Source organism: Ruegeria sp. AL11, from assembly GCF_056540865.1.
This window is the reverse complement of sequence record NZ_JBQFXO010000002.1, coordinates 168668-222536: the sequence shown is the minus strand read 5'-3', so window position 1 is coordinate 222536 and position 53869 is coordinate 168668. Positions and strand designations below refer to the sequence as shown.

At 59.4% G+C, this 53869-nt stretch carries 62 protein-coding genes and 2 tRNA genes (2 of these 64 cut by a window edge); 33 read left to right on the top strand and 31 right to left on the bottom strand.

Annotation, left to right across the window (positions count from 1 at the left end; genetic code table 11):
• The 5 genes from hisD to ACR0IP_RS04770 form a co-directional block, all read right to left on the bottom strand.
• Position 1 carries a 1-nt sliver of a histidinol dehydrogenase gene (gene hisD / locus ACR0IP_RS04790; protein ID WP_480524126.1) on the bottom strand. Its footprint begins 1301 nt before the window's first position, so just 1 of its 1302 coding nucleotides falls inside the window; the start codon is cut by the window's left edge — 1 of its three bases falls inside, at position 1; the stop codon falls past the left edge of the window.
• 53 nt (positions 2-54) lie between these two features.
• The gene (locus tag ACR0IP_RS04785) at positions 55-510 is read right to left on the bottom strand and encodes a GNAT family N-acetyltransferase (protein WP_480524124.1); all 456 of its coding nucleotides are present in this window, start codon (positions 508-510) and stop codon (positions 55-57) included.
• 61 nt (positions 511-571) lie between these two features.
• Entirely contained in the window at positions 572-1048 is a 477-nt protein-coding gene (locus ACR0IP_RS04780; RefSeq protein WP_480524122.1) for a DUF2948 family protein, read from the bottom strand.
• Positions 1045-2313, bottom strand: coding sequence for a UDP-N-acetylglucosamine 1-carboxyvinyltransferase (murA, locus tag ACR0IP_RS04775; protein ID WP_480524120.1), 1269 nt, complete (start codon positions 2311-2313; stop codon positions 1045-1047). Before murA ends, ACR0IP_RS04780 begins: the two co-directional genes overlap by 4 nt.
• A 6-nt stretch (positions 2314-2319) precedes the next feature.
• A complete protein-coding gene (locus tag ACR0IP_RS04770) occupies positions 2320-2475 on the bottom strand; it encodes a hypothetical protein (protein WP_170379886.1) in 156 nt (51 codons plus the stop codon).
• An 83-nt stretch (positions 2476-2558) separates the two neighbouring features.
• On the opposite strand from ACR0IP_RS04770, the gene ACR0IP_RS04765 reads away from it, so the two are divergent.
• A tRNA-Thr gene (locus tag ACR0IP_RS04765) sits at positions 2559-2633 on the top strand.
• 85 nt (positions 2634-2718) lie between these two features.
• Here ACR0IP_RS04765 and ACR0IP_RS04760 read toward each other — a convergent pair.
• From ACR0IP_RS04760 to ACR0IP_RS04750, 3 genes are read right to left on the bottom strand one after another with little or no spacing between them, the layout of a single operon-like run.
• Positions 2719-4332 carry an AMP-binding protein gene (locus tag ACR0IP_RS04760; protein ID WP_170689438.1) on the bottom strand — a complete coding sequence of 538 codons (1614 nt, stop codon included), beginning with the start codon at positions 4330-4332 and terminating at the stop codon, positions 2719-2721.
• A 16-nt stretch (positions 4333-4348) separates the two neighbouring features.
• Complete coding sequence (gene dmdD, locus ACR0IP_RS04755) at positions 4349-5158, bottom strand: methylthioacryloyl-CoA hydratase (protein WP_170689437.1); 810 nt, start codon at positions 5156-5158, stop codon at positions 4349-4351.
• Positions 5159-5180: 22 nt separating this feature from the next.
• Positions 5181-6944, bottom strand: coding sequence for an acyl-CoA dehydrogenase family protein (locus tag ACR0IP_RS04750; RefSeq protein WP_480524118.1), 1764 nt, complete (start codon positions 6942-6944; stop codon positions 5181-5183).
• Between the two features lie 114 nt (positions 6945-7058).
• Between ACR0IP_RS04750 and ACR0IP_RS04745 the strand changes: the two genes are divergently transcribed.
• Both ACR0IP_RS04745 and ACR0IP_RS04740 read left to right on the top strand, forming a co-directional pair.
• A complete protein-coding gene (locus ACR0IP_RS04745; RefSeq protein ID WP_170379894.1) occupies positions 7059-8087 on the top strand; it encodes an AraC family transcriptional regulator in 1029 nt (342 codons plus the stop codon).
• A gap of 110 nt (positions 8088-8197) precedes the next feature.
• Positions 8198-9604, top strand: a complete 1407-nt coding sequence (locus tag ACR0IP_RS04740) for a bifunctional enoyl-CoA hydratase/phosphate acetyltransferase (protein ID WP_170379896.1) — start codon at positions 8198-8200, stop codon at positions 9602-9604.
• An 8-nt stretch (positions 9605-9612) separates the two neighbouring features.
• Here ACR0IP_RS04740 and arsB read toward each other — a convergent pair whose 3' ends face one another.
• From arsB to ACR0IP_RS04720, 4 genes are read right to left on the bottom strand one after another with little or no spacing between them, the layout of a single operon-like run.
• Positions 9613-10632 (bottom strand): ACR3 family arsenite efflux transporter, encoded by a 1020-nt coding sequence (arsB, locus tag ACR0IP_RS04735; protein WP_480524116.1) that lies wholly within the window; start codon positions 10630-10632, stop codon positions 9613-9615.
• Entirely contained in the window at positions 10629-11894 is a 1266-nt protein-coding gene (gene arsJ / locus ACR0IP_RS04730) for an organoarsenical effux MFS transporter ArsJ (RefSeq protein ID WP_170379899.1), read from the bottom strand. The genes arsB and arsJ overlap by 4 nt, the downstream gene beginning before the upstream one ends.
• Entirely contained in the window at positions 11891-12889 is a 999-nt protein-coding gene (locus tag ACR0IP_RS04725) for an ArsJ-associated glyceraldehyde-3-phosphate dehydrogenase (RefSeq protein ID WP_425084142.1), read from the bottom strand. The genes arsJ and ACR0IP_RS04725 overlap by 4 nt, the downstream gene beginning before the upstream one ends.
• Position 12890: 1 nt before the next feature.
• Entirely contained in the window at positions 12891-13718 is an 828-nt protein-coding gene (locus ACR0IP_RS04720) for an arsenate reductase/protein-tyrosine-phosphatase family protein (protein ID WP_480524113.1), read from the bottom strand.
• 166 nt (positions 13719-13884) lie between these two features.
• Between ACR0IP_RS04720 and ACR0IP_RS04715 the strand changes: the two genes are divergently transcribed.
• Positions 13885-13960, top strand: a tRNA-Thr gene (locus ACR0IP_RS04715).
• Between the two features lie 196 nt (positions 13961-14156).
• On the opposite strand, the gene ACR0IP_RS04710 is transcribed toward ACR0IP_RS04715, so the two are convergent.
• Positions 14157-15632, bottom strand: coding sequence for an NAD-dependent succinate-semialdehyde dehydrogenase (locus ACR0IP_RS04710; RefSeq protein ID WP_480524112.1), 1476 nt, complete (start codon positions 15630-15632; stop codon positions 14157-14159).
• Positions 15633-15892: 260 nt separating this feature from the next.
• On the opposite strand from ACR0IP_RS04710, the gene ACR0IP_RS04705 reads away from it, so the two are divergent.
• The 7 genes from ACR0IP_RS04705 (at position 15893) to ACR0IP_RS04675 (ending at position 23358) form a co-directional block, all read left to right on the top strand.
• Positions 15893-16972, top strand: a complete 1080-nt coding sequence (locus ACR0IP_RS04705; protein WP_480524110.1) for a hypothetical protein — start codon at positions 15893-15895, stop codon at positions 16970-16972.
• A gap of 270 nt (positions 16973-17242) precedes the next feature.
• Positions 17243-18361, top strand: coding sequence for a hypothetical protein (locus ACR0IP_RS04700; protein WP_480524316.1), 1119 nt, complete (start codon positions 17243-17245; stop codon positions 18359-18361).
• 57 nt (positions 18362-18418) lie between these two features.
• Complete coding sequence (locus ACR0IP_RS04695) at positions 18419-20350, top strand: AAA family ATPase (protein ID WP_480524108.1); 1932 nt, start codon at positions 18419-18421, stop codon at positions 20348-20350.
• Complete coding sequence (locus ACR0IP_RS04690; protein WP_480524106.1) at positions 20350-20643, top strand: hypothetical protein; 294 nt, start codon at positions 20350-20352, stop codon at positions 20641-20643. The genes ACR0IP_RS04695 and ACR0IP_RS04690 overlap by 1 nt, the downstream gene beginning before the upstream one ends.
• A gap of 454 nt (positions 20644-21097) precedes the next feature.
• Positions 21098-22435, top strand: coding sequence for a DUF6638 family protein (locus ACR0IP_RS04685; protein ID WP_480524104.1), 1338 nt, complete (start codon positions 21098-21100; stop codon positions 22433-22435).
• A 1-nt stretch (position 22436) separates the two neighbouring features.
• Entirely contained in the window at positions 22437-22703 is a 267-nt protein-coding gene (locus tag ACR0IP_RS04680; protein WP_170379920.1) for a hypothetical protein, read from the top strand.
• Positions 22704-22713: 10 nt separating this feature from the next.
• The gene (locus ACR0IP_RS04675; RefSeq protein WP_170689426.1) at positions 22714-23358 is read left to right on the top strand and encodes a DUF1523 family protein; all 645 of its coding nucleotides are present in this window, start codon (positions 22714-22716) and stop codon (positions 23356-23358) included.
• A 24-nt stretch (positions 23359-23382) separates the two neighbouring features.
• On the opposite strand, the gene ACR0IP_RS04670 is transcribed toward ACR0IP_RS04675, so the two are convergent.
• The 6 genes from ACR0IP_RS04670 to ACR0IP_RS04645 all read right to left on the bottom strand — a co-directional run bounded on the left by ACR0IP_RS04670 (position 23383) and on the right by ACR0IP_RS04645 (position 30614).
• Positions 23383-24477, bottom strand: coding sequence for a flagellar basal body P-ring protein FlgI (locus ACR0IP_RS04670; RefSeq protein WP_480524102.1), 1095 nt, complete (start codon positions 24475-24477; stop codon positions 23383-23385).
• Positions 24474-25481, bottom strand: coding sequence for a flagellin (locus ACR0IP_RS04665; protein WP_170679278.1), 1008 nt, complete (start codon positions 25479-25481; stop codon positions 24474-24476). Before ACR0IP_RS04665 ends, ACR0IP_RS04670 begins: the two co-directional genes overlap by 4 nt.
• 2 nt (positions 25482-25483) lie before the next feature.
• Positions 25484-26935, bottom strand: coding sequence for a flagellar hook-associated protein FlgK (flgK, locus tag ACR0IP_RS04660; protein WP_480524100.1), 1452 nt, complete (start codon positions 26933-26935; stop codon positions 25484-25486).
• A gap of 27 nt (positions 26936-26962) precedes the next feature.
• A complete protein-coding gene (locus tag ACR0IP_RS04655; protein ID WP_480524098.1) occupies positions 26963-28258 on the bottom strand; it encodes a flagellar hook protein FlgE in 1296 nt (431 codons plus the stop codon).
• Between the two features lie 91 nt (positions 28259-28349).
• The gene (locus ACR0IP_RS04650) at positions 28350-29189 is read right to left on the bottom strand and encodes a flagellar motor protein MotB (protein ID WP_480524096.1); all 840 of its coding nucleotides are present in this window, start codon (positions 29187-29189) and stop codon (positions 28350-28352) included.
• Positions 29190-29276: 87 nt separating this feature from the next.
• Positions 29277-30614, bottom strand: a complete 1338-nt coding sequence (locus tag ACR0IP_RS04645) for a FliI/YscN family ATPase (protein ID WP_480524094.1) — start codon at positions 30612-30614, stop codon at positions 29277-29279.
• A gap of 87 nt (positions 30615-30701) precedes the next feature.
• On the opposite strand from ACR0IP_RS04645, the gene ACR0IP_RS04640 reads away from it, so the two are divergent.
• Genes ACR0IP_RS04640 through ACR0IP_RS04600 form a run of 9 tightly spaced genes read left to right on the top strand, consistent with a single transcriptional unit; the run spans position 30702 to position 35246 of the window.
• Complete coding sequence (locus tag ACR0IP_RS04640) at positions 30702-31091, top strand: FlgB family protein (protein ID WP_480524092.1); 390 nt, start codon at positions 30702-30704, stop codon at positions 31089-31091.
• 12 nt (positions 31092-31103) lie between these two features.
• The gene (gene flgC / locus ACR0IP_RS04635) at positions 31104-31490 is read left to right on the top strand and encodes a flagellar basal body rod protein FlgC (protein ID WP_170689418.1); all 387 of its coding nucleotides are present in this window, start codon (positions 31104-31106) and stop codon (positions 31488-31490) included.
• Between the two features lie 12 nt (positions 31491-31502).
• Complete coding sequence (gene fliE / locus ACR0IP_RS04630) at positions 31503-31793, top strand: flagellar hook-basal body complex protein FliE (RefSeq protein ID WP_170379937.1); 291 nt, start codon at positions 31503-31505, stop codon at positions 31791-31793.
• Positions 31794-31796: 3 nt separating this feature from the next.
• On the top strand, positions 31797-32069 hold the full coding sequence (locus ACR0IP_RS04625; RefSeq protein WP_170470932.1) for a flagellar biosynthetic protein FliQ: 273 nt from the start codon (positions 31797-31799) through the stop codon (positions 32067-32069).
• On the top strand, positions 32069-32779 hold the full coding sequence (locus ACR0IP_RS04620) for a flagellar hook-basal body complex protein (protein WP_480524090.1): 711 nt from the start codon (positions 32069-32071) through the stop codon (positions 32777-32779). Before ACR0IP_RS04625 ends, ACR0IP_RS04620 begins: the two co-directional genes overlap by 1 nt.
• Before the next feature lie 15 nt (positions 32780-32794).
• Positions 32795-33580: a flagellar basal-body rod protein FlgG gene (gene flgG, locus ACR0IP_RS04615; protein WP_480524088.1), complete on the top strand. Its 786-nt coding sequence runs from the start codon at positions 32795-32797 to the stop codon at positions 33578-33580.
• Entirely contained in the window at positions 33580-33996 is a 417-nt protein-coding gene (gene flgA / locus ACR0IP_RS04610) for a flagellar basal body P-ring formation chaperone FlgA (protein ID WP_170379941.1), read from the top strand. The genes flgG and flgA overlap by 1 nt, the downstream gene beginning before the upstream one ends.
• Entirely contained in the window at positions 33996-34727 is a 732-nt protein-coding gene (gene flgH, locus ACR0IP_RS04605) for a flagellar basal body L-ring protein FlgH (RefSeq protein WP_170689415.1), read from the top strand. The genes flgA and flgH overlap by 1 nt, the downstream gene beginning before the upstream one ends.
• 9 nt (positions 34728-34736) lie before the next feature.
• Entirely contained in the window at positions 34737-35246 is a 510-nt protein-coding gene (locus ACR0IP_RS04600) for a flagellar basal body-associated protein FliL (protein WP_170689414.1), read from the top strand.
• Positions 35247-35251: 5 nt separating this feature from the next.
• On the opposite strand, the gene ACR0IP_RS04595 is transcribed toward ACR0IP_RS04600, so the two are convergent.
• From ACR0IP_RS04595 to ACR0IP_RS04560, 8 genes are all read right to left on the bottom strand, one after another.
• Entirely contained in the window at positions 35252-35632 is a 381-nt protein-coding gene (locus tag ACR0IP_RS04595) for a hypothetical protein (protein WP_480524085.1), read from the bottom strand.
• Positions 35629-36714, bottom strand: coding sequence for a flagellar type III secretion system protein FlhB (flhB, locus tag ACR0IP_RS04590; protein ID WP_480524083.1), 1086 nt, complete (start codon positions 36712-36714; stop codon positions 35629-35631). Before flhB ends, ACR0IP_RS04595 begins: the two co-directional genes overlap by 4 nt.
• Positions 36711-37484, bottom strand: coding sequence for a flagellar biosynthetic protein FliR (locus ACR0IP_RS04585; RefSeq protein ID WP_480524081.1), 774 nt, complete (start codon positions 37482-37484; stop codon positions 36711-36713). Before ACR0IP_RS04585 ends, flhB begins: the two co-directional genes overlap by 4 nt.
• The gene (gene flhA, locus ACR0IP_RS04580; RefSeq protein WP_480524314.1) at positions 37481-39508 is read right to left on the bottom strand and encodes a flagellar biosynthesis protein FlhA; all 2028 of its coding nucleotides are present in this window, start codon (positions 39506-39508) and stop codon (positions 37481-37483) included. The genes ACR0IP_RS04585 and flhA overlap by 4 nt, the downstream gene beginning before the upstream one ends.
• Positions 39509-39577: 69 nt before the next feature.
• Positions 39578-40276: a lytic transglycosylase domain-containing protein gene (locus tag ACR0IP_RS04575; protein ID WP_480524080.1), complete on the bottom strand. Its 699-nt coding sequence runs from the start codon at positions 40274-40276 to the stop codon at positions 39578-39580.
• A gap of 73 nt (positions 40277-40349) precedes the next feature.
• Complete coding sequence (locus ACR0IP_RS04570) at positions 40350-40778, bottom strand: Lrp/AsnC family transcriptional regulator (protein ID WP_170379949.1); 429 nt, start codon at positions 40776-40778, stop codon at positions 40350-40352.
• A gap of 49 nt (positions 40779-40827) precedes the next feature.
• Positions 40828-42042 carry an MFS transporter gene (locus tag ACR0IP_RS04565; RefSeq protein ID WP_170379950.1) on the bottom strand — a complete coding sequence of 405 codons (1215 nt, stop codon included), beginning with the start codon at positions 42040-42042 and terminating at the stop codon, positions 40828-40830.
• A 3-nt stretch (positions 42043-42045) separates the two neighbouring features.
• Positions 42046-42300 (bottom strand): metal-sensing transcriptional repressor, encoded by a 255-nt coding sequence (locus tag ACR0IP_RS04560; RefSeq protein WP_170379951.1) that lies wholly within the window; start codon positions 42298-42300, stop codon positions 42046-42048.
• 133 nt (positions 42301-42433) lie between these two features.
• On the opposite strand from ACR0IP_RS04560, the gene ACR0IP_RS04555 reads away from it, so the two are divergent.
• From ACR0IP_RS04555 to ACR0IP_RS04525, 7 genes are all read left to right on the top strand, one after another.
• Positions 42434-43048 (top strand): ribonuclease D, encoded by a 615-nt coding sequence (locus ACR0IP_RS04555; RefSeq protein WP_170379952.1) that lies wholly within the window; start codon positions 42434-42436, stop codon positions 43046-43048.
• Positions 43045-44007, top strand: coding sequence for a KpsF/GutQ family sugar-phosphate isomerase (locus ACR0IP_RS04550; RefSeq protein WP_170379953.1), 963 nt, complete (start codon positions 43045-43047; stop codon positions 44005-44007). Before ACR0IP_RS04555 ends, ACR0IP_RS04550 begins: the two co-directional genes overlap by 4 nt.
• 11 nt (positions 44008-44018) lie before the next feature.
• The gene (locus ACR0IP_RS04545; protein ID WP_170379954.1) at positions 44019-44618 is read left to right on the top strand and encodes an LPS export ABC transporter periplasmic protein LptC; all 600 of its coding nucleotides are present in this window, start codon (positions 44019-44021) and stop codon (positions 44616-44618) included.
• A 45-nt stretch (positions 44619-44663) separates the two neighbouring features.
• On the top strand, positions 44664-45116 hold the full coding sequence (locus ACR0IP_RS04540; protein WP_170491440.1) for an LptA/OstA family protein: 453 nt from the start codon (positions 44664-44666) through the stop codon (positions 45114-45116).
• The gene (lptB, locus tag ACR0IP_RS04535) at positions 45116-45874 is read left to right on the top strand and encodes an LPS export ABC transporter ATP-binding protein (protein ID WP_170379956.1); all 759 of its coding nucleotides are present in this window, start codon (positions 45116-45118) and stop codon (positions 45872-45874) included. Before ACR0IP_RS04540 ends, lptB begins: the two co-directional genes overlap by 1 nt.
• Positions 45875-46126: 252 nt before the next feature.
• Positions 46127-46690, top strand: a complete 564-nt coding sequence (gene hpf / locus ACR0IP_RS04530; RefSeq protein WP_170379957.1) for a ribosome hibernation-promoting factor, HPF/YfiA family — start codon at positions 46127-46129, stop codon at positions 46688-46690.
• A gap of 57 nt (positions 46691-46747) precedes the next feature.
• Positions 46748-47212 (top strand): PTS sugar transporter subunit IIA, encoded by a 465-nt coding sequence (locus ACR0IP_RS04525; protein WP_480524075.1) that lies wholly within the window; start codon positions 46748-46750, stop codon positions 47210-47212.
• A gap of 69 nt (positions 47213-47281) precedes the next feature.
• Here the strand turns inward: ACR0IP_RS04525 and dalA are convergent, their stop codons facing one another.
• On the bottom strand, positions 47282-47797 hold the full coding sequence (dalA, locus tag ACR0IP_RS04520; protein ID WP_170379959.1) for a divisome-associated lipoprotein DalA: 516 nt from the start codon (positions 47795-47797) through the stop codon (positions 47282-47284).
• A 169-nt stretch (positions 47798-47966) separates the two neighbouring features.
• Here dalA and ACR0IP_RS04515 point away from each other — a divergent pair, with 169 nt between their 5' ends.
• Positions 47967-48566 (top strand): L,D-transpeptidase, encoded by a 600-nt coding sequence (locus tag ACR0IP_RS04515; protein WP_170379960.1) that lies wholly within the window; start codon positions 47967-47969, stop codon positions 48564-48566.
• A gap of 140 nt (positions 48567-48706) precedes the next feature.
• Positions 48707-48889 (top strand): hypothetical protein, encoded by a 183-nt coding sequence (locus tag ACR0IP_RS04510; RefSeq protein WP_170379961.1) that lies wholly within the window; start codon positions 48707-48709, stop codon positions 48887-48889.
• A 75-nt stretch (positions 48890-48964) separates the two neighbouring features.
• On the opposite strand, the gene hemH is transcribed toward ACR0IP_RS04510, so the two are convergent.
• Together hemH and ACR0IP_RS04500 are read right to left on the bottom strand one after the other, a co-directional pair.
• Positions 48965-50014, bottom strand: coding sequence for a ferrochelatase (gene hemH / locus ACR0IP_RS04505; RefSeq protein ID WP_170689407.1), 1050 nt, complete (start codon positions 50012-50014; stop codon positions 48965-48967).
• Positions 50015-50070: 56 nt separating this feature from the next.
• Positions 50071-50901, bottom strand: a complete 831-nt coding sequence (locus tag ACR0IP_RS04500) for a class I SAM-dependent methyltransferase (RefSeq protein WP_480524072.1) — start codon at positions 50899-50901, stop codon at positions 50071-50073.
• Between ACR0IP_RS04500 and ACR0IP_RS04495 the strand changes: the two genes are divergently transcribed.
• From ACR0IP_RS04495 to ACR0IP_RS04480, 4 genes are read left to right on the top strand one after another with little or no spacing between them, the layout of a single operon-like run.
• Complete coding sequence (locus ACR0IP_RS04495; RefSeq protein ID WP_480524070.1) at positions 50882-51646, top strand: double zinc ribbon domain-containing protein; 765 nt, start codon at positions 50882-50884, stop codon at positions 51644-51646. The genes ACR0IP_RS04500 and ACR0IP_RS04495 overlap by 20 nt on opposite strands.
• Before the next feature lie 38 nt (positions 51647-51684).
• Positions 51685-51942 (top strand): glutaredoxin 3, encoded by a 258-nt coding sequence (grxC, locus tag ACR0IP_RS04490; protein ID WP_170379965.1) that lies wholly within the window; start codon positions 51685-51687, stop codon positions 51940-51942.
• Positions 51942-52772 carry a carbon-nitrogen hydrolase family protein gene (locus tag ACR0IP_RS04485; RefSeq protein ID WP_170379966.1) on the top strand — a complete coding sequence of 277 codons (831 nt, stop codon included), beginning with the start codon at positions 51942-51944 and terminating at the stop codon, positions 52770-52772. The genes grxC and ACR0IP_RS04485 overlap by 1 nt, the downstream gene beginning before the upstream one ends.
• 14 nt (positions 52773-52786) lie before the next feature.
• Positions 52787-53227 (top strand): MarR family winged helix-turn-helix transcriptional regulator, encoded by a 441-nt coding sequence (locus ACR0IP_RS04480; RefSeq protein ID WP_170379967.1) that lies wholly within the window; start codon positions 52787-52789, stop codon positions 53225-53227.
• Positions 53228-53624: 397 nt separating this feature from the next.
• Here the strand turns inward: ACR0IP_RS04480 and ubiG are convergent, their stop codons facing one another.
• Positions 53625-53869 carry the 3' portion of a bifunctional 2-polyprenyl-6-hydroxyphenol methylase/3-demethylubiquinol 3-O-methyltransferase UbiG gene (gene ubiG, locus ACR0IP_RS04475; RefSeq protein ID WP_170689404.1) on the bottom strand. It continues 502 nt past the right edge of the window, so the window shows 245 of its 747 coding nt (coding positions 503-747); its start codon lies off the right edge, out of view — the gene reads right to left on this strand; the stop codon is at positions 53625-53627.

The window sequence follows — 53869 nt, the reverse complement described above, 5'->3', positions numbered from 1 at the left end:
TGATCTGGCACTCCGGAGCGTTTCACGGGGACATATCGCCCGTAAGGGTTGGTCTCAACCCTTCTCGGCCGGGTGCAGCGATTTGCGCAGGGGGAATTGGGTCATCCCGTGCGACTCTTCCACATCGCCCGCCGAAACCCAGCCATATCTGAGGTAGAAGGCCCGTGCTGTGTGGGTGGCATCAAGATAGGCCTGTGCGCAGCCTTGATCCGCCAGCTCCTGCTCCAGTCGGGCCAAAAGGGCCCGCCCGATTCCACGCCGCACATGTCCGGGATCGACATAAAGCAGTGAGATCATCGAGCCGTGGCGCAGCCCTCCGACGGCCACGATCTGTCCGTCTAGCTCAGCCACCCAGATATCCGAGCCGCTTTGTATCCAGCCGCGAACGGTCTGCGGGTCTTTATTGGATGTCCACAGCGCCACAAGTTCGGGGTCTTTGTGGTGATCCGCCGCGCAGAGATGGGTGATAGAGCGGATCAGCACCTGGCTGATCTGGAACACATCAAGCACGGTCGCACGGCGCAGCTCCAGACCTGAGGCGGGTCCGGAAAAGGCCTGCGATATGCCGCGTTTATTCTGGATGATGCGGTGCCTGGCCCGAGGGGGCGCTATAGGGGCGCGTCACGTCTTTAAGGGTGGCTTCAATTGCCTCGACCGTCAGACGGATCGCGCCGTCACCCGCAAGGGTCAACAGGATCTGTCCCGCGCCGTCCTCGCCCGCCTCGAAATCGACCGAGAGCAAGGACATCACCATATCAGTGTCGCGGCGGTCGATCCCCTGACTGGCAACAGACAGCACCGAGTCGAACACCAGAACCGACTGCACACGTTCAAAAGGTCGGTCGCGGCGAGTGGCGGCATCCTTGTCCTCCCACCGGAAGCGGTTCAGCAACAGCCCGAAACGGCGCTGCGAGGGTTGCCACTTCATCTCGGTCACAGGGAACACCGCATCCTGCGCAAGCGATGAGATCACCTGCAGGTCATCGCCGTCTTCGGCACCCAGATTCAGCGGCGCCTCGCGGCCGTCTTCAAAACTTGCGTCTGTCATTCGCCCTTGATCCGTTCGATTTTGGCACCCACGCCTTCCAGCTTGCGCACCACATGCTCATATCCGCGGTCCAGATGATAGACCCGGCTGACAGTTGTTTCGCCTTCTGCCGCCAGACCCGCCAGTATCAACGAGACCGAAGCCCGCAAGTCCGTCGCCATCACTGGCGCTCCTTTGAGGTTTTCAACACCGGTAACAGTCGCCGTTCCGCCATGCACTTCGATATTCGCGCCCATGCGTATCAGTTCGGGCGCGTGCATGAAGCGATTTTCGAAAATACGCTCCTCCAGAACCGAGGTCCCTTCGGCCGTACACATCAGCGCCATCATCTGCGCCTGCAGGTCGGTCGGAAAGCCCGGGAAAGGCTCGGTGACCACGTCCACCGCCCGCACGCGACCATTCTTGCGCGCAACTTTCAGGCCTTTTTCGGTTTCCGAAACGCTGACGCCTGCGGCTTCGAGTTTTTCCACGAAGGAACTGACCAGCGACATGTGCCCGCCCAACAGTTCTACCTCGCCACCGCAGATCGCAGGAGCCAACATATAGGTGCCCAATTCGATCCGGTCTGTCACCACCTGATGGGTGGCACCGTGCAGACGGTCGACGCCCTGAATTTCGATCGTCGATGTCCCTTCGCCCGAGATCTGAGCGCCCATCTTGCGCAAACACTCGACCAGATCGACAATCTCGGGCTCGCGCGCAGCGTTCTTCAGGACAGTGGTGCCTTTGGCCAGGGTTGCAGCCATGACGATGTTCTCGGTCGCCCCGACCGAGGCAAAGCGCATCTCATGTACCGCGCCTTTCAACCCACCCGGGGCCTTGGCGTGCAGATACCCGTCTTTCAGTTCGATCTCGGCGCCCAGAGCCTCCAGTCCTTCGACATGCAAATCCATCGGCCGCGCGCCAATTGCGCAGCCACCCGGCAGCGACACGACCGCCTGCCCGAATCGCGCCAGCAACGGCCCCAGTACCAGATTTGAGGCCCGCATCTTGCGCACGATGTCATAGTCCGCCGTCTGGCTGGTCAGATCATGGCTGGACATCGCGATCACCTGACCGTCCTGCAGCGCGGACACCTCGGACCCCAGCGATTGCAGCAGCGCTGTCATGGTCTTGATGTCGCTGAGGCGTGGCGCGTTGGTCAGCGTCAGCGGTTCTTCGCTGAGAAGCGTCGCGGGCATCAGCGTCAGGCACGCATTCTTGGCCCCCGCAATCGGTATCTGACCGTTCAGCGGGCCGTTGCCCGTCACCAGAATCGAATCCATCTGCTCTTATCCCTCGTCCTTGTCGGCTTTGTCATCCGAGGCTGCCCGCGCCTTGGCCTGCGCCTTGCGCCGCGCCATATTGGCCTTGAGCGCTGCTTTCAGTCGCTCTTCCCGTGCATCACCGGATTTGCCGTGTTTTTTAGGTGTATCTTTGTCTGCCATGGTCTTTCTCTACAGGAGGCGAAAAAAACCGTCCAGACACCCTTGCGCCGCGTTTCGTTTGAGTCTAATCACCCGCCCACGATGCTGCTGTAGCTCAGAGGTAGAGCACTCCCTTGGTAAGGGAGAGGTCGAGAGTTCAATTCTCTCCAGCAGCACCATGATTTCCCAGACAGAACCGAGACGTGTTTGCCAAGGTTTGAAGCTTTGCCCGAGTTTCGTTGGAGAAACCCGGGCAGAGATACGTCAAAGCGACAGTGTTTTGACACTATCGCGCAGTTGGAACTTTTGGATCTTGCCGGTTGAGGTCTTGGGAAGTGTTTCAAAAACAACCGCTTTTGGGGCCTTGAACCCGGCCAGATGATCGCGACAGAAAGCGATGATGTCCTCAGCGGTTGCCTCGGCCCCGTCGCGTAATTCGATAAAGGCGCAGGGGACCTCGCCCCATTTCTCATGCGGCATCGCGACCACGGCGGCGGCCTGAACCGCGTCATGGCGATACAGCACCGCTTCGACCTCGACGGATGAGATATTTTCACCGCCCGAGATGATCACGTCCTTCAGCCGGTCGCGGATCTGGATGTAACCATTCTCATGTATCACAGCTCCGTCGCCGGACCAGAACCAGCCTTCTTCGAAGGCGTTCGAGGTTGCCTCGGCGTCTTTGTAGTACCCGGCCATGACCGTGTTTCCCCGAATGGCGATCTCACCTTGCGTGGCACCATCGCGCGGCACCGGTGCGCCGTTGTCGCGGTCGATTACGGTGACCTCTTCGACCATCGGAAAAGCGATGCCCTGTTGTGCCTGCAATTCAGCCTGTTCCGCGGGGCTGAGATCGTTCCACTCTTCCTGCCAGAGGCATTGGGAAATGTGGCCGTAAGTCTCGGTCAGACCGTAGACCTGCATGACGTCAAACCCCATTGCGCGGGTCTTTTCCAAGACCGTAGGGGGCGGAGGCGCGCCGGCGGTCAGCACCCGGATTGCGGGATCAATGGGGGCAGCGTCGCTTTCGGCTTCGGCCAGCATTTGCAGAACGATGGGGGCGGCACCGAAATGGGTCACGCCATGGGTGCGGATCGCCTCCAGAATACGGTCTGCGGCCGGGATGCGTGTAAAGACAACCGTCCCGCCGAGCATTGCCATCAACCAGGGATGGCCCCAGCCATTGCAGTGGAACATCGGCACGACAGACAGATAGACCGGATAGGGCGGCATCTGCCATGCGGTGCCCGTACCCAACGCCATCAGGTAGGCGCCACGGTGATGATAGACGACGCCCTTGGGGCGGCCCGAGGTGCCCGAGGTGTAGTTCAGCGCAATCGCGTCCCACTCATCGTCGGGCAGATCGACCGGCAGGGGCGGAGCTGTGGTAAGCGCCTCATAGGTCTGGCCGCCGGGGCTTTGACCAGTGACCGCAGGATCGGCGATCTCGACCACGGGTATTGTGCGACCCAGCAGATCAAAGGCTTTGGACAGAAGCGGCACCAGTTCCCGGTCCACGATCACCAGCTTGGTGTCGGCATGGTCCAGAATATAGGCGATGGTTTCGGGCTCGAGCCTTGTGTTGAGCGTATTCAGCACCCCTCCGGTCAGAGGCAGGGCGAAATGCAGCTCAAACAGTTCCGGGATGTTCGGGCTGAGGACCGAGACCGTATCGCCCTTCTGCACGCCAAGCGCGGCCAACCCACTGGCCACCGCGCGAATACGGGCGGCGGTTTCCGCCCAGCTGCGTCGGATGTCACCATAGATAACAGCGGTGCGCGCGCCGTGCAGGGTTTCGGCGCGGCGCAGGAAGGACAAAGGTGACAAAGGCGCATGGTTGGCCCGTGTCTTTTGAAGAGCTTCGAAATGGTGACGCATCCGGATCCCGCCTGTCTTAATTGTTGGGCCGCACGCGCGCGGCGGTTTTGTTGGCAAAAGCTTCCAGCCGTTCGCGCGCGGCGGGCTGGGTGTTGACCACACCTCCGACCACGGCTTCGGCATAAGCTGCATCCATGCCGGACATATTGTTCAAATGGCTGATCGCCGAACAGATTGCAAAATTGGTCAAAGGCAGGTTCTGCGCGATTTGGTCTGCCAGTTCCATTGCCTTGGCCATGCTGCCACCGTCTTCGGTGATGTACTGCGCCAGTCCAAGATCGACAGCCTCTTGCCCCTGGTAGACGCGACCGGTCAGGATCATGTCGATCATGCGATATTTGCCGATCATGTCCGAGACGCGGATGGTTGCGCCTCCGCCCGTGAAAATCCCACGCTGACCCTCGGGCAAAGCGAAATAGGTGCCGGGGTCGATGACGCGGATATGGGCGGCGCTGGCAAGCTCCAGCCCTCCGCCAACCACCGCGCCTTTCAGGGCGGCGATGATCGGCACGCCACCATATTCCATCTTGTTGAACGCCTCATGCCAGCGAAGGCAAACATGCATGAAGTCATCGGGGCTGCGGTCGGCTTTCCAGTGTTCAACCAGATCCAGGCCTGCGCAGAAGTGATCTCCCTCGCCGGTCAGCACAACCGCCCGCACGCCAGCCATGCGTGCGCCGCTGAAAAAGCGGATCAGTTCTTCGATCGTGGCCACGTCCAGTGCATTGCGCTTGGTCGGGCGGTTCAGGGTCACGACATAGAGGCCGTTGTCACGCTCGGAAATCGCGAGGTTCTCATAGGTGGCGGGGTTCACGACATCATTCATGAGTCAGATCCTTTTAAAGGCGTTATTCAGGGAAGGCCGCGTCAAGTAAGCTGCGCGCGCCGTGCAAGATGCGGGTTTGTTCGGCACTGCATTCCGGCAGGATATGCTGGGCAAAGAACAGCGCGGTGGCGATCTTCTGGGTCATGAACTGCGTGTTCTGCCCATCATTCAACGCAGCCTGCGCCGGGGTGACACCTTTTGCCAGTTTCCAACCCGCCGCAAGCGTACCTGCCAGCATCAGGAACGGGACCGAGCCCGCAAATGCGGCGTCGATGTCCTTGCGGCTGTTTTCCAACAGCCATTCCAGCGCGGCTTCAAACGTGCCGCGTGCCTGCGCAAGGCTTGCGCCGATGGCTTGCGCGGTGGCATCGCCTTCTGCCAGCTCGGCTTCGGTCGCTGCGATGCGGGCGGTGAACCGGCGGGCGGTCTCGCCCCCGTCGCGCATGACCTTGCGACCCAGAAGGTCGTTGGCCTGAATGGCGGTGGTGCCTTCGTAAATCGGCAGAATGCGCGCGTCGCGATAGTGCTGAGCGGCGCCAGTTTCTTCGATAAAGCCCATGCCGCCATGGATTTGAACGCCCAGAGAGGCGACCTCGACCGCGCGTTCCGAGCAGAAGCCCTTGACCAGCGGAACCATGAACTCGGCCAGAGAGGCCATGTCCGGATCATCCTGATGGTGTGCGATGTCCAGCAGCCCGGCTGTGGCCGCCGCCATGGCGCGCCCGCCTTCTGTGAGGCTGCGCATCCGCATCAACATGCGGCGCACGTCGGGGTGCTGGATGATCGCAACCGCGTCCTTGACCTGACCATTCACGGGGCGGCTCTGGACCCGGTCCCGTGCATAAGCCAAGGCGCGCTGATAGGCGCGTTCTGATGTCGCGATGCCCTGAACGCCGACCGAAAAGCGCGCGGCGTTCATCATGATGAACATGTATTCCAACCCGCGGTTTTCCTCACCGATCAGGAAGCCAGTGGCGTCTTTGTATTCCAGTACCGCCGTTGGGCTGGCGCGCACGCCCAGCTTGTGTTCGATGCTGACACAGTTCACGGCATTCTCGGCCCCGATCGAGCCATCCTCTGCCACCATCTTCTGCGGGACGATGAACAGGCTCAGCCCCTTCGGTCCGGCGGGCGCGTCAGGGGTGCGGGCCAGAACCAGATGGATGATGTTCTCAGTCAGGTCATGCGCGCCATATGTGATGAAAATCTTGGTGCCGGACACGCCATAGCTGCCATCTTCGCGTTGCACCGCCTTGGTCGAAACGCGACCCAGATCGCTGCCCGCTTGGGGTTCGGTCAGGTTCATCGTGCCCGACCAGCGCCCAGCAATTAAAGGCTCTAAATAGGTGGCTTTCTGCGCGTCCGAGCCTGTCAGCAGCAGCGCCTCGATCGCACCATCGGTCAGCAAGGGACACAGGCCAAAGCTCATATCGGCGGCGTTCAGCATCTCGACTGCCGCCGCGCCAACCGTACGCGGCAGTCCCATGCCGCCAAACTCAGGCGGGTGTGTAAGGGCCTGCCAGCCCATCTCGACAAATTGCGCATAGGCCTGCGCATCCCCTTCGGGCATCTTCACGCGACCGTTGTCAAACTGTGCGCCCAACGTGTCTCCGATATGGGACAAGGGCGCGATCTGTTCGCTACAGAACCTGGCATAGCCTTCTAGCGCAGCGCCGATATCGGTCAGTTCGAAGTCCGAGTAAGCGTCCAGAGTGGACACTGTTTCCCAATGGGACAGGTGTTCGATACAGAACATCAGATCCTGTACGGGTGGCTGATAGGACATGCCAGAATCCCCCAATGGTAATTGTGGTTTTACGTCATTTACCTGCCGTTTAGCTTGCCGAAAAGCTCATATATTGCCAAGTTACTATCCGATATTGCCAAACTGGGGGCGATCATGGTCAGTAATGACCCCATCTCACTTACGACCGTTTCTGCCGGTTTCATCCAGGATTGGCTTAAGGCGCTGAGAGTGTGTTGCAGCGCAGATCAGATGCAGTTCCTGCTGAGCCGTTCGGGCCTGCACGCCAGTGCGTCAGAGCCTGCGCAGCGTGTGACGCTTCAGGAAATCGCTCGCCTGTACCAGCTGGCCGCGCCTGAGACGGGGGACGAGATGATGGGCCTGTGGAGCCGTCCCATTCGGCCGCGCGCCCTGCAGCACCTTGTGACCGTTCTGCGCGAAGCAAGCAGCCTGACCTCGTCGCTGTATCGCTTTTCGACATTCTGGAACTTGTTGCTAGACGATTTCCACCTGGATCTACGCACCGGGCCGGAGGTGGCTGAGCTTTCGCTGGTACCGTATCGGCAGGACACGGCACCCCAGCGCTTTGGTCATATGCTGATCCTGAAACTTGCGCATGGGCTGCTGTCATGGCTGGGCGGATCGGAAACGCCGGTAAAGGCCGTTCGCTTTGCCTTTGCGCGGCCCGGTTTTGCGGCGGACTATGCGGTTGTCTTCCCCTGCGCGGTGACATTCGATGCCCCGCAGACCAGCATTCTGTTCGATCCGCGCCGCTTTGATCCCCCGATCACGCGCAGTCCGGCTGAGGCGTCTCTATTTCTGGAACGCGCACCGATCGACTGGATTTTCACCAACTCACGCGCCCATACAAACAGCCTACAGGTCCGGGCGTTCCTGTATCGGACGTCCTGGAAAAGCAGCCAGCTTCCCGATGCGGCCCTTGCTCTGAAGATGACGCCCCGGACCCTGAACCGGCGTCTCAAGGACGAGGGCACCTCGTTTCAGGACATCAAGGACGCCCTGCGCCGCGATATTGCGATCCGCGCCCTGCAGCAAAGCGGCGACAGTATCGAGCAAATTGCGTTCGACACGGGGTTCTCGGCCCCGGCGAATTTTCACCGCGCGTTCCGGAAATGGACCAACCGCAGCCCGGGTTCGTATCGCGCACAGGATCGCGCAGTCTGACCGTCGCGGCGCTTGCATGTCTCTGTCATATTGAGCCTTTATGGGTCTTTGAACAGCAACTGTTCGGGGTGTCTGCCCAAGGGTTGGCTTTTATATTGAAAGGGGAATGAATGTCATCGGATGAGGATACAGGCATCGGCTTTATCGAAAACCGGCCGTTTGATGAGATCAGCGTCGGAGATACGGCCGAACTGTCCCGTACCCTGACCGCGCAGGATATCGATGCCTTTGCGGCGGTCTCAGGCGATGTGAACCCGGCCCATGTGGATGAGGCCTTCGCGCAGGAGGATGTCTTTCACAGGGTGGTCGCGCATGGCATGTGGGGCGGTGCGCTGATATCCAATGTTTTGGGCACGCAATTGCCGGGGCCGGGGACGATTTATCTGGATCAGACCCTAAAATTCCTCAAACCCGTTGGTATCGGGGATACGGTCACTGTGCGCGTCACCGTGACCGAAAAGCAGCCCGAGAAGAAGCACGTCACTCTGGATTGCCTCTGTACGACTGGCGATGGCAAGCCTGTCATCACCGGACAGGCCGTTGTGATCGCGCCAGACAAAAAAGTCAAAAGACCCCGAATGGCGATGCCGGATTTGGTTTTGCATCACCGGGGCGCCTCCTATGACCGATTGCTGAGCGCGGCTCAGAAAATGGACCCATTGCCCACAGCCGTGGTCCATCCCTGTGATGAAAGCGCGTTGGAGGGGGCGCTCTCGGCCCGGGATTTAGGTTTGTTAGAGCCTGTTTTGGTCGGCCCGCGCAGCCGAATTCTACATGCGGCGGATGCGGCCGGGTTGGATATCGGCGGGCTCGAGATCATTGATACACCGCACAGCCATGCCTCGGCCGAACGGGCGGTACATCTGGCGCGGGATGGTCGTGTGAAGGCCCTGATGAAGGGCGCGTTGCACACGGATGAGGTCATGTCGGCCGTCGTCTCCAAGGCCAATGGTCTACGCAGCGAACGCCGGATGAGCCATGTCTACGTCATGGACGTGCCGACCTATTCCAAACCGCTTCTGATCACCGATGCGGCCATCAACATAGCGCCCGATCTGCAGACCAAGGCGGATATGGTTCAGAATGCCATTGATCTGGCTCGTGCCATCGGGATCGAGACGCCTAAAGTGGCGATCCTGTCAGCGGTCGAAACCATCACACCTCGACTGCAATCCACGGTCGAGGCTGGTGCCCTGTGCAAAATGGCGGATCGCGGGCAGATCACGGGCGGTATGCTCGATGGCCCTCTGGCCTTTGACAACGCCGTGTCGATGCGCGCGGTCACGACCAAGGGCATCAAATCCGAGGTGGCGGGGCAGGCCGATATACTGGTCGCGCCGGACCTTGAGGCCGGCAACATGATTGCCAAGCAGCTAATGTATCTGGCCGGAGCCGAGGCCGCAGGGATTGTTTTGGGCGCGCAGGTTCCGATCATGCTGACCAGCCGCGCCGATGATCGCCGCACTCGCATCGCCTCGGCGGCGATTGCGGTGCTGTATGATCATTCGGTGCGGTGAATGGTTTACTACGTCGCGGGTTCGGGAAACCGGGCCCGTGTGCGGTTGGCGAAGGCAACCAGTGACAACATCACCGGTACCTCGACTAGAACACCCACCACCGTTGCAAGCGCCGCGCCGGAGTTTAGGCCGAACAGGCTGATGGCGACCGCTACGGCCAGCTCAAAAAAGTTTGAGGTTCCGATCATTGCGCAAGGCGCGGCGATGCGGTGTGGGACCTTCAGGGCATAGGCGGCCCCATAGGCCACCGCGAAGATGCCATAGCTTTGGATCAGGATCGGCACGGCGATCAAGACGATGACCATGGGCTTGGCCAGGATCGTCTCTCCCTGAAGGCCGAACAGAATGACCACCGTTGCAATCAGGCCCATGATCGACCACGGTTTGACACGGGCGGAGAAGGCGTCGATGGCCTCCTGCGAGCCCAGCCGCTTGCGGGTGATCAAACCAGCAATCAGCGGCAAAACCACATAGAGGACAGTTGCCAGAACAAGCGTTTGCCATGGGACCGAGATATCGCTGACCCCCAGTAAGAAGGCCACAATGGGCGCAAAAGCCACCACCATGATCAGGTCATTTACTGAGACCTGCACCAAAGTATAGGTCGCATCGCCTTTGGTCAGTTGTGACCAGACAAACACCATCGCGGTGCAGGGTGCGGCCCCCAACAGGATCAGACCCGCGGTGTATTGTGCAGCATCTTCCGGCTGAATCCACGGGGCGAAGACATAGTCGAAGAACAATACTGCCAGTAGAGCCATGGTGAAGGGTTTGATCAGCCAGTTGACCGCCAGCGTCACGATCAGGCCTTTGGGTTGCCGGGCCACGCCCGCGACCGCTTTGAAATCGACGCCGACCATCATCGGATAGACCATGGCCCAGATCAGCAGGGCCACGACCAGGTTGACGCTGGCCACCTCGGCCCCGGCGATCAGGCCGACCAGACCAGGCGCGGCCAGTCCGATCAGCACGCCGCCGACCATGGCGAGGGCGACCCAGATGGTCAGATAGCGCTCGAAGATGCTCATGAATATGCCTCAGTTGTTTGGTCGGTCAGCTTGCCCGAAGTGAGCGCCGCAAGGGCCACCATGACAGCCGCTGTGCCCAGCACAAGGGGCAGGCCGCCGACCTGATAGGTAAAGCCGGACAGGACGGTGCCCAAAAGGCGTCCTGTCGCGTTGGCCATATAGTAGAAGCCGACATCCATCGTGACCCGCTCGGACTTGGTGAAGGCGAGGATCAGATAGGAATGCAGGGATGAGTTGACGGCAAAGATTGCTCCAAACACCAGAAGGCCCACAACCAGCGTGATTGTCAGCCATGTTTCTGGCCCGGACGATAGCAAAACTGCCAGTGTTAGAGCTGCAGGAACGCAAAACAACATTGCGGCCCAGCTGCGCGCGGCGCGGATCATATCGCCTTCGGACCGGTCTGAGGCCCGCAGGATCTTGGGCGCGTTGGCCTGAATGACGCCGTAGAGGATGATCCAGAACGCCATGAAGGTGCCGATCATGAAAAAGGCAGCACGGTTGCCCTCTTCGGTGCCATCCGAGAGGACGGCGTAGAAATAGATCGGGATGCCGACCACGAACCACACGTCGCGGGCACCGAACAGAAAGACCCGCGCGGCGGACAGCCAATTGACGTTGGCAGATTTCGAGAAGACTTCAGAGAACTTCGCGCCCTTGCGCCCTTTGGGCAGGCCGGGGGGCATGAAGCGGATGACAGCAAACAGGATCACCGCCAGAACGACTGCCATCGCGATGATCGCCGCCTGAAAGCCCAAAGTCGCCAGCATCGCCGCGCCCAACAGGAAGCCCAGCCCTTTCACGGCGTTCTTTGATCCGGTCAACACCGCCACCCAGCGAAACAGCCCGCCGCCCTCAGTCGGGGCCAGCAGCTTCACCGCAGATTTTGAGGACATTTTGGCCAGATCTTTGGCCACTCCGCTTGCGCCTTGCACGATCATGACAAAGGCCACAGAAGCGCCAATCGCCCAATTAGGGTTTAGTTGCGTCAACGCCAGCAGCGCCACCACCTGCAACCCAAGCCCGGCATAGAGCGTCGAGGTCAAGCCAAACCGCGCCGCGATCCAGCCCGCTGCAAGGTTCGTCACCATCCCCGCGAATTCATAGAGGACAAACAGATAGGCCAGCTGCACCGGCGAGAAGCCCAGCGTGTGAAAGTGCAACAGCACCAGCATCCGCAAGGCTCCGTCGGTCAGCATAAAGGCCCAATAGGCCGCCGTGACCGCGATATAGGCCGACAGCCCCTCGGGCCGATCGGTCACAGCGAGGCCCCAACCATCAGCGCCACATCGACCAGGCGGTGGGCATAGCCCATCTCGTTGTCATACCAGGCATAGATTTTCACTTGTGTCCCGTTCACAACCATGGTCGACGGCGCATCGACGATCGAAGAGCGTTCGTCATTGGTGTAGTCGGTCGACACCAGCGGCCGGGTCTCGTAGCCCAGAATGCCGTTCAACTCACCTTCGGTCGCGGCTTTGAAGAAGGTGTTGACCTCTTCGACGGTGGTCTCACGCTCAACCTCGAACACGCAGTCGGTCAGTGAGGCGTTAAGTAGCGGCACGCGCACCGCATGGCCGTTCAGACGCCCTTTGAGTTCGGGGTAGATCAGCGTGATCGCCGTGGCCGAGCCGGTTGTGGTCGGGATCAGCGAGTTCAGGGCCGAGCGTGCCCGGCGCAGATCCTTGGCGGGACGATCCACGATGGTCTGCGTGTTGGTCACATCATGGATCGTGGTCATCGAGCCATGGCGGATGCCCAGATTCTCGTGGATGACCTTCACCACCGGGGCCAGACAGTTCGTCGTGCAGGAGGCTGCGGTCACGATCTGATGGGTCGCGGGATCGTAGATGTCATCATTCACGCCCATCACGATATTGGCAGTCGGGCCGTCCTTGACCGGGGCCGAGACGACAACTTTTTTTACGCCCGCATCGAAATAGGGGGCCAGTTTTGCCTCGGTCTTGAAGACACCGGTGCAGTCAATCACCACATCGACGCCGTCCAGCGGCAGAGCGCTCAGATCCTTGGTGCCGATGAAGGGCAGGCGGGTGCCGTTGATGGTGACGCTTTCGTCATCATGCTCGAAAGTGGCGTCCCAGCGGCCATGAACCGTGTCGAACTCCAACAGATGCGCGTGCATCTCGGCATCTCCGACCGCGTCGTTGATCCAGGCGATCTTGGCGCCTTTCTCCAACAGCGGTTTCAGGGCCAGTTTTCCTATCCGGCCCAGGCCATTCACAGCATATGTGGTCATTTCAGTCTCCGACAGAGGTTCTGCCGATGTCATCGACAGCAGATTGTAGGGCGATCCGGTCAAGGCTTTCGACCGGCAAGGAGGTGAACGCCTCGATCCGGCGCTTCAGCGCGCCATAGGCGTTTTGAAAGGCGAGGCTTTTCTCGGCATCGGTTCCGGTAGCTTTCACCGGGTCTTCCATGCCCCAATGGCCGCTGATCGGTTGGCCTTCCCAGGCCGGGCAGTCTTCGTTCGCAGCTTGATTGCAAACGGTAAAAACAAAATCCATCTCCGGCGCCCCGTCGGTTGCAAATTCCGACATATGCTTGGAGCGCAGGACCGAAGTATCGTGACCCTTGTCCTGCAACACCTGCACGGCAAAGGGATTCAACTCGGACGCGGGCTGCGTTCCGGCGGAATAGACGGTGAACCTGTCGCCACCCAATTGGCGCAGCAGTGTTTCGGCAAAGATCGAGCGGGCGGAATTGCCCACGCATAGAAACAGGACGTTGAACTTGCGGTCAGTCATGTCTTCATTTCCCTGTGTGAAAGGCATGCAGATATCGGGACGACCCCGGCAGCAATCGACGACCAGAAAATCCAGCATTCCCTGAACTTTAGCCATGTCGACGGAATAAAGCAGAGACGTGCCAGAGCGTTCCTGTGTCACCAGCCCGGACCTTTGCAGCGCATTCAGATAGTTCGACATGGTGCTGGGTTTGATATCCAGCTCCGAGGCCAGCTCACCCGCTGGCACGGTGTCAGGAAACCGTCGCATTAACATGCGAAAGACTGTGATGCGTTGCGGATGCCCCAGAATGGCCAGCTGATCGGTGATCTCTTCTATCATACTTCATGAATTATGGAAATATATATTGGTGGTCAACCGGGAAACCTATTGTGTCACAGAACTTTCATGAAGCCTCGGCGCGCTGATCCGGGCTTGCAGGCGCAGACCTGACGAATTAAAGAAGCCTTCGCATCCTTCCGGAATTCAGCTTCGGAGGGCCAACGGTGCCGCTGTAGCTCAGCTGGTAGAGCACGTCATTCGTAATGATGGGGTCGGGGGTTCGAGTCCCTTCAGCGGCACCAATTGTTTCTCAATACACACCCCGGCCACAGGGAATACCCCAGACGCGCGAAGTGTTGAGACGAGCGCCTTGCTGACGGCCCGTTCAAATCCACGTATCTTAGCTCTTTTTTGAGGAATGGAGAGATGTCAGGAGAAGCAAACCCCGTCATACCAGCTGCCCCCCTCAACGCGATGAGAGAGGGGCAATCTTCCAGTTCAGACCGACAGGCAGACGTATTTCATTTCCATATAGTCTTCCATGCCGTGGTGGCTGCCTTCACGGCCTAGGCCGGATTGCTTGACGCCGCCGAACGGGCCCAGCTCGGTCGAGATGATGCCGGTGTTCACGCCAACGATGCCATATTCCAGCGCCTCGGCCACTTTGTAGACGCGGCTCAGGTCCTTGGCATAGAAATACGAGGCCAGACCGAAGATCGTATCATTGGCCATGGCGATGACGTCATCTTCGTCCTCGAACTTGAACAAGGGCGCCAGTGGGCCAAAGGTTTCGTCCTGCGCCACCATCATGTCCTGAGTCACGCCGGTCACGATGGTGGGTTGGAAGAAGGTGCCGCCCAGATCATGAGGCAGGCCGCCGGTGAGAACCGCGCCGCCTTTGTCTGTGACATCTTTGATATGCTCTTCGACTTTGGCCACCGCGTCGTCGTTGATCAGGGGGCCGGTGGTTGTGCCAGCACTCAGTCCGTCGCCAACTTCGAGCGCCTCAACTGCGGCCTTCAGCTTGGCGGCAAAGGCATCGTAGACGCCCGCCTGTACGTAAATGCGGTTTGCGCAGACACAAGTCTGGCCGTTATTTCGGAATTTGCATAGCATCGCGCCTTCGACTGCCGCATCCAGATCGGCATCGTCGAACACGATGAAGGGCGCGTTGCCGCCCAGCTCCATCGAGCATTTCATGACCTGATCGGCCGCCTGGCGTAGCAGGATGCGTCCCACCTCGGTCGAGCCAGTAAAGGTCAGCTTGCGCACGCCTGGGTTCTCGCAGAACTCCTTGCCGGTCTCGCTGGCCTGAGTGGACGGCACGACGTTGAAGACACCCGCAGGCACGCCCGCCTGTTCCGCCAGCAGCGCCAGAACCAGAGCGGACAGAGGGGTTTCTGTCGCCGGGCGCGCTACAAAGGCGCAGCCCGCAGCCAGTGCCGGGCCAGCCTTACGCGTGATCATTGCGTTGGGGAAGTTCCACGGCGTGATCGAAGCCGCCACGCCGATCGGCTGTTTCATCACCATGATCCGCTTGTCGCGCTGATGGCCGGGGATGGTCTCGCCATAGACCCGCTTGGCCTCTTCCCCAAAGAATTCGATGAAGGAGGCCCCATAGCCGATTTCGCCAACAGCCTCGGCCAACGGCTTGCCCTGCTCGGCGGTCAGGATCTTGCCCAGATCCTCGGCGTTTTCCATCATCAGGTCGAACCAACGACGCAGGATGGCGGCGCGTTCCTTACCGGTCAGCTTGTCCCATTCCTTCTGCGCGGCTTCGGCCTGTGCGATGGCGCCTGCGACCTGCGCGCGGCTGACATCGGCAACTTCGGCAATCACGTCCCCGCGTGCGGGGTTGGTCACTGCGAACGTGCCGTTGTCACCATCCACCCATTGGCCGCCGATGTAGGCTTTGGTCACCAGAAGGTCGGGATTCTTGAGCAGGGATTTCAGATCGGTCGTTGCGTCCAGCATGGGTCAGCCTCCGGCAATATTTGTGTTGCGCGCACCCAAGCAGGTGTCATGCGCTTTGTCTATGTCCATTGTTGCGCGGCGATGAACCCAGTTTGCCCTTTCCCACCGCGAAGCGACTTTGGCACCCTGTCGGTGCCCATATGGCTTTCATTTCTCTTGGGAGTTTGCGACAGTTTTCGAGATTTCCGAGCGATAGGGGATGTAAATGAATGTTACATTGCCTATCTATATAGAAATATAAAGAAAAAGGGATAGCGTAGATGTCGAACCAGCAATTTGAGGCATTGATCAAAGAGACTCAGTCCAAGGTGCGTGAGTCGCAATCGCAGATCGAAGGCCTGACCTCACGGATCGAGGCCGCACGCGCCAAAATCGGTACGGCCGAGGCGGATATCGACATCGAAAACGCCACGCTTGAGGATGTGCATGCCCATACCGAGGTAATGAACGCCAATATCGCTGAGCTGATCATGGGGCTGGACGACGTCACCAGCGCGTTCTCGAAAGATTTCGACGAGATGCGCTCGAAAACCGGGTGGGAATCGTTTGTTGGAATCTTCTCGAAAGGTAAATCCGAGTCGATGCGGCAGGAGCGGATGCGCACGGCCAACATTGACGACAAGCTGCAGGACCTGATCGCCAAATCCGACGTGATCGTCAAACTGCTGGAGGGGCAACTGTCCGTACTGGAAGAACAGCGCGTGAAGGTCGAGGACAACCTGACCGTCACGCTAGATGACCGTGAGGTGACTGTTGCAGAACTTGAGGCGCTGCGGGCCGAAATTCAGGGCATGGACCCGACGATCATCACCTTGGAGAACAAGATCAGCGTCGAACAGGACGCCGCCGCGCGTACCCAGTTGGAAACCGAGTTGGCCGAGCTGAACAAGCAATACAACGCCAAGGTTCAGGAAGAGCAGGTCAAGCTGGCCAAGTCACAGACGCTGGAGCGCTATATCGAAAAGGGCAAGACCTGGGTCGATTCACTGCAAAATCAGGCGGCGACGCAGATGGTGCTGATCAACAAGCTACAGACAGACACGCAACAGCGCGTGGTGCTGTATGACGCCCTGACCAAGTCGCTGAAAACCGCGCAGCAGCAGGACGTGGCCCACCGCATCAACGAGATCGGCGTGCAGACCGACCAAGAGGCGCAAACCGCCATGGCCGCTATCGGTACCGCGACCAACCAGAAAATGGCCGACATGCTTGAGGCGCACGAGGACCATATGGTCTTTGCCCGCGACGTGTTGGAGAAAAAGGCCAAGGCGGACGAACGCTTTGCCCGTCGTTTTGCCGCGATTGTCGAGAAGCATGATAAGAACTTGTACGGCGGATGAAGTGGTTTAGTCGAAGCGACGTAAGGCTGCTCAGGTTTGGCCTATTTCTGGTAGTTTGGCCGATTCCTATATTTGGCCTAACAGCACTTCTGCATGCGTTGGGTGTTGACGGCGGAACATATAAACTGCTCGGCTTTCTCACTCTTTATGTCGGGCCGAGTAGCATGGTCTTCGGGCTTATCATCTTCGCCTTGTACCCTACCTCAGAAGTTTTTCTCCTGCCTTGGCGGCTAAATCACTGTCGAGGAATTGGTTGTGGTAAATCTGAAAATGACTAACCCGACCCAAGACCATGTTGGCCTGACCGACACTTTCGCCTCGCGCCGCTATTTCCGCAAATTCGAGGTGATCACCGTCCACCTCCTGCGCGTGGCCGCGACGATGGAGGCTGAGGGCGCGATCAGCAAGCAAGAGGTGCGGATCGTGTCGCGCTACCTTTCGGGGCTGCTCTACACCTTCCGGGCGCTCAGCATGAAATACCTGCTGGTCGGGCGCGAAACGGGGCGGTTCTTTGGCAGCCTCGCCATGGACAAACGCGACAGCGGGTTTCCAGTGGCGGCCGAGCTGCTAACCATGGCCAATGACGCGCAGCAGGCTCAGGTGCATCTGGCGAATATGCCCTCGGAAGATGATCTGAAAACCGAAATGGTGCGAACAATCATCGGCGATCAGGAAATCCCGACCAAGCTGCAATTTGCGCTGTCCCAAAGGCTCTATTACGAGGAATTGCTGAAAGGTCAGCTATTCTGGGCGCGCAACGATCCCGAATGCCACTGGATCGGGAATGAGGGTGAGCGGCGCAAGTTCATGATCCATTGGGCGGTCTATGACAGCCAGATCAATCTGCCGGTCATCTACCTGATGCAGTTGGAGGATAGCGGCAAGACGGCGCTGCCCAAGGATCAACGCCGCTGGCCCGAGGTGCAGGCGCATCTGATGGCGCAATCCTTAGGCGGATTGAAACTGGTGACCATCGCCAAAGGGTTCGATCAGGATTTCGACGACCTGCATCCCAAACACCTACGCCGCATTCACGTGGGGCCGATGTATTCCTCGGCCTTCACGGAACAAACCGGCCCCTTGCGGCAAGTGCTAGAGGACGCGCAGGCGCCTCAGGGGCAGGACTGGGCGCTGGCCTGGACGACTGAGGAGCTAGAAAGCGAAGAGGTGATCGAGGAGCGCGCCGGGTGGTTCTCGACCGTCGAGCGAGAAGTTTTCGCCTTGGACCCGTTTGGCGGGCAAGGGGCCGAGACCGGGGCCACGCGCACGCAGCGCTCGATCATTCTGCCTCAGCGGCCGTTTCAGGTTCTGGCAGAACGAAACCCTCCTGGTTTTGCCGATGTGCGAAAATTCGTGGTCAGCAAATCGGGGCAGGTGTTGCGCTATTAGAATTTTTGCCTCCGGCGGAGGTATTTTTGAACAGAAGAAGAATGGGCGGTTTTTGAGATGAGTTTGACGTCAGATCAGATGGAATTGCGAGAAGACGATATTCGCAAGCATTACCCGGCGGCGACGGCCTTGTTGAACGGGTTCGAACATGCGCCGCGGATTGCGAAACCCGTTGATGTGGCGGTTGAGCGGTCCTCGGGCGTGTCGACGGGGCGGCGGTTTCGGTCCACTACGCCGGGATTGGTGACACGTCGCACTGCTCGGGCCGATGGGGTGCACCTGGTTGAGCGGATCGAGGCCTCGGATGATGGCGATACGATCGTTTCGCCCCCTCAGGCCACGGCTCAGCAGGCCATTCGGCGGGCGATCTCCATCGCTCTGGCCGTGGCCGAGGCTTATGCGGAGCAGACGCCGTTGGCCGATTTGAAGCGGGCCAATCTGGCGGGGGATTTGCCCGTTGCGCGCAAGACCGAGTTTTCGGAGTTGCTGACGGCTGAGGCACTGATCACCTCTCATGTGCTGGGCAACGCGCTGGCGTATCTGATGTCGTCCCATCTGGGCGAAACCACCGTTGATCTGGGCGAGATCGAAGAGGTTTTGACCGACAACGGCCAGCTGGCCCTGCACGGTGCCTTGTGGGAGCTGGACCAGGTGCTGACCAAACACGCCCCTGACGACGCACATCTGATCGCCGCCATTAGCGCCTATGCCGAGCAGCTGATGGACAAGGTCGCCCTGCGCGTAGGGTCCGCTGGCCATCTGGCCCCGTTCCAGAACGCGGCCTGGCATATCGAGGCCGACGACCTGACGATCCGGGGGTTTGAGCCGGCCTCGAAGGCCAAATCAACCACCCTGACCATGACGTTCAAGAAACCGAACGAGGTGGTCGGTAACCATATCGCCAAGTATCAGGCGATGAAGTTGGCCAAGATGCTGATGGCCTACGACTTCGACCGCCGCCTGAACCCGTTCGCGGAACTCGGCGGGTTCATCTTCACCTTCATGGGCGACGGTAAACCGGGTACCGGCAAGACCACTCTGATCCAGATGATGGCCGGGCTGATCAACGATTATTGCCAGAACGCGGGCTATCCGTTCCGCTATCAGAACCTCAGCACCGACAATATCGACAGCTATCAGGGTAAATCCGGTCAGAACGCCAAGGCGTTTATCAACACGATCATCGACCCCTCGGTCATCGGCTTTGGCACCATCGACGATATCGACCAATTGGCGGGCAAGCGCGGCGACCGGCAGTCCTCGGCCGGGCAGTTGGAAATCACCGCTGTTCTGATGGAGAGCTTTGCGGGTGCCAACACCGTCGTGCGCGGCAATTGCACCTTGGGCATGTTCTCGAACTACCCCGAAAACGTGGACGACGCCCTGCGTCAACGGGCGGGGGCGCGGTTTCTGGTCGACGGCCCGCAAACGCGCGAGGACTACATCGACATCCTGCATCTGCTGATGGGCCGCAACCACGACATCCCGCTGGGCGAACACGAAGCCTATGCCGCGCAGGAGATCAAAAAGGCCGTTGCCGCCAGTTTCGAAAGCCACGCCCGCCCGCATGAGGACGCCTTGCTACAGGTCTATGACCGGGTTTCTGGCGAGATCGGCCAGATGGACACAATTGCCAAGCTGGGCACCTACCTCAAGGCGATCCAGCAGGCGGATGAGCGCTTCACCGGTCGCGCGATCAAGAACATCACCGACGCGGTCAAGGTCCGCGCGATGGATTTCGAACTGCCCGATGAATGGATGGAGAACCCCGACCTGTTCCTGTTCCGCGACTACGACACCAAGAAGGCCATGATCGAGGACCTGCGCCAGCCGATCACTGTGGAAATGGTGATGCAGGAGATCAACCGCTACGCCGACAGCGAGTTCCGCTATGCCGACAAAAGCGACGAGGTCGCCATCGAAAACGCCGTCCGCGAGATGGGCCGGATGGAAGAGGCCAAGCGGCGGTATCTGGAGGGGAAGGGATAATGCTCGTCTACGCGATTGCTGGCTTTGCGCTCGTGCTGGGTCTGATCCTGCCTCTGCGTTGGGGCGTGATCGGATTTATGGGTGCCGTGGCGGTGCTGTTTCTAATCCAGTTCGGTGTCAACGCGGGCGGCGGGTTCGAGGGCACTTCACGGGAAGAGTCCCTGATCCTGTTTGAAGGCAGCGTGGTGTCTTACCTTGGGTTCAACTTGCAGATTACAGGGCGGGCGTTTGCATTGCCATTGTTGGTTTTGGCGGTTGTGGTTATTGGTCGTTTCAAGAGGACGGCGACGTGAATAGTGTGGTTGGGACCCTAGTATTTAATAGTTTGCAAGTGCTACAACTGTGGCGTGCTGCAACTCTGATCATGCTTTTAGCCCCCCAAGCAATTGCCGGTTCACTTCGATGTCAGTTTCAAGAAGTATTCTTGATTTCAGACGCTGGGCAACGAGCACCTCGTCCGTTCGCAGACGTAATTTTGGGAGAAACTTTGATAGTCGACCTCGAAAGCGGGAAAGTTTTTCATCCCCACTTTGGAAATGAGAGCTTCAAGAACCGTCAAATAGTGGACCAAGGCTCATCGCACTCTTCTGCAAAGATCATTGCCTATACAAACCTTAATGCCCCCCCCGTCACAGGGGAAGCCGGTTACAGAAACTTAACTTTGACTCAAATTAGCGTCTACGTAGATGGGCCTGCCAAACCGTTTTTTAGCATTACATCGAACTCGATAGGCATAGGTGTCTGTCAATGATCCGCCTCATTGAAAAAGGCCTGATGTTCGGCAACCTTGTCCACATCTCCAGCCCGGCTCTGGTCGAGCGGTATAATCGCGCGCTGCAGCATCTGGCTGGCAAGACTACGGCGTTGACGGATTTCCATGTCGATATCTCGGGCTACTCGCCGGAGGTGGGGATTGAGCTGGACGACCCGCTCTACCTCAACCCCAATGGCGTCAACCGGCAGTTCATTCTATTGACAACCGAGCAGAAACGCGCGCCTTTGCTGAACGTCAAATTCTCGACCTCGCGCGATATTCTGCGCGAATTTATCGAGATGAATGAGGCGCAGTTGTTTGCCCTGACCGCCACCAATGCGGTGGCCGGAGAGCTGGTGAACTCGGTCTTCATACTCACAACGCCCAATGATCTGCTGAACCTGCGCAAGATCGAGATTGAGGCCGATACCGCAGGCGGCACGCTGCGCAAGGCCGAGCAGCTGGCGGGCATGGTCGAAAAGTTCAAAACCGAGGAGGATGCCTGGTTCGATGATGTGCTGATCGCCCGGATGATCGAAACGGCGAAAGAAACCGGAGACGTCACCCGCAACCCGGTCCACCTCCGCCACACGGCGTTTGAGCAGCGCAACTTCTGGACGGCGCATTTCGGCGGGCTGTACCTGTTTCCCGACATGGATCACCCGGCGGCGATTTGCATGGGCGAAAAGCCCGATGGTCTGAAAATCAAGTACACGTTTGACCCGTCTCAACGAAACCAGATTGCTAAATTCCTCGACTATAACGATCTGGTGGAACCCATCGTGAAGGCGCGCGGCGTGGATGCGGCGGCGATCCTTCAGCAAAAGATGGATTTTCTGACCGTTGCCGCCGCCGCAGATGCTGATGTTGATCTGATGGGGCTGGATCGCCGCGATATGAGGCGTTTGGCGCGAAACCACTCGGATCGCTTGCCCGAGGCATATCACGGTCTCGCCCAACTCTTGCGCTGGGCGACGGATGGGGGGCCTTGGCCGCGGATCACATCGGACCATCCGGCGTATTTCTACACGTTGCGCGCCGCGGATACGCCGTACCGCGATTTGGTGAATATGTTGCTGTCCGAACTGGCTCCGCTGGACCCCCGCCAGATGTTCATCTGTCACAAAGAGCTGTTCTACAAAACCTATGCCACGTGGCCCGAGGCCAAAAAGGCCTATGTTGCCGAGTTTCTGGCCCGCGAGTATCAAGTGGATAAATCCGGTGCCCGTGCGGCTCTGTTCGGTCATGAACCGGACATGAGCGGAGAAGATCGTGTCAGCGATACAATCATCGCGCGGGTCGGACCTTGGGGCGCCGTCGGGAGGAGTTGATATGTTTGGAGCGATGCGCCTGTTTCTGGTCCTGCTGGTTCTGCAGACAATTGCCTATTTCGCGCTGTCGCTTTATTCGCGCGGCGTCCGACGTCGCAAGCTTGAGACGTGGTGGGACGAGAAGGGCAAACAGGGAAACAAAGAGGCCTTTGTGGAACGCGGGCTGCACGTCTATGACAATTCGTTCCGGCGCAAACTGATCCTGGCGGTTTATATTGTCCCTTGGGTGGCAATCGGCGCATTGATCTACATCGTGAATTATATGTGAGGGTTACAGCATGGCCTATGTGAAATGGGCATTCATTATCATCTTCTGGGGCAGTGTCGCTGTGATCCTGCAATACTCGCTGCCGCAGCATGATGTTGTGCGCATCGTGAACACCTATGAAGAACGGCAAGATCTGAACGACTGGACCCGTATTTTCTGGTCCGAGCCCGAAGACCAATCTGCCAGCCTGTCGAACCGCGACGTGCAGTTTATCCAGGCCGTCCGTGCTAACGGGAAGCCCATCGTCTATCGGAACGAGGATACCGGCTGGGGCTGGCCGTTCTATTTCAAGTTCGACACCGCCAACCTGTACACCGAGGCCAATGACGCGATCTCGGACAAGAACAACCCCGACTGGGTTGTTGTAACCCATTATGGCTGGCGCAATGAGTTCATGTCTATCTTCCCTAACGCCGTCTTTATCAAACCGGTCGACGGGCCGGACGTGCGGATCATCCCGTGGTTCAACATTGTCTTCCTGACGGTCTTTGCTGCCATTGTCTGGGCGCTTTGGGTACGCTGGCGCCGGTTCCGTCAGGCTCGGATCGACCCAATGCTCGAGTCGATGGAAGATGGGATCTATGCCGCAGGCGACGCTATCGATGAACGGCGCGGTCGTTTCCGCCGTTGGCTGGATAGTTGGAAATCAAAATAGGGGCCCGACCCGTGAAGGGGGCCTCTATCGTACGATGAATTCGGCATGCAGGGCGCCCGCGGCTTTGATCGTTTTCAAAATGTCGATCATGTCGCGCGGCGAAACCCCCAGGGCGTTCAGCCCGGCCACGACCTCTGACAGGGTGGTGGCTTCGGGGATCTCGGCCAGGCCGGTGCCTTCTTCCTCTTCGATGCCTGCGAAGGTTCTGGGCACCACGACGGTCTCTCCGTCAGCGAACGGGTTGGGTTGTATGGCAATCGGAGCCTCTTCCACTGTCAAAGTCAGGTTGCCTTGAGACACCGCGACCCGAGAAATCCGAACCTCTTGCCCCATGACAATCGTACCCGAGCGCTGATCGACCACAACGCGGGCCTTGGTTTCAGGCTCAACTAGAATGTTTTCGATCCGACCGATAGCGTGCGCTGTGGACACGGACTGAGTGGCTGCGATGTTCAGTTCAACGGTTCCGGAATCGCGCATGATGGCCACGGCGCGATTGAATTCACGGTTGATGGCCGTTTCAATCCGCCCCGCTGTCGTAAAATCAGGCTCACGCAGGGCCAGCCGCATCTGGGTCAGGGTGGACAAATCAAAGTCGATCTCGCGCTCGACCCGCGCGCCGGATGGGATCACGCCCGAGGTGGGAACGCCCCGGACAACGGACGCGGCCTCACCTTCAGCCGATGCGCCACCTGCCAGCACTGTGCCTTGGGCAACAGCGTAGATCTGTCCGTCCGCCGCGTTCAGCGGGGTCATGATCAGCGTGCCGCCCAACAGGCTACTTGAATCCCCGATGGCCGAGACAGTGACGTCGATTTGCCCTCCGACCCGCGAAAACGGGGGGAGGCTGGCCGTCACAAGGACGGCGGCCACGTTCTTGGGGCGAAAATCCTCGCCATTCACATTCACGCCCAGCCGTTCGAGGATGTTGGACATGATCTCTTCGGTGAAGGGGGAATTCCGCAACCCGTCGCCGGTTCCATTCAGGCCTACGACAAGGCCGTAGCCGACCAGGTCGTTGCCGCGCACCCCGTCGAAATCAACCAGATTTTTCAGGCGGATTGCGCCGGCGAAAGCAAGGCAGGGCATCAGAGCCAAAAGAAAAACAAGAACCCTCATCTCAGGAAGTTCACCAGTGATAGGTTCGCATTGCGAACGGTGACGGAATAGAGGCTTTCCAATTGGAACTGCACGGCCTGAAGCTTGGTGGCCGTTTCATAAGGATCGGCCTCGATCAGGGCGTTGCGAGTGTATTCCAGACTGGTGCGCCCGGCGGCGTTGCGGGTTGTCGCCTGTTCGACACGCGCTTCGGCGGCACCGACCTCGGCCCTTAAAATGACCGTGTCATCCTGCGCATTTGCCAGAGCAACACCCAATTGCTTGAACAACCCGGTGCGCTGATCGTTTGGCACCGCCAAGGCATCGTCGGCAACCAGTGCGGCCACAGCAACATCCCTGAGCGCCGCCTTCAGCGCTGGGTCCGTTGCCGTGATATCGAGAGTAATGCGTTCATTCTCGGCAATCTGCATGGACGGCAGTGCGGCGTTCGACCCTTGGTAGATCACCGCGTCAAAACCTGCAGGGTCGTTGAACCAAGCCTCGGCTGCGTTGCGAATGTCGGTCACAGTCACCAAGCCCGTCAACTCAGCCTCAAGCGCGGTCAGCAAGGTCTCGGCCGATGGCAGCGGCGAGACATCCGTCGCGGTGCCCGAAAACAGGCTGCGGCCGCCAATCCGGGTGTTCAGCGCGGACATCATCGTATCCAGCTCATTGCGGGCCTGGACCGAGGCTTGTTCATGCGTCACAGCGTGGTTCGCCGTACCAAAGGCCAGCAAGGTTGCTGTCATCTCGCCTGTCGATTCACTGAACACGCCGAGGCTTTGCTGCATGGCGTCCGAGAACAGCTTGGCCTCGGACGTGGCGATGCCAAACGCATCCAAACGCGTCAGGCTGCGGTCCAAATCGAGGAGATGCGAATAGTCGCCGCCCAGATGGCCTGAGACGTCCTGCACCTTTCCGGTCGACATTTCATACGACAGGGTTTCAATCTGTTGCTTGATCTGGGTGGACCGGGTCTGCAAGGTCAGACCTCGGGCAAGATCACCTATGGATGTAAGCGTCATGTTTATAGCCTCAATAGGGTGTCCATCAGCTCATCCACGACCGAGATGAGACGCGCATTGGCCGCGTAGGCCTGTTCGATCTGCATCAACTGTTGCAGTTCCTGATCGGTATCAACGCCCTGCTCCGCCTCTAGCTGCTGCATCTGCTTCTGGGCACCGGTGGCGAATGTTTTGCGTTGTTCGGCGACATGGGCATCTGCGCCAACGCGCGACATCATAGCCTCGGCGATCTCTGAGGCGCGCATGTTGCCGGTGCCAAAGATCGCCCCGGCGACCGGGCGGGATTCAACCAGAACGGCGCTGAAGGCCTGCAGCTGGGTCGAATCTCCGGGGTCGTTCGGGGCAGCAGCGCCGAGACCTGCACGCAGCCTCCAGCTGTCGCCACCGGAATCCGGGTCGACGACCGTGTTGAGGCTGATGCGAGAGGCAATCCCGGTCAGCATCGTCAAATCCAGACGGTTTCCGCCGTCCGTGAACAAACCCGGATCGGTGGCCAATGCCGTTGGATCCAACCCGGGTGTTTCAAACCGCTCGACAAGATCACGCGCAACCGTGTCGAGTTGGGTTTGAACCTCGGGCGCAAGCTGGTCGCGGATTTCAAATTGGGCCGCCAGGGCCCCGCCGCGGATCTGAGCGGTATCACCGCTGGTCCGGACCGGGTTTCCGTTCATCTCCAGCCCCGACAGCAAGCCGTTGCCAACAGTCATATGGGGCTGAGTGTCGCCTGTGGTGGTGAAGGAAAACTCAGCCGCTTTGCCTTCAAGCAGGATCAGCCCGCCATCGGAGTAGAGAGAAACACGGTCATTGTCGCGCGGGACGACATTGACCGGAATCAGCTCATTGACCTGGTCGATCAGAACCTGCCGCTGATCCAGAAAGGCATTGATGTCACCGCCTGAGTTCCGGATCGCGGGAATTCTTGCGTTCAGATCCTCGATATCCCTGAGGGTCTGGTTCAGGCTGGCGATATGCGAGCCGATCGTCCGGTCTGCGTCCGAGCGCAGCTGCCGCAATCCTTCGGATGCCCGGTTCAGACTGGCGGCCAGGTCGCTGCCACTGCGGGCCACTTGATCCAAACGCTCGACCGAGTCAGGCAGGCTGGCGGCGGTGATCAGACTGCTTTCGAACTCGGCCAGACGATTGGAGAGAGATGCCGCGTCCTCGGGCGTGCCCACGACCCTTTCAAGCTGAGTGTGAAAGTCGGCCAAAGCGGATTGGTGCGACAGATCGGCGTCGGTGGCGCGGCGATTGGCCGTCAGAACCGGGTCCTGATGCCGAATGATGCCTGCGGTGCGCACGCCATTGCCTGAAATCAGGCTGGTGGTCAGCTCCAATGAGCGTTTCGCGTAGCCGGGCGTCAGGGCGTTGGCAATGTTTCCGGAAACGACCGACGCACCCCGGCTGGTGGCGGTCAGGCCGGTCATGGCGTTGTTCAAAGCTGTCGACAGGTTCATCCGACGGGTCCTTTCCGAGGGTCAAAGTCAGCGTTTGATATTGGTAGTTTCCTGCAGCATCTCATCGACGGTCTGGATCACCTTGGCGCTTGAGGAATAGGCGCGCTGTGTCTTGATCATCGAGGTCAGCTCGGTCGCGACATCCGTGGTGGATTCCTCGCGCGCGAAGGATACAAGGTCTCCGGTTGGGCCCTCGCCCGCATTCCACAGGAAGAACGTGCCACTCTCACGCGACGGTGCGTAGGTCTGGCTATCCAGCGCGGTCAGGCCGTTGGGGTTTGGGACATCTGCCAGAGGGATCTGGAACATGCGGCGGCTGACGCCGGTGTCGTAGAAGGCGTAGACATACCCGTTTTCATCGACCTGAACGCTGGTCATCGTTCCCACCGCTGACCCGTCGCGCGTGATCGAGACGGGGGCGAAGGTGTCCGACAATTGCGTGATCCCATCCGCATCGCCGATCTGGCCGATATTGATCTCCATCGGACCGCCCGCGACGTTCACCACCACGCTGCCGGTTGCCGGATCATACGCCCCACCTGTTACCGGAGTGACCGTGGCAAGCGTACCGCCTGCGGTCCGGCTGTCGGTGAAGGTCAGAGTGTACTCGCCGATCACCGTCCCGCCTGACGCTGAATCGCGCATGATCATGGTCCATTCATTGCTGGAGCCTGTGGCCGGAACGGTTGGTACCAGCTCGATATCGACGCTTTCGGATTTGCCCAGGTTGTCGAAATATTCAACGGACAGGGGCTGTGTATCACCTGGCGCGCCCGCATCTGTTGCGGTCGCGGGCAGGTTCATGCGCAGGTTCATCTGTGTTGTTGGGGCGCCTGACAGCTGGTTCACACTCAGCTGAATGGGCTCAAGCGCCGCTGGCGTATCCCGAGGCACAGCAGGGATCGAGCCATCCGGGTTCGCGCGCCATCCCAGAAGCACCAGACCCGATTCGGTGACCAGATAGCCCTGATCATTGGTGCGAAACGACCCGGTGGTGGTCAGCAGCATCTCATTCGAGCCACCTGCAATCTGCGAGCTTGGCCGCACAGGCAGCATCCCCCGCCCACGCACCGCCAAATCGGTCGAGTTGTTCGTAGTAACCAGCGAGCCGCGTTGATCAATCAGCCGCTGGCTTGTAGTGCGCACACCACCGGCGGAATAGCTGCCCCCCTGGCCCGAGGTGACCATGGAGTGAAAATCCGTCTCCACCCGCTTGTAGCCGTAGGTCGAGGAGTTGGCGATGTTGTCTGAAATCGTAGCCAGCCTGTTGGCATTGGCCTTCAACGCCGCCACACCGGCATTCAGCGAAGAGGAAATGGTCATTGGCACGCCCTTCTGTTGCGTCAATCGTTGATGCAACAGGTAACGCGCTGGGCCTTAACAGCGCGCTAACAGGTAAAATGCCACCTATCCTTTAGCGATTTCGCAGAAAGATCACCTCGATCCGGTTGTTGCGAACGGCCATGGGATTGCTGTTCGACAACTCTCGGTCCGCGTGCCCGGTCACCCGGTCAAGCCGTTGTTCTGAAAACCCTTTATCCTCAAGAAGCTGCCGGACAACCTGCGCCCGCGCGGTGGACAGATCCCAGGCCGGGTTGTCGGCCAGAACCACCGGAGATGCGCTGACATGCCCTTCGACGGCGACGTCATTGCGCACCAGATCCGATGATCGGGCCACCAACAAGGCAAGCGCGCGCATCATCGTGGTCGGCTTGTCTGTTCCCGATTCGAACAGAGGCTGATCCTCGGTGTCGAACAGTTCGACCACCAACCCTTCGTCGGTGACTCGCGTGACGATGTGCTTCAGCACTTTGTCCGACACCATACTCTCGCCCGTGCGCCCTAAAAGCTGCGCTTCGAGTGTCGAGAAATCCTCAGTCGTTCCCTTGCCTGCGCCGTCGGCATCCACCCCGGTGGAGCCGCGCGCTTTTCGGGCATCGGTCGGAAAACGGACGCTTGCACCCGATCCGTCCATCACCATCGTTTTCTCGGAAAACATGTTGTTGCCGCCAAAGGCCCCATCGCCCCCACCCGAGACCGGATTCACCGGAATCGTTGGCGAGAAATAATCCGCCAGCCCTTTGCGTTGTTTTTCGGTCGTTGCATTCAGCAGCCACATCAACATGAAGAAGGCCATCATGGCCGTGACGAAGTCCGCATATGCGACCTTCCACGCGCCACCGTGATGGCCATCGCCACCTGATACACGCTTCTTCTTGATGATGATTGGCGCCGCATTGGTTTGCGCACCCATCTCCACCACCTTTTTATCACCCAGTTACAGGCGTAGCAGTGCAGGTCTTAAGGGCGGCTTAACACTTAAAATGCTTCGGATTTCACTTCATCGTGGCAAGCCTGCCGACGCCCTGCGCAGGATCAGCGACAACCGGTTGAAGCTGTTCTCAATACCCTCCGGATCGGTTTTGCCGAAGAAGCTGTCCAGCTCATCATAAACACGCACGGCCTGATCCAGTACCGGGTCCGACCCCGCGGCATAGAGTCCGGCCCGGATCATCACCTCAGACTGCTCGTAGCTGCCCACAAGCTTGCGGGTTTCCGAGATCATCTGGTTCTGGGCCTCGGTCGCGGCGGCAGGCAGGCTGCGCGACACCGATCGGCTGAGGTCAATCGCGGGGAATCGCCCGCGCTCGGCGATGTCGCGGCTCAGGACGATATGGCCGTCCAGAACGCCACGCAAGATATCCGCAACGGGTTCGTCCATATCGGAGCCAGCGACCAGAACGCTGAAAACGGCAGTGATGTCGCCCTGCGCCTGTGTGCCCGGACCGGCGCGCTCACACAGATTGGCGATCAAAGGGGTCACCGACGGAGGGAACCCACGCAGTGAGGGGGATTCCCCCATCGCCACGGCGATTTCACGATGTGCCTCGGCGAAGCGGGTAACCGAATCGGCCAGGAACAACACATTGAGGCCCTGATCGCGCAGATACTCGGCCACCGACATCGCCGACCACGCGCAGCGGCGACGGGCCAGAGCGGACTGATCCGAGGTCGCCGCCACCACAATAGCGCGTTTCATCGCCTCGGGCCCCAGCGCATGGGTCACGAATTCATTCACCTCGCGCCCGCGTTCCCCGACCAGAGCCACAACAACCGCATCCGCCTGCATCGACCGGGCCAGAGTCGCCAGCAGCGTCGATTTACCCACACCCGAGCCAGCGAAAAGGCCAACGCGCTGGCCCCGCACGATCGGCAGCGTGGTGTTGAGCACTGCCAGGCCCGTGGCCATCCGCTCACCCAGCGGTTTGCGCTCCACGGCGGGCGGAGGAGGTTGCACAATGTCCCGCGCCTGCGCCCCCGGCAGCAGCGGTTTTCCGTCCAGCGCCCGGCCAAACGGGTCAATGACCCGACCCAACCAATGCATCCCGGGCGCAAACTCGGGCGAGGCCTTCAGGCTCACACTGTCGCCAAGGCTGACGCCATCGGGCGCAGAGCCGGGAATCATGTGGATATGCTCGGCCCCCACATGCAGAACTTCGCCCTCAAGATCGGGACCCGCGCGGCGGTGGAGCGTCAACAGGTCACCGATTCGCGCGTGGTCCGTCAGGCCGCTGACCTCGATCACCCCATGCGCCACGCCGGACACAAGGCCCACATGGCGCACCGCGGACAGTCTGTCGAATTGGTATTTCAGAAGCATCGGATCGAGATCGGACATTGTGGGTTCTCCAACTGGGTTCTGAAAACGGTTTCTAAAGGAATCGGGGTTAAGCCTTGATTGAAATTGATCGAGGGAGAAGCCCCGATGTTCTTTGACCTGAACGTCTTTAAGACAGCGTACGCCATGGCAACCCACGCCGGAAAACGGCAGGCCGTCATTGCGCGCAACATGGCCAACACTGATACACCGGGCTACCAGCCCCGCGATATCGAGGCCTTTAAAACCGCATTCGAAAACACCTCGGCCAAGACCGAAATGACCGCCACCCGGCAGGGTCATCTGAACGGCAGCAGCCCAGCCGGGCAGACATGGGCCGAGTTTGAGGCTGAACCGCACGGCGATCCAAATGGCAATGGCGTGTCGCTGGAAGGCGAGATGCTCAAAGCGATTGAGGTCAAGCGCCAGCACGACCGTGCTCTGGCGATCTATCGCTCGTCCATTGGCATTCTGCGCACCAGTCTGGGCCGCGGGTAAGGAGCGTTTGATATGAGCGATTTTTCCCATTCCCTATCCGCCTCGGCCAGTGCGTTGCGCGCGCAGGCGGCCCGATTGCGGCACGTGTCCGAGAATATCTCGAACGCGGATACGCCCGGATACCGGCGTAAGACCGTCCCGTTTGAGACCGTCCAGCAGGACGGCAGGGCGATGGTGCAGGCGGGCCGTGTGCAGCTGGATCGCCGCGACCTGTCGCGCATTCACGACCCGAGTCACCCGCTTGCGGATGAGAGCGGGCACTACCTCGGTTCGAATGTCGATCTGATGATCGAGATCGCCGACGCGCGTGAAGCGCAGCGCAGCTACGAGGCCAATCTGAAAATGTTCGATCAGACGCGGCAGATGTCGTCGTCGCTTATGGAATTGCTTAGAAAATAAAGGAGAACCAGAATGGATATCCGATCCCTGACCGCCGCACAGAACTATACTGTGGCCCGCCCTGCAACGCAGGCCAATCCTGATCATGAAGGTATGGCACAGGGCCTGCGTTCAACGTTTCAGGACTTTGCCACGACCCTCAAGCAAAGCGAGCACATGTCGCAGGCTGCGATGACCGGGCAGGCCGACCCGCATGCGCTGGTGCAGGCGCTGGCCCAGACTGAACTTGCGGTCGAAACGGCCGTGATCGTTCGCAACAAGGTGGTCGAGGCCTATCAGGAAATCCTGAGAATGCCGGTCTGAGCCATGCTGAGCGAAGGTCTGTTCTACGACATCGTCCGTCAGGCGCTTTGGGTCGCGGTGATCACCTCGGTCCCGATCCTGACGGTGGCGCTGATCTCGGGCCTGATCGTGGGTCTGTTTCAGGCCCTCACCTCGGTGCAGGAGATGACGCTGACCTTCGTGCCCAAACTGATCGCCATCGTCATCGTGTTCTGGATTTCGATGGGGTTCATGACCCAGACACTTGTCACGTTTTTCACGGGAACCCTGGTTCCGCTGATCGCAGGAGGTCGCTGATGGATACCGCCTATGTCACCCTGTCCCGCCAATCCGGGCTGATGAATGAAATGCGGCTGGTGGCGAACAATATCGCCAATGCCAACACCACCGGCTATCGCGCGCAGGGGCTGGTGTTCTCGGAATTCGTCCGCGACATGCCGGGTAATCCCTCCCTGTCCATGAGCCGGGCCGAGGCGCGCAATACCTCCCAGCAGCAAGGTGTCCTGACCGAAACCGGAGGGCAGTTCGACTTTGCCATCGAGGGGGACGGCTTCTTCATGGTGGAAACACCCGAAGGCAACCAACTGACCCGCGCGGGCAGCTTCTCACCCAATGCCGAGGGCGATTTAGTCGCACCGGATGGCGCACGGGTGTTGGACAGCAATGGCTCGCCGGTTTTCATCCCGCCCGATGCGGCCTCGATTGATGTGGGCAGCGATGGGACGCTTAGTGTCGAGGGGCAATTGCTGGGTCAAATCGGGGTCTACCGTGTCGAAGACCTCAAGGATCTGGTGCGTGAAGGCAATACGCGGTTCAGTACCACCGGCAATATTGACCCCGTTGATGAGCCTGTTGTCCTGCACCGTTTTCTCGAAGGGTCGAATGTCAACGCCATCGCTCAGGTGACCCGGCTGATCGAAATCCAGCGCGCTTACGAATTGGGTCAGAGCTTTCTCGAAACCGAACATGAACGGGTACGCGGCGCGCTCAAGGCGCTGATGCGCTAAGAAAGGAGACATCCCATGTGGGCATTGAAAATCGCAGCGACAGGTATGACCGCGCAGCAAATGCGGGTCGAGACGATCTCGAACAACCTCGCGAATATGAACACTACCGGATACAATGCGCGCCGGGCCGAGTTCGCGGATCTGCACTACCAACAGATGGCGCGGGCCGGGGCGGTCAATGCGTCCGATGGGACGGTGCTACCAACGGGTATTCAACTGGGTCTGGGCGTGCGCCCGGCCGCTGTGACAGTGCAGCTGGCACAAGGGGCCGTGTCGGCCACGGGCAATGATCTGGACGTGGCCATTGAAGGGCGCGGCTATCTTGAGGTGACGCTGCCCAACGGTCAGGCCGCCTTTACGCGCGATGGCAGTTTGAAACGCTCGGCCGAAGGGCTGATCGTGACATCGGACGGGTTCGCCGTCTCACCCGAGATCACAATCCCGGACGATGCACGGTCCATTTCGATCAATGCCTCAGGCGAGGTCTACGCCTATTTCGACGATGTCCCCGAAGGCCAACGCCTGGGTGAGTTCACCTTGACCAGTTTCTCAAACGCCAAGGGCCTGGAGGCCATTGGCAGCAACCTGTTCAAAGAGACCGAGGCTTCCGGCGCACCGGTACAGGGCGTACCGGGAGAGGACGGATTGGGCACTTTGCGGCAAGGGTATCTTGAGGACAGCTCGGTCGATGCTGTGCGCGAGGTGACGGAACTGATCGAGGCCCAGCGGGGCTATGAGATGAACGCCAAGGTCATCACCGCCGTCGATCAGATGATGAGCGCAACGACGCAGGTGCGCTGATGCGTGTGTTGCTGTTGAGCCTGGCCCTGATGGCGCCAGTTGGGGCCCTCGCCGAGATTGTGGTGCCGACCCGGACGATCCGCGCGAAAGAGATCATCTCGCCCGCGGATCTTGAGACAAAGGCCCGTGACCTGCCGGGGGCTGTAACCGATCCGAATGCGCTGATCGGGCAGGAGGCCCGCGCCGCACTCTATCCTGGCCGCCCCATTCGCGCGGCGGATGTCGGACCACCCGCGCTTGTGGATCGCAATGATCTGGTCGTTCTGGTGTTCAGCAGCCAGCCGCTGTCGATCACCACCGAAGGCCGCGCGCTGGGCCGAGGCGCGGTGGGGGACCGAATTCGTGTAATGAACCTGTCCTCGCGGACAACAGTTACGGGCCGTATCCGGTCTGATGGTCAAATCGAGGTAAAATGATGTCTGGATTGTCAAAACCCCTTCTTCTTGCGGTACTTACGATTTCGGCCTGCGGGCGACTGGATCACCTGGGCAAACCGCCCAGCTTCACCCCGACCGAGGATTCGCCGGAACAGGTGGCGATGCTGTGGCCGGGCCTGCCCTTGCATACTCAACCGCAGCGAACGGTGGATCGGTCGTCGCTTTGGAGTGGGGGGCAGCAGTCGCTGCTTGGTGACCAGAGGGCCATCAAGAAAGGCGATATCCTGACCGTCGTGATTGAGCTGGATGAAGAGGCTGAGATTTCCAACAACACCAACAGGTCGCGGTCAGGATCTGAAAATCTGTCGGTGCCGCACCTGTTCGGATTGCCACAAAGGGCACAGGGTAAACTGGCCGAAGGGGCCTCGTTCGACGAGGCCGTTGGGATCGAGTCTGAGGCCTCAAGCTCTGGCCGCGGTTCGGTGCGACGGAATGAGAAACTGACCCTGCGCGTGGCCGCGACGGTGATCGATGTGCTGCCGAACGGAGTTCTCTCGATCTCGGGCGCGCAAGAGCTGCGCGTGAATTTCGAACTGCGAGAGCTGCTGGTCGCAGGCTATGTGCGCCCGCAGGACATCTCTCGCAAGAATGAGATTACCTACGACAAAATTGCCTCGGCGCGTGTGTCCTATGGTGGTCGCGGGCAGATCACGGATGTGCAACAGCCGCGCTATGGCCAGCAGATTCTCGATACCGTTTTGCCGTTCTAAGGGGCTCTCATGATCAAAAAACTGCTTCCCGTGATCTTTCTGATCATTGGCACGAGCGCCGGCATCGGCGCCGGGACCTTCCTTGGGTCCGGTGAAACGAAGAAAGAGACCGAGGGGCCTGAAAAGGTTGAAAAGGCGAAAAAGGAAACAAAGGAAAAGCATGCCAAGGATAAGGAGAAAAAGGGTGAGGGCGAAGGCTTCGAATACCTCAAGCTCACCAAGCAATTTGTCGTGCCGATTGTGGAGGATGAGGAGATCTCAGCCCTCGTCACCATGTCCCTGAGCCTTGAGGCAAACTCGGCCATCACCGAAACCTTCTACGCGATCGAGCCAAAGCTGCGGGACGGTTTTCTGCAAGTGCTGTTCGATCACGCCAATACCGGAGGGTTCGACGGTGCTTTCACGCATTCCGACAACCTCGGCACCTTGCGAAAATCTCTGCTTGAGGTGGCGAAGAAGGATCTAGGTGACGATGTCTCCAAGGTCCTGATCATGAGTGTCAGCCGCCAGGATACCTGAGGTCGTCACGGTTTGGGCTGTGACTGCGCGCGTTTCTGTTCGGCCTTGAGGGTGTCATTCAAACGTTCAACGGCTTGTTTGCGCCCAAAGGCCTGACGCAGTTGCTGCATGGCTGCAAGCTTCTGTGCCCGGCATCGCGCCAATTCCATGTTCAATTGCCGCCGTGTCGCGGCCTCCCTCCCATTCCACAAAACATCGGTTCCGGTGATCTGATACCCATCGGTCACCGCACTGTCCTGACGGGTTTGCACGACCTGTGCGTCAAGACGCGCCAACTGAGCCTGCACACGCGCTTCGGCCTCCAACACGGGGCGCAGCTTCTGATATTCGCTTTGATAGACCGCTTCGGTGACCGATTTCAGGGCGGGCAGTTCGTGGCGTTTCATCCAATCTGTCCTTTCGCGCGCTTTCGCATGGCTTCGGCAAAACGGATCGCAGCAGCGACCGGGCGATAGTGTTCTTCGGCGATCTCCTGCCCGATCTCGACGGTCGCGTGAATCGCGCGCGCCGTTGGCGGGTCCGAATGGATGGGAACGCCCGCCTCGCCCGCAGCCGACCGGATCGCGGCGGCTACCTCGTCGACACCCTTGGCCACACAGACGGGGGCCGCCCCAGTCGCCCGGGACCATTTCAAAGCAACCGCGTAGTGGGTCGGGTTCACGATCACGACGTCGGCTTTTGGCACATCGGATATCATCGGATTGGTCGCAATCTCCTGCGCCCGCGCGCGGCGCTGTTGTTTGACATGCGGGTCGCCCTCGGCGTCCTTGTTCTCATCCTGGATTTCCTTGCGCGACATTCGGTTCTTGCGCATGTGTTCGGCATATTGCCAAACGTAGTCGACGACCCCGATCGCAAGTGCGATGGCGATTACAATGAACAGAAAGCGAAACAGCAGGCTCATCATCAGCAAGATCGAGCTATGGGCCGGGGCCGCGCTGGCGGAAACGATCTCGGTCAAGTTGGCCTTTAGAAACAAGGTCAGACAGGTGCCGTAGATCAGCAATTTGGCAAAGCTCTTGGAGAATTCGAACAGCCCGCCCCGTCCGAACTTGTTTTTGGCGTTGGATAGGAGTGAGATCCGCGAGATCTTGGGTTGCAACTTGGTGGGTGCAAAAATCAACGCGCGCTGGGCGATCAGGCTCAGCAGAACCGCGGCCGCCGGAAGCGCAAACAGAAGGGCCACCGGCAAAAGCGCGCCCTTCAGCATTCCGGCGACCGGCGCTGATGCAGGCCCCGAAGTAACAAGCTGCGCGATGTCATCCGACTGATCGATCAGCACCACAAACAGCGTTCCCATCTGATCGACCGTGAATTTACCGACGGTCAGCAGCGCGATCAGCAACCCGGTATAGGCGGCAACAACGGACAGATCGTTGGACTTTGCAACCTCACCTTTTTCGCGCGCTTTCTGCAGCTTCTGTGGCGTCGGGTCAAAGGACTTGTCGCTGTCGTCATCGGAGCTCATCGACCGGATTCCAGCGGATTCAGGGTGAATGAGAACAACGCATCCGCCCAGACGGATAGGATCAGGGGGGCTCCGGCAAACAGCAGGAACAGCCCGGCAAAGGTGATGGCGGGGGCGCCGACAAAGGCAACCATCAGCTGCGGCATCGCCCTGTTGATGACCCCAAGAGCGAGGTTGTAGATCAAGGAGGCGATCACGAAAGGCGTGGCCAGCGCAAAGGCCAGACCAAAGCTGTGAGCGATCTGTCTGACGCCCCATTGTGATAGGTCAGGGGCCGAGAGGGCCTGGCCCATTGGGAACACCGCGTAGCTGTGGATCAGGAACTCGGCAACCCGGATGTGCAGCCCCATCAGCACTGCAAGGGCCAGCCCGGCCAAGGTCAGGAACATCCCCAACGCGGGGGCCGGGTCGGCGGCCGCGCCTCCCAGAAGCTGAGACAACGATGTCGACTGCGCGGCAATGGACCCGGCGGTCTGCAGGGCCAGCACAAACAGGCGCAGCCCCATGCCAAGAACCATGCCGATCAGAACCTCGGTGCCAACCAGACGCACCACCGGCAGCAGGCCCGGATTGGATTGCGGGGAGGGCACCGCTGGCAGCACGATCAGGGTAAAGGCCACGGCGACCGCAAGCTTGACCCGGACCGGGATGCTGCGTTCGCCAAAAGCGGGCAAGAGGGTGACCAACGCGGACACCCTCAGAAAAACGGCAAACACATGCCACAGCGCCGTGCCGAGTTGTCCCAACAGTTCGGGCGGCAGCGCAATCATGCGGGTACGGTTCCGACCAGGGCTGGGCGTGCCTCGAGCCCGACCTCTTCGAAAGAGAGAACCGGATTGGACACCCCGCGTGCCTGCATGATCGAGCGCAACAGGCGACGCCGGCGGGTCGAGGTCACAACGGCTGGAAACAACCCGCGATCGGCGGATTGTGCGACGCTGTCCACCACACCGTCGGCCAGCTTGTTGAAGAGGTTGGGGGGCAACGCCACGTCCAGCCCGGCGGAGGGGCCGTCGATCTGGTAGCTGGCGAACGTATCCTCCCATTCCGGAGCCAGTTGGATCAGCGGGATTGAGCCATCCTCACGTTTCATCTCGGCCACCAGCTGAAAGCCCAGCCGTTGGCGGACCAGCTCGCAAATGCCTTCGGGCTGGGTGGTGGTCAGGCGCGCTTCGGCCACGCTTTCAAGGATCAGGGCCATGTTGCGGATCGAGACACGCTCATCCAGCAGCAACCTCAAAACCGCGTGCAGCGTATCGATCGGCACCTTGTCGGGGATCAGCTCATCCAGCAACTTGCGGTTCGCCTCGGCCCGGACAGGATCGCTGAGGCGGGTCATTTCCGACAACAGACGGCGCAGAGATTTCAATGTCAGCAGGCGTGAGAAGTTCTGCTTAATGATCTCCAACAGATGGGTCGCCAGAATCTCGGGCGGTGAGACGATGGTGGCCCCGTTCAGGGCGGCATCCTCTTGATCTTTCGGCAGAATCCAGCGTGCGGGGGCACCGTAGACAGGCTCGGTCACGTCATTGCCGTCGGGCAGAAACTCATGCCCGTCCTGCACCAGCGCCAACACCAGATCGGGGTTCAGCACGCCGCGCGCCTGTTCTACGCCCTGCACTTTGATGACATAGGTGCCGGTGGGCAGATCTGCGCGGTCGGTCAAGCGAATTTCGGGCAGGATGAGGCCAAAGGTCGAGGCCACATAAGTCCGCATATTCGCAATGCGCGCGTCCAGCCCGGTTCCAGGGTTTAGCACCATGCTGACAAGGTCGGGAGCGACTTCAAGATGCACGTCGTCCAGATCCAGAATATCGCCAATGGCTTGCGAAACAGGGGTTTCCGTCTCGGATACTGGAGTCTGGGCCTGAAGCGTCTCGGCCTTCTGCTTTTGATGGACCCTGTAGGCCGCGTATCCCAAGACACCCGCGCCCAGCATGAAGGGCAGGAAGGGCAGACCGGGGACGAGGGCGAAGAGAATCATCAACACAGCCACCGTGCCCAGTGCGGCCGGGTGTTTGCCCAGTTGCGAGAAGATGGCGTTGTCGGTCGCGCCCTGCGTACCGCCGCGCGCCAGCAATAGCGCCGAAGCGATAGAGATGATCACCGCCGGTATTTGCGAGACCAGACCATCGCCCACGGTCAGAATGGCGTAGGTTTCAAAGGCAGATGTGACCGGCATGCCATGCACGATCACGCCCATGACCAGTCCCATCACAAGGTTCAGCAGCGTGATCAGCAGCCCGGCAACCGCATCACCTTTGACGAATTTCGACGCACCATCGAGTGAGCCGAAGAAGGTCGTCTCCTGCTGTTCGCGTTCGCGCCGCTCTTTGGCTTGCTGGTGGTCGATGGCCCCGGCGGACATGTCGCTGTCGATGGCCAGCTGTTTGCCCGGCATTCCGTCCAAAGCAAAACGCGCGCCGACCTCGGCCATCCGCGCGGCGCCCTTGGTGATCACCATGAAATTCACGATCAGCAGGACGCAGAACACTACGAGACCCAGAAAGATACTGCCGCCCATCACGAAATTGGCGAAGCCTTCGATCACGTTGCCCGCCGCATTTGGCCCGGTATGGCCCTGACCGATGATCAGTTTGGTCGATGAGACGTTCAGCGATAGCCGTAGCATCAGTGAAGCCAGAAGGATCGTCGGGAAAGATGAGAAATCCAGTGGACGTTCGATGAACAGGGTCAGGGTGAAAATCAGAATGGCCAGCGCAAAAGAGGCGGCCAGCCCCACATCCAGCACCCAGGCGGGCATTGGCAGGATCATCATCACGATGACGGTCATCAGCGCCAGTGCCAACAGGACGGTGGGCGAGAAAAGGGAGCGGGCGTTTATGGTGGGCACGCTGACCTCCTAGTTGAATGCGATGAAGGCGGTGGCCGCACCCGCCGCCGGAACCAGTGACCCCAGAGACCCACCATTGGATTCAACTGGTTGTACCGGGATCAGCGGGGCTGCTGCGCCGGTAAAAGGGTCCCGTGACGCGACATGAGTTTGCGGCGGAACGGAGCCGTCCAGCTGCGCCAGAACGGTCTGGAACCGATCGCGATAGGCCTCGGCCAAAGCAGGCGCGCGAGAATGATAGGCCCCGGCGGCTGCGGGCCAGGATCCAAGCTCGGTATAGAGGTCTTTGAGAAACCTTGCGGCGTAGGTGGCGTTCTCCTGCGGGTCGAACATCGCATCAATCGAGCGGAAGGCCTTGCCGTGCCAGCGGTAGTTAATTTGAAAGCACCCGATGTCAAAGCTGCGCTTGCCGGCCTTGAAAATCCGGAAAACATAGGTTTTTGCCTCAACCTCGGAGGTGAACCAATAGCCCTGCCCTTCGACATTGATGGTCCAGGGCCAGGGTTGTAGCCGTCCATCATGGGTGCGCCCCGTCTCGACCCGCGATATAGCGCGCAGGACGTCCAGTGGTACGCCTTCGGACAGTGCCGCGCGGCGTGCGGCCTGATCGCAGATATCACCCGCTCGGGCATCTGGCATGGCACGCCCGGCCTGCGCAATCAGCGCAAGCGTCAGCACAACGATAATCGAGACGAAACGATGGGGCATTCTGCCGGTCCGGGATTCGGGTCATTCCGGGCCAAGCTAGCCAGTCATCGGTTTACAGAGGGTTATCGCCCCATCATTTTCGGTCGATCCGACGCCCGAACACGACGCTGGTATTGGTGCGCAGAACACCGGGGATTTTAGCCAATTCATCGACCAGAATATCCAGATCCTCGATCCGGGGGGCCTCGGCGGACAGCAGCAGGTCAAACTCGCCATTGATCGACAGGCAGCGTTTGACCTCGGGGTAGGCCTCAAGCCGTTTGATGATGCGGGTGGTTTCCTTTTGCTGGACCTCAAGCATCACGATCACCTGCACGCGCGGGGTATCATCGGTGGCGTGCAATTGAACGGAATAGCCCGCAATCACGCCACGCTCTTCCATGCGTTTGATCCGCTCATGCACGGTGGTGCGGGCCACACCCAACTTGGCGGCGATATTCGTGGTCGATTCACGGGCATTGTGCTGCAGCGCGGTGATGATGCGGCGGTCGAGCTGATCCATGGGGCCTCCGGCAGGGTCGCTTTGGTGTAGAGCAGAAGCGCCCGCAGGCTCAAGGCTTCTGCGCTGAGGGGGCTTTGTCGGATCGCGGCCAGATGATCAGTGCAGCAGCGATGCCCAAAACAGATACGCAGGTTGTGGTGGTCATGACCACGGTTGCGCCGAAACGGGTCATCAGCCACCCCGATAGCGGATAGAGGACCAACCAGCAGGCATGGGACAGGGTAAACTGGGCGGCAAATACGGCGGGTCGGTCCTCGGGCCGGGCCGAACGGGTCAAAAGGCGGCCCGAGGGGGTCAGGGTCATTGAATAGCCAAAGCCCACGCAGGCCCAGAAGGCCGTGAGCAGCGGTAGGGAGAGTGCTCCGGATGTCATGGCTGCTCCGGCCATGGCAAGTACGCCAAGTGTCGCCCCGGTCAGCATGACCCGACGGTCCTTGAACCGATCTAGCAGAGAGGGAAGTATGAAGGCCGCGATCATCGAGCCGCCGCCGAATCCGGCCAGGGTTATGGCCACGGCGCTTTCGGACAGGCCGAGGTCCGCGCGCACAAGGACCACCGTATTAACGATCACCATTGAGCTGAGCGCGGCTGCAGACCAGCTGAGTGCCAGAAGGCCGCGCAAACGTGTTGTCGATAGATAGATGCGGATGCCGCGCGTTGTCCGGTCGTATATTCCGCGTCGCTCTGCGGGTTTGGGCGAAGGTAAAACAACGGAGACCACCAGCAGGGCGGAGGCAATAAACCCAGCTCCGGTCCCCCAAAACAGCGTGTCAAAGCCGACAAAGACCAACAACGCAGCCGCCAGCATTGGGCTGAGCAGGCTTTCCAGATCATAGGCAAAGCGAGACAAGGACAGCGCGCGCGTGTAGTCCTGTTCATCTGTCAGGACGTCGGGAATCGTGGCCTGAAACGCGGGGGTGAACCCGGCCGAGGCCGATTGGAGCACGAAAATCAGCACATAGACCTGCCAGACCTCGGATACGAAGGGCAGGCACAGTGCGACCGCAGCCCGGATCAGATCCAGTACCACCAGCATCCTGCGCCGGTCGAGCTGTTCTGCAAACGCCGCCGCCAGTGGCGCAATCCCCACATAGGCCACCATCTTGATGGTCAGAGCGGTGCCCAACACCATCCCTGCAGCCTCGCCCGCCAGATCATAGGCCAGCAGGCCCAACGCGATCGTCGCCAGCCCGGTCCCCGTCAACGCAACGACCTGAGCTGCCAGAAGGTGGCGATAGGTGCGGTTTTGCAGGATGCCGAGCATTGGTCAGAGGTACTTTGTGATGGTTTTGAAATCTTCGATGGCCGATCCGTCCTCGGATGTCAGGCAATGGTCGATATGATCGTGGATCAGAACCCGTTTGGCATTGGTGATTGCTTTTTCGACGGCGAACAGTTGCTGGGCAACGTCGGAGCAGGGCGCGTGATCTTCGAGCATGGCAATGACTTTCGCCAGATGCCCATGCGCCCTCTTCAGGCGGGCGGTGATTTGCGGGTGCGATTCATGCGTGTGATTGGTCATGATATATCCATATCCCCCCCATGGGGATAATATCAAGCCCATCCAGCGACAGAATGCCCGGCTACAGGCTCAGCGTTGAGTTTGCCGGATAAACCGCCTATCTCGGGGTCGAGACCGCACAAAGGAAACCTCTGTGGCAAACCACCTGTATAAAAACGACCTGCCCGACGGGCTGGACCTTGGGCCGATCGTGGCCATCGACTGTGAAACCATGGGGCTGAATCCGCATCGGGATCGCTTGTGCGTGATCCAGATGTCCGGCGGCGACGGCGACAGCCATATCGTTCAGGTTGAAAAGGGGCAAACCGAGGCTCCGAACCTTTGCGCGATGCTGGAAGACCCCAACGTGCTGAAACTGTTCCATTTCGGGCGTTTCGATATCGCCGCGATGTACCACGCCTTTGGGGCACTGGCCGCACCGGTCTATTGCACCAAGATCGCCAGCCGCCTTGTGCGCACCTATACCGACCGCCACGGGCTGAAAAACCTTTGTCAGGAGTTGATCGGCGTCGATATCTCGAAGCAGCAGCAAATGAGCGATTGGGGCGCCGAGACCCTGTCTGAGGCCCAACTGGAATACGCGGCTTCGGACGTGTTGTACCTGCACCGCTTGCGGGATGAGCTAAACAAACGGCTGGCCCGCGAAGGCCGGACCGAGATGGCGCAGGCCTGTTTTGACTTCCTGCCGATGCGTGCGAAACTCGACCTCGCAGGCTGGCCCGAAACTGATATTTTTGCGCACTCATGACCGATATCGAAGCATTCCTGAAAACCGCCCGTCAGGTTGTCACCGACGAGGCCCGCGCACTAGACGTGCTGGTCGAAAGCCTGAACGAGGATTTTGCCGAAGCGGTGCAGCTGATCCTGCAGGCCAACGGTCGCATCATCATTAGCGGTATCGGCAAGTCGGGCCATATCGGTCACAAGATCGCGGCCACATTGGCCTCGACTGGCACGCCCGCCTATTTCGTCCACCCAGCCGAGGCGAGCCACGGTGATCTGGGCATGGTGTCCAAGGATGATGTGGTTCTGGCGATCTCGAATTCCGGCGAGGCGCCGGAACTGGTCAACCTTCTGGCCTTTACGCGCCGCTTTGGCATTCCGCTGATCGGCCTGTCCAGCAAGCCGGAAAGCACGCTGATGAAACAGGCTGACGTGCATCTGCTGATCCCGTCCATGGGTGAGGCCTGCGGGTTCGGCATGGTGCCCTCGATCTCGACCACGCTGACGTTGGCCATGGGCGATGCGCTGGCGATCGCGCTGATGAAACACCGCGATTTCAAGCCCGAGGACTTCCGCGCCTTCCACCCCGGCGGCAAACTCGGCGCGCAGCTGTCCACGGTGCGCGACCTCATGCATGCCGATCTGCCCGTGGTGCGGTCCGGGACTTCCATGAGCGAGGCGCTGCTGGTCATGAGCCAGAAGAGCTTTGGCGTGGTGGGTGTGACAGATGATGCGGATCGCCTTTTGGGCATCGTCACCGATGGCGATTTGCGCCGCAATATGGACGGGCTTTTAAACAAGACCACGGATGAGGTCATGACCCGCGATCCTCTGACCATCGCACCCAACGCCATGGCGGAAGAGGCCGTGGGCATCATGAACGACCGCAAGATCACATCGCTTTTTGTGGTTGATCCTGACGCGGACGGGCAGGCGCAGGGTCTGCTGCATATCCACGATTGCCTGCGCGTCGGTCTGGGTTAGGGAGTGAAACGGTGGATCGCTATTCCCGCATGGTTCAGTTCCTCAAGGTGCTGTTGCCTCTGACGGCGATTGTCTTGCTGTCCACCGTTTTCCTTCTGTCGCGCAGCATCGAGACTGATGTCTCGGTGCCCTTCTCGCAGGAGGATATCGAAGATCGCTTGGCTGGGCAGGTTATTACGCAACCCAACTACCGCGGCACTACCAAAAAAGGCGAAGAGGTCCAGATTGAGTCGACCAGGGTGGTCCAAGGGTCCGAGGGCGAAGAGCCGACGGCATCGCAGTTTCGTGGGCGTTTCGGGATGCTGAACGGCGGTGAGATCAAGTTGGATTCCAACTCGGGCCTGATCCGGCCCGACAAGGGGACGGCGACTTTTGTTGGCGATGTGGTGATTACCACCTCGGACGGCATTCAGGTCACGACCGACCTTTTGAATACATCGCTGGAAGAAATACGTGGCGACACTCCCGGTCAGGTCGATGGCACCGGCGTCATCGGAACATTCTCTGCCGGTCGTATGCAATTTGGCACTGAAAAAAAGGACGGACCGGTCCATATTCTTTTTACAGACGGCGTGAAGTTGGTATATGAGCCAACAAAAGCAGAAAGATAACCTGTGATCTATTTTCGATTTCTCTTTGTTTGCATGGCTCTGTTGATGGGCCCGGTTTCTGCCATCGCACAGGAAGCGCAGGTTGCATTCGGTTCGGTCAAGGCCGACCCCAGCCTGCCGGTCGAGGTGACCTCGGACTCATTGAACGTCAATCAAGAGGATGGATCGGCCGAGTTTCTCGGCAATGTGATCGTGATTCAGGGGGAAATGCGCCTGTCGGCTGAGCGGGTTCTGGTGATCTACAGTCAGGACCGCTCATCCATTGAACGGATGGAAGCGACCGAGAATGTCGTTCTGGTCAGCCCTCCGGATGCCGCCGAAGGGGATCAGGCGGAATACACCATCGACACAGGTGTGATCGTGATGAAGGGCAACGTGCTGCTGACACAGGGGCCCAGCACGATCAGCGGCGACCAGATGGTTGCGAACCTGACCTCGGGCACCGCAACGATGACGGGCCGCGTCAAAACCATTCTTCAGCAGGGTGGCGGAAACTGATGGCTGCCCCAACCTTGTCTGTCGCGGAAGGAAGCGCAGGTCTGCGCATCGAGAAACTGCGCAAATCCTATCGGAAAAAAACTGTGATCCGGGATGTGTCCATGACGCTCGACCGGTCCGAAGTAGTCGCACTGCTGGGTCCGAACGGGTCGGGTAAGACGACGACCTTTTACTCCGTCGCCGGGCTGGTTTTCCCCGAAGCCGGTAAGGTCACGATAGACGGGCAGAATGTCACGACGCTGCCGATGTATCGCCGCGCTCGTCTTGGGATCGGCTATCTTCCGCAGGAGATGTCGATTTTTCGCGGCATGAGCGTCGAGGACAATATCGCCTCGGTTCTGGATATCACCGTCAAGCACGCCCATCGCCGGAAAGAGCGGTTGGAGGAGCTGCTGTCGGATTTCTCGATCGAACACCTGCGCCGCGCGCCCGCGCTTGCCCTGTCCGGTGGTGAGCGGCGCCGGGTAGAGATCGCGCGCTGTCTGGCCGCCGATCCGAAATATCTGCTGCTCGACGAACCCTTTGCGGGCGTTGACCCGATCAGTGTGGGGGATATCAGGCATCTGGTGGCTGATCTGAAGAAGCGTGGGATCGGCGTGTTGATCACCGATCACAACGTACGCGAAACGCTCGAGATCGTGGATCGCGCCTATATCCTGCATGACGGGCAGGTTCTGATGTCAGGTACACCTGACGAGGTCGTTGAGAACGAAAACGTGCGCCGGGTTTATCTGGGCGAAAACTTCCGTATTTCATAGGGTTGGGCGATTTTTCGCCGGACGCTTAGCGGAAATCGCGTATATACACCTCTGTTTTGATTGACTCTTCCGCCGCCTCTTGTCTCAATTGGGGTATGGCATTTATTCGGTTCCAGTCTGGATCTCGATACCCCTTCGCTGAAGGGCTGGGACGGCAGCAACCGATCAAAATGTCGATATCCCCCACCCGATAAAAACAAGCATGTTGCGTGACGCAACGTCAGAATGGGTGTGAATTGTGAAGGAGATCACATGCGTTACCAAATCAGCGGAAAACAGATCGACATCGGTGCGGCCCTGCAGACCCACGTGCAGACCGAACTGGGCGAAGTTGTTGGCAAATATGCCCAGCGCCCGACCGACGCCAATGTCGTCTTTTCCCGTTCGGCGCATGAATATGTATGCGAAACTACAGTACATTTATCTACCGGCCTGACCGCTCAGGCCAAGGCCCACGCAACCGAGATCTATGCAGCGTTCGAGGCATGCTGTGACAAGATGGAAACACAGTTGCGCCGCTACAAGCGCCGCCTGAAGGACCATCACAAGGATCGTTCTGAGCCTGTTGAACTCTTTGGGGCGTCCTCTTATATCCTCGCCTCTGACGAATCGAACACGGCAGATGAACCCGAATCGCTACAGCCCATGATTGTGGCTGAGATGGAAACAAAGATCCCATCGCTCAGCGTTGGTGAGGCCGTAATGCAAATGGAACTTGCCGGAGCGCCGGTGTTAGTGTTCCGGAATGAGAACAAGGATGGGTTGAATGTCGTGTATCGTCGCGATGACGGCAATATCGGCTGGATTGATCCTTAAACAGGCAAGTTGAGAGAGATCGGCCTTAGCACGCAAAGGCCGCTATGGAGCATGATCATGGAGCTTTCGAGCATTCTCAAGCCCGAAGCAGTACGTGTGTTATCTGCCGCGTCTAGCAAGAAGCGGCTGTTTCAGGAAATCGGCGACGTCGCTGCCGGTGCTTTGGACCTGGATACCCAGGTCGTCGTGGAATGCCTGCTGGAGCGCGAAAGCCTCGGCCCCACGGGTGTGGGTCATGGCGTGGCATTGCCACATGCGCGGCTGGGCGGGATTGAGTCGGTCTCGGGCGTTTTTGTGATGCTTGAAAAGCCGATCGACTTTAGTGCAGTTGACCGCCAGCCGGTGGATATCGCCTTTGCGCTGTTTGCGCCCGAAGAGGCGGGTGTGGATCACCTCAAGGCTTTGGCACTGGTGTCGCGCACCCTGCGTGACAGCGCTGTTTGCGCCAAGCTTCGGGCGAACCCCGATCCGGTCAAGCTATACGCGATCCTGACCGAAGCGCAGTCCATGCAAGCCGCTTAAATCCTAGTGAAATTACAAAAAGCCCGCGAAAACCGCGGGCTTTTTTTGTTTTTTGGAAGGGGTGGGGTGTTAGCCTCCGGTTCCCATTTCCAGCGTCCACCAGATCTTACCGCCGTTTTCCTGATGCCAAGCAAAGCCCATCTGGGTGGCCTTTGGGTCCAGGATCACGGAACGGGGGCCGGGTTCCTGCATCCACGCGGCCAGTGTCTCGGTTTCCGTCTCATAGGTTTCCGAGATCGCCTCACCCAGGAATGTCCCGAAATAGCCCACGCGTGCCGCGCGGTCGATCGGGGAAGAGCCATCCGATCCGAAATGCCAGGGGCGATTCTGCCGGGCCATATCCTTGGAATGCGTCGCGGCCGCCGCGTTCAACTGAGAGTTCAGTTGTACGGACTGCAAGCCCTGCGCCTGCCGCAGCGCATTCACCGAATCGAGCATGCGGAACTGCAGCTTCTCGGGGTTGCCACGGATTTTGTAAACTGAGGGCAAGGGGCGACCGTCGGCACCTAGCGCCGTGGTGCTCGTGTCGGTACATGCCGCCAAGGCGACAAGGCAAATCAACAGAAAAGAAAAGATACGCGTCATGATCGACCTGATTATTGTGTCGCTAACGGGCATAACGCGCTAGGCTGTCTTGAGCAAACGCACAATGACCATACCCTGCATGATTATGCCGGTTTGGTTTGCGACTGAAGCATTCTGGCAATAAAATGGGCCAGATTTTCCATTTCGCCATAACGAAGGACCTTTTGTCATGGTCAAAAAGCACATTCCTCTTTCGACCCGCCGGGGGTTTCTGGCCGGAGCCTCGTCTCTGCTGGCCGCGCCTGCGATCGCGCAGTACATCCCGGGCGACCCGCTGCGACCTGCACCTGAACCCGAAGCGCCGGTCCGGCGTAATGTCTCGGGATTCCGCGCTCAGGACTGGCGGCCTTATTTCTCGAACACCAGAAACGGGGCCATTCTGGTCGATACCACGTCACGAGCGCTGCATTATTGGTCAAGTGATCAATCTGTATACAAACTCTACCCCTCTTCGGTTCCGTTGACCGAGGAAATGACCCGTCGCGGGCGCACCAGCGTCATTCGCAAGGTTGAGGGGCCAAGCTGGTCTCCGACGCCGTCGATGAAGAGACGAAACCCCGAATGGCCCGATTACATCCCGCCCGGCCCCGATAACCCATTGGGAACGCACGCTTTGTATCTGGGGTGGAAGTATTACCGCATACACGGCACCCATGACACGCGCAAGATCGGGCGGAAATCTTCGAACGGCTGCATCGGCCTGTTTAATGAAGACATCGCCGAGCTGTTCTCAATGGCGAAGGTTGGCACGCAAGTGTTGCTAATTTGACGACATTTTCGCTCACCGACTCGATTAATCGGCAAGTTGCAATTGCATTCCAACCGCTTTGCTGATTAGAAAAATATCACGAGGTAAGTCTTAGATGTGCGGTTCCGCGGACTGGAGCCGTGCAGATTCTGGAGGTTAATATGAAAAAACTCGTTCTCGCCGCTGCACTGACCGCTGCTGCTTCGACCGCTTATGCCGGTAACCTGGAAGAGCCGGTTGTTGAGGCACCTGTTGTTGTTGAAGAAACCCAGGGCACGTCGCAGGGCATCATCCTGCCGCTGATCCTGCTGGTTGTAGTTGCCGCAGCTGTTGCAGCAAGCTAATTCGACGAGCAATATCCAGAGAAAAGGCGGTGGAGCTTTCCACCGCCTTTTTTCATGTCCAGTTGTCGGGGCTGGTTAGTCCAGCCAGCCGTTCAGATTGTCTTCGATGATCTTGCCCAAAGCGGCGATATGCGAATCATCGTCATTGAGGCAGGGGATATAGGTGAAGTGTTCACCGCCAGCCTCTTCAAAGCTTTCCTTGATCTCTTCGTTGATCTCTTCCAACGTCTCGATGCAATCGGCCGAGAAGGCCGGCGCAATCACGGCGATGTTCTTTTTGCCTTGCTTCGCCAGATCGGCCACGTGGTCGACTGTATAGGGCTTCAACCATTCCTCAGGGCCAAAGCGCGATTGAAAGGTTGAAACCAGCTGATCGTCCGACCAGCCGAGCCGCTCTTTCAGCAATCTTGAGGTCTTGACGCATTGGCAGTGATAGGGATCGCCCTGTTGCAGATAGCGTTCAGGCATCCCGTGGTAGGAACAGACCAGCACATCCGGTTTGGTCTCCGTCTTGGCATAGGCGCGTTCGACAGATTGGGCCAACGCCTCGATATAGGTGGGTTCGTCGTAATAGGCGGGCACCGTGCGGCTGGCAGGTTGCCATGGTTCCTCCATCAGGCAACGGAAGAACTGGTCATTGGCGGTTGCCGTCGTGGCCCCGGCATAGTGCGGATAGAGCGGGAAGAACAGGATACGGTCGCAGCCTTCCGCCACCATGTTCCGGACCTTGGATTTGGTCGACGGATTGCCGTAGCGCATGCAGAAATCGACCATCACCTGATCGCCATAGCGGGCCTGCATCGCATCGCGCAGCTTGGCGGTCTGGTCCTTGGTGATCGTCATCAGCGGGCTTTCACCCTTGTCGTGATTCCAGATCGACTTGTAGGCTTCGCCCGAGCTGAAGGGGCGCTTTGTCAGGATGATCGCCTGCAGAATCGGCTGCCACTTCCACGCCGGGTAGTCGATCACACGGCGGTCTGAGAGGAACTCGTTCAAATAGCGGCGCATTGGCCAATAGCTGTAGTGATCGGGCGTGCCCAAATTGGCCAGCAGGATGCCCACGCGCCCCATTTTAACCTTGGGGTGGTCGGCTGGTGCATGCACGGGGCGTGTGGCGTCAAACATTTGGGTCTTCCTGCATTTTCTAGGTCTGGCCTGAGATAAGGGGAAATGTCCGGTCGTCAATCGGACAGTTTGCCTTCATCGGTACCAAGGGCTTCGGCAAGGCGCATCCGGGCGGATCCGGGGCGCAGCGGTTTGGGTTGGCTGTCGTCGGGCGACCAGCCGGTTAGGCAGATCAGCTCGAACGTGGCGGGCAGGCGGCCTTGAGGCGTCGCGAAGTGTTCTGCGTAGATGCTCTGCGCGCGTTCGAACACCTTGCGGCGGGTCGGGGATTTCAATCGGTTGGTCAGCACGTTGGTCTCGGCCATCGCGCGCAGGTCCTGCATCAGATGGCTCAAGTCTCGATATTCCGCCGTCACAGGCACCGCATCCGCCACTGGCAGCGCCAACCCCGTGCGTTGCAGCAGAGCGCCTAGATCCCGCAGCTCTCCCATCGGAGCGATTCGGGGGCTGAGGCCACCAGTCACCTCAATCTCGGCCTGCCCGAGGGCCGCACGCAGCTGATGCAGGGTCTCTCCGCCCAGACAGACGGTCAGAAGCAACCCGTCCGGGCGTAAGGCGCGGTGACATTGGATCAGCTGGCCGACAGGGTCATTGGCCCAATGCAGGGCCATCGCATGAACCACCAGATCATGCGTGCCGGGCTTGAGCGCCAGCGTTTCCTCATCCGCCACGAGTGTCGCGCTGGGCAGGGCATCCTGCCAGATATGCGCAAACGGGGTCACAATCGCGGGCGCTGTAAAGGTTCTGTTAACCATGCTCAGCCGATCCTGCACCTCGTCGACAGCGGCGCGGTGCAGGAACAGGGCCTCATCCTTAGCCCGCGCGCGGCGGTGGCGCAGGGTGGCTCGGTCGAACAGAGAGGGTGCATTGGACGCAGGGATTTTCATACCCCGCAGGTATCGCATTTGGCCCCGAGTTCAAACAGCGTTGCACCTGATCTATCCCCCGCGATGTATGAGCTGCGGAGAGCTGACCGAATCCGACTTTGGCCTGTGTGCCACATGTTGGCGGGACACGCCGTTCATCGGCGGCACGGTCTGCGACAGTTGCGGCATGCGCGTCCCCGGAGAACGGGACGGCTTTCGGATCGACTGTGACGATTGCAGAAAAACGCCACGCCCTTGGAAGGACGGGCGCGCGGCGTTGCTGTACAAGGGGCGGGCGAAATCCCTGATCCTGGCGTTGAAACATGGCGACCGCCCCGAGCTGGCCAAACCCGCCGCGCGCTGGATGGCGCAGGCGGGCCGAGAGGTTCTGAGGCCCGACATGTTGATCGCGCCGGTTCCGCTGCACTGGTCCCGTCTGGTGAAACGGCGGTATAACCAATCGGCGCTTCTGGCCCAGCATCTCGGGCGCGAGACCGGGTTGGAGGTCTGCCCGGACCTGCTGGTGCGAACGGCGCGCACGCCGGTTCTGGACGGGAAAACGGCTGCCCAACGTGTTGAGGCATTAGATGGGGTCATTGCGCCTCATCCCAAACGGTCTAAGCGTATCGCGGGGCGCGATATCCTGTTGGTGGATGACGTGATGACTTCGGGTGCCACGCTGGCAGCCTGTACGCGGGCATGCCTTGCCGTTGGGGCAAATCATATTTTCGTGTTGGTGCTGGCGCGCGTTGCCAAGGATGCCTAATTCGCACAAGATTGTGTGAAACCCGAAGGGACGGATTTATGAAACCTGTTGAAATCTACACATCGCCTCTGTGCGGCTTCTGCCACGCGGCCAAGCGCCTGCTGAAGCAAAAGGGGGTCGAGTTCAAGGAAATCGATGTGCTGATGCACCCCAAGCGCAAGCCCGAGATGATAAAACGTGCCGGCGGCAAACGCACTGTGCCTCAGATATTCATCGGCCCCGATCACGTGGGCGGCTGTGATGACCTCTATGAGCTCGATCGTCAGGGCAAGCTGGACCGTCTTCTGGCGGCGTGATGAAGACTGCTCTGCTGCAAATCACCTCGTCGGACGATCCGGCTGCGAATCTGCAAATGGTGCGCGCCATGATGGCCGAGGCCGCCGAGCAGGGCGCGCAGTTCATCCTGACCCCCGAGGTCACGAATTGCGTGTCTAACAGCACCACCCGGCAGCGCGAGGTGTTGCAGCATGAGGAAGACGACACCACGCTGGCCGGTTTGCGGGCGCAGGCGGCCGAGCTGGGTGTGTGGCTGCTGATCGGCTCGTTGGGGATCAAGACCCATGATGCGGATGGCCGCTTTGCCAACCGGTGCTTCATGATCGACCCCAAAGGTCAGATCGTGGCGCGCTATGACAAAATCCACATGTTCGATGTGCAAGTGACCGAGACCGAGACTTTCCGCGAATCGGCCAATTACCGCCCCGGTGACAAGGCCGTCATCGCCGAGACGGAGTTCGGCAAGATCGGCCTGACCATCTGCTATGATATCCGATTTCCGCATCTGCATGCTGCGCTGGCGCAAGCCGGGGCGCGGATTTTGACGGTTCCGGCGGCGTTTTCGCCTGTCACAGGGGCCGCGCATTGGGAATCGCTATTGCGCGCCCGCGCGATTGAGACCGGCTGCTGGGTTCTGGCCCCCGCGCAAACCGGCACGCATTCCAAAACGCGGGGCAAAACCCGCCACACTCACGGTCACAGCATGGTCGTCGCCCCTTGGGGAGAGGTTCTGATCGACGCAGGGACCGATCCGGGCATTCACTTTTTCGAATTGAATGATAGTTCTGTGTCCGAGGCGCGCCGTCGCGTGCCCTCATTGACCCATGTGCGGGCTTTTGACGGCCCCTGAACCAGAACCGGACCATGACAGACGACACCAATGCCCTTGCGGTCACGCTTTTCAGCGAGATCCTGACCGCCGACCAGCTATTGCGCAACCGGCTGAGCCGGGTGCTGCCCAAGGGCATGGAAATCTCACACTTCTCGGTGCTGAACCATCTGGCCTATGCCGGAGGAGAACGGACGCCCGCGCAACTCGCCAGCACCTTCCATGTGACCCGAGGGGCGATGACCAACACTTTGGCCAAGCTGGAATGGGCCGGGTACATCCACATCCGCCCAGACTGGGACGACGCCCGCCGCAAGATGGTCGCGATCAGCCCCGCTGGCCGCCGCGCGCGCGATCAGGCGATTTCCTCGATTGCCCCGCTGATCAACCGCGTGGTTGGAGAGCTGGGGTTGGAGCGCGTCCGCAGCACGCTGCCCGTATTGAGGGATTTGCGGTTGCAGTTGGAGGGGGAGTAGCGGTGAGAAATGCTACTCTGCACCAGTGATGGATTCTTTAGGGCGCGAGAGGACCTTGCTCAAGTCTGCAGGTTCATATCTTCCGCGAATGGGGCAACCTTTAACTCTCAGAAGAGAATTTACGCCAAAATTCCGTCATAGGAATTCGCACGCTAGGCATATGACCATCGACAAAGGTTTCAACAGCATGATGACAATAGGCGCCTATACCAGCCCGGTTGTCGGAATCGGAGTTCCGGCGTTCTCTTTGATCGCAAGCATGAACACACCAATCGCAATGAGCGCAAAAAATATGCACGCTAAGCCCAACACGCTTCCTACAAGCGGATTTCGATCATAGAGCGGAAGGAACCACCCAATTGTCCAGTTGCTGATCGGTCGCATATTTGTGCTGAATCTACCCTGGTTTCACACTCGCCGTCACATAATTCACACTGAGGTCGCGGTCTGAGATCGACCAGCTCCACAGGATTGGATTGAACACGAACCCCTTGCGGTCAACTGGCTCCAGCCCGGCTTGGCGCAGCAGGTCGAAAAGCTCATCGGGGGTGATGAACTTGTTCCACTCATGTGTGCCGCGTGGCAGCCAGCGCATGACGACCTCGGCTCCGAAGATGGCCATGGCATAGGATTTCGGGTTGC

Bases quoted from the DNA above. Each gene is read 5' to 3' on its own strand.
- ACR0IP_RS04780 (WP_480524122.1), bottom strand. From the start codon at position 1,048: ATGACAGACGCAAGTTTTGAAGACGGCCGCGAGGCGCCGCTGAATCTG.
- murA (WP_480524120.1), bottom strand. From the start codon at position 2,313: ATGGATTCGATTCTGGTGACGGGCAACGGCCCGCTGAACGGTCAGATA.
- ACR0IP_RS04770 (WP_170379886.1), bottom strand. From the start codon at position 2,475: ATGGCAGACAAAGATACACCTAAAAAACACGGCAAATCCGGTGATGCA.
- ACR0IP_RS04760 (WP_170689438.1), bottom strand. From the start codon at position 4,332: ATGCGTCACCATTTCGAAGCTCTTCAAAAGACACGGGCCAACCATGCG.
- dmdD (WP_170689437.1), bottom strand. From the start codon at position 5,158: ATGAATGATGTCGTGAACCCCGCCACCTATGAGAACCTCGCGATTTCC.
- ACR0IP_RS04750 (WP_480524118.1), bottom strand. From the start codon at position 6,944: ATGTCCTATCAGCCACCCGTACAGGATCTGATGTTCTGTATCGAACAC.
- ACR0IP_RS04745 (WP_170379894.1), top strand. From the start codon at position 7,059: ATGGTCAGTAATGACCCCATCTCACTTACGACCGTTTCTGCCGGTTTC.
- ACR0IP_RS04740 (WP_170379896.1), top strand. From the start codon at position 8,198: ATGTCATCGGATGAGGATACAGGCATCGGCTTTATCGAAAACCGGCCG.
- arsB (WP_480524116.1), bottom strand. From the start codon at position 10,632: ATGAGCATCTTCGAGCGCTATCTGACCATCTGGGTCGCCCTCGCCATG.
- ACR0IP_RS04725 (WP_425084142.1), bottom strand. From the start codon at position 12,889: ATGACCACATATGCTGTGAATGGCCTGGGCCGGATAGGAAAACTGGCC.
- ACR0IP_RS04720 (WP_480524113.1), bottom strand. From the start codon at position 13,718: ATGATAGAAGAGATCACCGATCAGCTGGCCATTCTGGGGCATCCGCAA.
- ACR0IP_RS04710 (WP_480524112.1), bottom strand. From the start codon at position 15,632: ATGCTGGACGCAACGACCGATCTGAAATCCCTGCTCAAGAATCCCGAC.
- ACR0IP_RS04705 (WP_480524110.1), top strand. From the start codon at position 15,893: ATGTCGAACCAGCAATTTGAGGCATTGATCAAAGAGACTCAGTCCAAG.
- ACR0IP_RS04700 (WP_480524316.1), top strand. From the start codon at position 17,243: ATGACTAACCCGACCCAAGACCATGTTGGCCTGACCGACACTTTCGCC.
- ACR0IP_RS04695 (WP_480524108.1), top strand. From the start codon at position 18,419: ATGAGTTTGACGTCAGATCAGATGGAATTGCGAGAAGACGATATTCGC.
- ACR0IP_RS04690 (WP_480524106.1), top strand. From the start codon at position 20,350: ATGCTCGTCTACGCGATTGCTGGCTTTGCGCTCGTGCTGGGTCTGATC.
- ACR0IP_RS04685 (WP_480524104.1), top strand. From the start codon at position 21,098: ATGATCCGCCTCATTGAAAAAGGCCTGATGTTCGGCAACCTTGTCCAC.
- ACR0IP_RS04680 (WP_170379920.1), top strand. From the start codon at position 22,437: ATGTTTGGAGCGATGCGCCTGTTTCTGGTCCTGCTGGTTCTGCAGACA.
- ACR0IP_RS04675 (WP_170689426.1), top strand. From the start codon at position 22,714: ATGGCCTATGTGAAATGGGCATTCATTATCATCTTCTGGGGCAGTGTC.
- ACR0IP_RS04670 (WP_480524102.1), bottom strand. From the start codon at position 24,477: ATGAGGGTTCTTGTTTTTCTTTTGGCTCTGATGCCCTGCCTTGCTTTC.
- ACR0IP_RS04665 (WP_170679278.1), bottom strand. From the start codon at position 25,481: ATGACGCTTACATCCATAGGTGATCTTGCCCGAGGTCTGACCTTGCAG.
- flgK (WP_480524100.1), bottom strand. From the start codon at position 26,935: ATGAACCTGTCGACAGCTTTGAACAACGCCATGACCGGCCTGACCGCC.
- ACR0IP_RS04655 (WP_480524098.1), bottom strand. From the start codon at position 28,258: ATGACCATTTCCTCTTCGCTGAATGCCGGTGTGGCGGCGTTGAAGGCC.
- ACR0IP_RS04650 (WP_480524096.1), bottom strand. From the start codon at position 29,189: ATGGGTGCGCAAACCAATGCGGCGCCAATCATCATCAAGAAGAAGCGT.
- ACR0IP_RS04645 (WP_480524094.1), bottom strand. From the start codon at position 30,614: ATGTCCGATCTCGATCCGATGCTTCTGAAATACCAATTCGACAGACTG.
- ACR0IP_RS04640 (WP_480524092.1), top strand. From the start codon at position 30,702: ATGTTCTTTGACCTGAACGTCTTTAAGACAGCGTACGCCATGGCAACC.
- flgC (WP_170689418.1), top strand. From the start codon at position 31,104: ATGAGCGATTTTTCCCATTCCCTATCCGCCTCGGCCAGTGCGTTGCGC.
- fliE (WP_170379937.1), top strand. From the start codon at position 31,503: ATGGATATCCGATCCCTGACCGCCGCACAGAACTATACTGTGGCCCGC.
- ACR0IP_RS04625 (WP_170470932.1), top strand. From the start codon at position 31,797: ATGCTGAGCGAAGGTCTGTTCTACGACATCGTCCGTCAGGCGCTTTGG.
- ACR0IP_RS04620 (WP_480524090.1), top strand. From the start codon at position 32,069: ATGGATACCGCCTATGTCACCCTGTCCCGCCAATCCGGGCTGATGAAT.
- flgG (WP_480524088.1), top strand. From the start codon at position 32,795: ATGTGGGCATTGAAAATCGCAGCGACAGGTATGACCGCGCAGCAAATG.
- flgA (WP_170379941.1), top strand. From the start codon at position 33,580: ATGCGTGTGTTGCTGTTGAGCCTGGCCCTGATGGCGCCAGTTGGGGCC.
- flgH (WP_170689415.1), top strand. From the start codon at position 33,996: ATGTCTGGATTGTCAAAACCCCTTCTTCTTGCGGTACTTACGATTTCG.
- ACR0IP_RS04600 (WP_170689414.1), top strand. From the start codon at position 34,737: ATGATCAAAAAACTGCTTCCCGTGATCTTTCTGATCATTGGCACGAGC.
- ACR0IP_RS04595 (WP_480524085.1), bottom strand. From the start codon at position 35,632: ATGAAACGCCACGAACTGCCCGCCCTGAAATCGGTCACCGAAGCGGTC.
- flhB (WP_480524083.1), bottom strand. From the start codon at position 36,714: ATGAGCTCCGATGACGACAGCGACAAGTCCTTTGACCCGACGCCACAG.
- ACR0IP_RS04585 (WP_480524081.1), bottom strand. From the start codon at position 37,484: ATGATTGCGCTGCCGCCCGAACTGTTGGGACAACTCGGCACGGCGCTG.
- flhA (WP_480524314.1), bottom strand. From the start codon at position 39,508: ATGACCGTCATCGTGATGATGATCCTGCCAATGCCCGCCTGGGTGCTG.
- ACR0IP_RS04575 (WP_480524080.1), bottom strand. From the start codon at position 40,276: ATGCCCCATCGTTTCGTCTCGATTATCGTTGTGCTGACGCTTGCGCTG.
- ACR0IP_RS04570 (WP_170379949.1), bottom strand. From the start codon at position 40,778: ATGGATCAGCTCGACCGCCGCATCATCACCGCGCTGCAGCACAATGCC.
- ACR0IP_RS04565 (WP_170379950.1), bottom strand. From the start codon at position 42,042: ATGCTCGGCATCCTGCAAAACCGCACCTATCGCCACCTTCTGGCAGCT.
- ACR0IP_RS04560 (WP_170379951.1), bottom strand. From the start codon at position 42,300: ATGACCAATCACACGCATGAATCGCACCCGCAAATCACCGCCCGCCTG.
- ACR0IP_RS04550 (WP_170379953.1), top strand. From the start codon at position 43,045: ATGACCGATATCGAAGCATTCCTGAAAACCGCCCGTCAGGTTGTCACC.
- ACR0IP_RS04540 (WP_170491440.1), top strand. From the start codon at position 44,664: ATGGGCCCGGTTTCTGCCATCGCACAGGAAGCGCAGGTTGCATTCGGT.
- lptB (WP_170379956.1), top strand. From the start codon at position 45,116: ATGGCTGCCCCAACCTTGTCTGTCGCGGAAGGAAGCGCAGGTCTGCGC.
- hpf (WP_170379957.1), top strand. From the start codon at position 46,127: ATGCGTTACCAAATCAGCGGAAAACAGATCGACATCGGTGCGGCCCTG.
- ACR0IP_RS04525 (WP_480524075.1), top strand. From the start codon at position 46,748: ATGGAGCTTTCGAGCATTCTCAAGCCCGAAGCAGTACGTGTGTTATCT.
- dalA (WP_170379959.1), bottom strand. From the start codon at position 47,797: ATGACGCGTATCTTTTCTTTTCTGTTGATTTGCCTTGTCGCCTTGGCG.
- ACR0IP_RS04515 (WP_170379960.1), top strand. From the start codon at position 47,967: ATGGTCAAAAAGCACATTCCTCTTTCGACCCGCCGGGGGTTTCTGGCC.
- ACR0IP_RS04510 (WP_170379961.1), top strand. From the start codon at position 48,707: ATGAAAAAACTCGTTCTCGCCGCTGCACTGACCGCTGCTGCTTCGACC.
- hemH (WP_170689407.1), bottom strand. From the start codon at position 50,014: ATGTTTGACGCCACACGCCCCGTGCATGCACCAGCCGACCACCCCAAG.
- ACR0IP_RS04500 (WP_480524072.1), bottom strand. From the start codon at position 50,901: ATGAAAATCCCTGCGTCCAATGCACCCTCTCTGTTCGACCGAGCCACC.
- grxC (WP_170379965.1), top strand. From the start codon at position 51,685: ATGAAACCTGTTGAAATCTACACATCGCCTCTGTGCGGCTTCTGCCAC.
- ACR0IP_RS04485 (WP_170379966.1), top strand. From the start codon at position 51,942: ATGAAGACTGCTCTGCTGCAAATCACCTCGTCGGACGATCCGGCTGCG.
- ACR0IP_RS04480 (WP_170379967.1), top strand. From the start codon at position 52,787: ATGACAGACGACACCAATGCCCTTGCGGTCACGCTTTTCAGCGAGATC.